This window comes from Brevibacillus sp. FIR094, from assembly GCF_050477165.1.
Lineage (GTDB): Bacteria > Bacillota > Bacilli > Brevibacillales > Brevibacillaceae > Brevibacillus.
Genome location: NZ_JBEAES010000024.1, coordinates 1 through 55,203 on the forward strand (window position 1 = coordinate 1; position 55,203 = coordinate 55,203).

The 55,203-nt window shown below is 47.9% G+C and carries 61 protein-coding genes, 3 tRNA genes and 1 pseudogene (1 of these 65 only partly in view); 51 read left to right on the forward strand and 14 right to left on the reverse strand.

What is annotated here, in order from left to right; genetic code table 11:
- Positions 1-86: 86 nt before the first annotated feature.
- The 3 genes from ACQ5DJ_RS20185 to ACQ5DJ_RS20195 all read left to right on the forward strand — a co-directional run bounded on the left by ACQ5DJ_RS20185 (position 87) and on the right by ACQ5DJ_RS20195 (position 364).
- Positions 87-163 (forward strand) — tRNA-Pro (locus tag ACQ5DJ_RS20185).
- Between the two features lie 25 nt (positions 164-188).
- Positions 189-276: transfer RNA gene (locus tag ACQ5DJ_RS20190), tRNA-Leu, on the forward strand.
- 14 nt (positions 277-290) lie between these two features.
- Positions 291-364 (forward strand) — tRNA-Gly (locus ACQ5DJ_RS20195).
- 291 nt (positions 365-655) lie between these two features.
- On the opposite strand, the gene ACQ5DJ_RS20200 is transcribed toward ACQ5DJ_RS20195, so the two are convergent.
- Positions 656-1,822 (reverse strand): sensor histidine kinase, encoded by a 1,167-nt coding sequence (locus ACQ5DJ_RS20200; RefSeq protein WP_429844008.1) that lies wholly within the window; start codon positions 1,820-1,822, stop codon positions 656-658.
- Positions 1,823-2,035: 213 nt separating this feature from the next.
- Between ACQ5DJ_RS20200 and ACQ5DJ_RS20205 the strand changes: the two genes are divergently transcribed.
- The 13 genes from ACQ5DJ_RS20205 to ytfJ all read left to right on the forward strand — a co-directional run bounded on the left by ACQ5DJ_RS20205 (position 2,036) and on the right by ytfJ (position 11,145).
- Positions 2,036-2,686 carry a TerC family protein gene (locus ACQ5DJ_RS20205; protein ID WP_429844009.1) on the forward strand — a complete coding sequence of 217 codons (651 nt, stop codon included), beginning with the start codon at positions 2,036-2,038 and terminating at the stop codon, positions 2,684-2,686.
- 121 nt (positions 2,687-2,807) lie between these two features.
- The gene (locus ACQ5DJ_RS20210; RefSeq protein WP_429844010.1) at positions 2,808-3,392 is read left to right on the forward strand and encodes a YkoP family protein; all 585 of its coding nucleotides are present in this window, start codon (positions 2,808-2,810) and stop codon (positions 3,390-3,392) included.
- Positions 3,392-4,522, forward strand: a complete 1,131-nt coding sequence (locus tag ACQ5DJ_RS20215; RefSeq protein WP_429844011.1) for an MGDG synthase family glycosyltransferase — start codon at positions 3,392-3,394, stop codon at positions 4,520-4,522. Before ACQ5DJ_RS20210 ends, ACQ5DJ_RS20215 begins: the two co-directional genes overlap by 1 nt.
- A 79-nt stretch (positions 4,523-4,601) precedes the next feature.
- Complete coding sequence (locus ACQ5DJ_RS20220) at positions 4,602-4,805, forward strand: alpha/beta-type small acid-soluble spore protein (RefSeq protein WP_007717155.1); 204 nt, start codon at positions 4,602-4,604, stop codon at positions 4,803-4,805.
- A 149-nt stretch (positions 4,806-4,954) separates the two neighbouring features.
- Positions 4,955-5,161, forward strand: coding sequence for a DUF1657 domain-containing protein (locus tag ACQ5DJ_RS20225; protein WP_007717150.1), 207 nt, complete (start codon positions 4,955-4,957; stop codon positions 5,159-5,161).
- Positions 5,162-5,243: 82 nt separating this feature from the next.
- Complete coding sequence (locus tag ACQ5DJ_RS20230) at positions 5,244-6,104, forward strand: DUF421 domain-containing protein (RefSeq protein ID WP_429844012.1); 861 nt, start codon at positions 5,244-5,246, stop codon at positions 6,102-6,104.
- Between the two features lie 15 nt (positions 6,105-6,119).
- Positions 6,120-6,593, forward strand: a complete 474-nt coding sequence (gene spoVAC, locus ACQ5DJ_RS20235) for a stage V sporulation protein AC (protein WP_144613641.1) — start codon at positions 6,120-6,122, stop codon at positions 6,591-6,593.
- Between the two features lie 3 nt (positions 6,594-6,596).
- Positions 6,597-7,613 (forward strand): stage V sporulation protein AD, encoded by a 1,017-nt coding sequence (gene spoVAD, locus ACQ5DJ_RS20240; protein WP_429844013.1) that lies wholly within the window; start codon positions 6,597-6,599, stop codon positions 7,611-7,613.
- Positions 7,614-7,617: 4 nt separating this feature from the next.
- Complete coding sequence (spoVAE, locus tag ACQ5DJ_RS20245) at positions 7,618-7,968, forward strand: stage V sporulation protein AE (protein ID WP_007717126.1); 351 nt, start codon at positions 7,618-7,620, stop codon at positions 7,966-7,968.
- Between the two features lie 94 nt (positions 7,969-8,062).
- Positions 8,063-8,710: a spore cortex-lytic enzyme gene (gene sleB, locus ACQ5DJ_RS20250; protein ID WP_144613646.1), complete on the forward strand. Its 648-nt coding sequence runs from the start codon at positions 8,063-8,065 to the stop codon at positions 8,708-8,710.
- Positions 8,711-8,856: 146 nt separating this feature from the next.
- Positions 8,857-9,828, forward strand: coding sequence for an S-layer homology domain-containing protein (locus ACQ5DJ_RS20255; protein WP_429844014.1), 972 nt, complete (start codon positions 8,857-8,859; stop codon positions 9,826-9,828).
- Between the two features lie 66 nt (positions 9,829-9,894).
- Positions 9,895-10,554 (forward strand): DUF2953 domain-containing protein, encoded by a 660-nt coding sequence (locus ACQ5DJ_RS20260; RefSeq protein ID WP_429844015.1) that lies wholly within the window; start codon positions 9,895-9,897, stop codon positions 10,552-10,554.
- Between the two features lie 108 nt (positions 10,555-10,662).
- A complete protein-coding gene (gene ytfJ / locus ACQ5DJ_RS20265) occupies positions 10,663-11,145 on the forward strand; it encodes a GerW family sporulation protein (RefSeq protein ID WP_429844016.1) in 483 nt (160 codons plus the stop codon).
- A gap of 69 nt (positions 11,146-11,214) precedes the next feature.
- Here ytfJ and ACQ5DJ_RS20270 read toward each other — a convergent pair whose 3' ends face one another.
- Together ACQ5DJ_RS20270 and ACQ5DJ_RS20275 are read right to left on the reverse strand one after the other, a co-directional pair.
- Positions 11,215-11,901 (reverse strand): hypothetical protein, encoded by a 687-nt coding sequence (locus tag ACQ5DJ_RS20270; protein ID WP_429844017.1) that lies wholly within the window; start codon positions 11,899-11,901, stop codon positions 11,215-11,217.
- A gap of 73 nt (positions 11,902-11,974) precedes the next feature.
- On the reverse strand, positions 11,975-15,421 hold the full coding sequence (locus ACQ5DJ_RS20275) for a pyruvate carboxylase (protein ID WP_429844018.1): 3,447 nt from the start codon (positions 15,419-15,421) through the stop codon (positions 11,975-11,977).
- Positions 15,422-15,533: 112 nt separating this feature from the next.
- Here ACQ5DJ_RS20275 and ACQ5DJ_RS20280 point away from each other — a divergent pair, with 112 nt between their 5' ends.
- The 12 genes from ACQ5DJ_RS20280 (at position 15,534) to ACQ5DJ_RS20335 (ending at position 24,060) form a co-directional block, all read left to right on the forward strand.
- Positions 15,534-15,977, forward strand: a complete 444-nt coding sequence (locus ACQ5DJ_RS20280) for a gamma-glutamylcyclotransferase family protein (RefSeq protein ID WP_429844019.1) — start codon at positions 15,534-15,536, stop codon at positions 15,975-15,977.
- A 49-nt stretch (positions 15,978-16,026) separates the two neighbouring features.
- Entirely contained in the window at positions 16,027-16,560 is a 534-nt protein-coding gene (locus ACQ5DJ_RS20285) for a hypothetical protein (protein WP_429844020.1), read from the forward strand.
- A gap of 88 nt (positions 16,561-16,648) precedes the next feature.
- Entirely contained in the window at positions 16,649-17,170 is a 522-nt protein-coding gene (gene tpx, locus ACQ5DJ_RS20290) for a thiol peroxidase (RefSeq protein WP_429844021.1), read from the forward strand.
- Between the two features lie 178 nt (positions 17,171-17,348).
- The gene (locus tag ACQ5DJ_RS20295; RefSeq protein ID WP_429844022.1) at positions 17,349-17,978 is read left to right on the forward strand and encodes a TetR/AcrR family transcriptional regulator; all 630 of its coding nucleotides are present in this window, start codon (positions 17,349-17,351) and stop codon (positions 17,976-17,978) included.
- A 7-nt stretch (positions 17,979-17,985) separates the two neighbouring features.
- Complete coding sequence (locus ACQ5DJ_RS20300) at positions 17,986-18,690, forward strand: MBL fold metallo-hydrolase (RefSeq protein WP_429844023.1); 705 nt, start codon at positions 17,986-17,988, stop codon at positions 18,688-18,690.
- Positions 18,691-18,763: 73 nt separating this feature from the next.
- Positions 18,764-19,279, forward strand: a complete 516-nt coding sequence (locus ACQ5DJ_RS20305) for a hypothetical protein (RefSeq protein ID WP_429844024.1) — start codon at positions 18,764-18,766, stop codon at positions 19,277-19,279.
- Between the two features lie 49 nt (positions 19,280-19,328).
- Positions 19,329-20,249, forward strand: coding sequence for an RluA family pseudouridine synthase (locus tag ACQ5DJ_RS20310; RefSeq protein ID WP_429844025.1), 921 nt, complete (start codon positions 19,329-19,331; stop codon positions 20,247-20,249).
- A gap of 280 nt (positions 20,250-20,529) precedes the next feature.
- Positions 20,530-21,441: a fumarylacetoacetate hydrolase family protein gene (locus ACQ5DJ_RS20315; RefSeq protein WP_429844026.1), complete on the forward strand. Its 912-nt coding sequence runs from the start codon at positions 20,530-20,532 to the stop codon at positions 21,439-21,441.
- 25 nt (positions 21,442-21,466) lie between these two features.
- Positions 21,467-22,627 carry a homogentisate 1,2-dioxygenase gene (locus tag ACQ5DJ_RS20320; protein ID WP_429844027.1) on the forward strand — a complete coding sequence of 387 codons (1,161 nt, stop codon included), beginning with the start codon at positions 21,467-21,469 and terminating at the stop codon, positions 22,625-22,627.
- Positions 22,628-22,646: 19 nt separating this feature from the next.
- A complete protein-coding gene (locus ACQ5DJ_RS20325) occupies positions 22,647-23,267 on the forward strand; it encodes a flavin reductase family protein (protein ID WP_429844028.1) in 621 nt (206 codons plus the stop codon).
- A 116-nt stretch (positions 23,268-23,383) separates the two neighbouring features.
- The gene (locus tag ACQ5DJ_RS20330) at positions 23,384-23,731 is read left to right on the forward strand and encodes a PspC domain-containing protein (protein ID WP_429844029.1); all 348 of its coding nucleotides are present in this window, start codon (positions 23,384-23,386) and stop codon (positions 23,729-23,731) included.
- 149 nt (positions 23,732-23,880) lie between these two features.
- Positions 23,881-24,060, forward strand: coding sequence for a hypothetical protein (locus ACQ5DJ_RS20335; RefSeq protein WP_429844030.1), 180 nt, complete (start codon positions 23,881-23,883; stop codon positions 24,058-24,060).
- A 65-nt stretch (positions 24,061-24,125) separates the two neighbouring features.
- Here ACQ5DJ_RS20335 and ACQ5DJ_RS20340 read toward each other — a convergent pair whose 3' ends face one another.
- From ACQ5DJ_RS20340 to map, 3 genes are all read right to left on the reverse strand, one after another.
- Complete coding sequence (locus ACQ5DJ_RS20340; RefSeq protein ID WP_429844031.1) at positions 24,126-24,722, reverse strand: TetR/AcrR family transcriptional regulator; 597 nt, start codon at positions 24,720-24,722, stop codon at positions 24,126-24,128.
- 14 nt (positions 24,723-24,736) lie between these two features.
- Positions 24,737-25,762 carry an LLM class flavin-dependent oxidoreductase gene (locus ACQ5DJ_RS20345; protein ID WP_429844032.1) on the reverse strand — a complete coding sequence of 342 codons (1,026 nt, stop codon included), beginning with the start codon at positions 25,760-25,762 and terminating at the stop codon, positions 24,737-24,739.
- A 179-nt stretch (positions 25,763-25,941) separates the two neighbouring features.
- A complete protein-coding gene (gene map / locus ACQ5DJ_RS20350; protein ID WP_429844033.1) occupies positions 25,942-26,688 on the reverse strand; it encodes a type I methionyl aminopeptidase in 747 nt (248 codons plus the stop codon).
- A gap of 132 nt (positions 26,689-26,820) precedes the next feature.
- Here map and nadE point away from each other — a divergent pair, with 132 nt between their 5' ends.
- From nadE to ACQ5DJ_RS20365, 3 genes are all read left to right on the forward strand, one after another.
- Entirely contained in the window at positions 26,821-27,573 is a 753-nt protein-coding gene (gene nadE / locus ACQ5DJ_RS20355) for an NAD(+) synthase (protein ID WP_069851448.1), read from the forward strand.
- Between the two features lie 2 nt (positions 27,574-27,575).
- On the forward strand, positions 27,576-28,400 hold the full coding sequence (locus ACQ5DJ_RS20360; RefSeq protein WP_429844034.1) for an MBL fold metallo-hydrolase: 825 nt from the start codon (positions 27,576-27,578) through the stop codon (positions 28,398-28,400).
- 64 nt (positions 28,401-28,464) lie between these two features.
- Positions 28,465-28,686, forward strand: a complete 222-nt coding sequence (locus ACQ5DJ_RS20365; RefSeq protein ID WP_392426971.1) for a hypothetical protein — start codon at positions 28,465-28,467, stop codon at positions 28,684-28,686.
- Between the two features lie 64 nt (positions 28,687-28,750).
- Here the strand turns inward: ACQ5DJ_RS20365 and ACQ5DJ_RS20370 are convergent, their stop codons facing one another.
- Entirely contained in the window at positions 28,751-29,236 is a 486-nt protein-coding gene (locus tag ACQ5DJ_RS20370) for a DUF2062 domain-containing protein (RefSeq protein ID WP_429844035.1), read from the reverse strand.
- Positions 29,237-29,448: 212 nt separating this feature from the next.
- Between ACQ5DJ_RS20370 and ACQ5DJ_RS20375 the strand changes: the two genes are divergently transcribed.
- From ACQ5DJ_RS20375 to ACQ5DJ_RS20405, 7 genes are all read left to right on the forward strand, one after another.
- Positions 29,449-30,078, forward strand: a complete 630-nt coding sequence (locus ACQ5DJ_RS20375) for a DedA family protein (RefSeq protein WP_429844036.1) — start codon at positions 29,449-29,451, stop codon at positions 30,076-30,078.
- Positions 30,071-30,589 (forward strand): YkvA family protein, encoded by a 519-nt coding sequence (locus ACQ5DJ_RS20380; RefSeq protein ID WP_429844037.1) that lies wholly within the window; start codon positions 30,071-30,073, stop codon positions 30,587-30,589. The genes ACQ5DJ_RS20375 and ACQ5DJ_RS20380 overlap by 8 nt, the downstream gene beginning before the upstream one ends.
- A 19-nt stretch (positions 30,590-30,608) precedes the next feature.
- Complete coding sequence (locus ACQ5DJ_RS20385) at positions 30,609-31,556, forward strand: 3'-5' exoribonuclease YhaM family protein (protein ID WP_429844038.1); 948 nt, start codon at positions 30,609-30,611, stop codon at positions 31,554-31,556.
- Between the two features lie 123 nt (positions 31,557-31,679).
- Positions 31,680-33,242, forward strand: coding sequence for a YcdB/YcdC domain-containing protein (locus ACQ5DJ_RS20390; protein WP_429844039.1), 1,563 nt, complete (start codon positions 31,680-31,682; stop codon positions 33,240-33,242).
- 166 nt (positions 33,243-33,408) lie between these two features.
- Positions 33,409-34,404 carry a hypothetical protein gene (locus ACQ5DJ_RS20395; protein WP_429844040.1) on the forward strand — a complete coding sequence of 332 codons (996 nt, stop codon included), beginning with the start codon at positions 33,409-33,411 and terminating at the stop codon, positions 34,402-34,404.
- Entirely contained in the window at positions 34,401-34,676 is a 276-nt protein-coding gene (locus tag ACQ5DJ_RS20400) for a hypothetical protein (RefSeq protein ID WP_429844041.1), read from the forward strand. The genes ACQ5DJ_RS20395 and ACQ5DJ_RS20400 overlap by 4 nt, the downstream gene beginning before the upstream one ends.
- An 81-nt stretch (positions 34,677-34,757) precedes the next feature.
- The gene (locus ACQ5DJ_RS20405; RefSeq protein ID WP_429844042.1) at positions 34,758-36,827 is read left to right on the forward strand and encodes a YecA family protein; all 2,070 of its coding nucleotides are present in this window, start codon (positions 34,758-34,760) and stop codon (positions 36,825-36,827) included.
- Positions 36,828-36,900: 73 nt separating this feature from the next.
- Here ACQ5DJ_RS20405 and ACQ5DJ_RS20410 read toward each other — a convergent pair whose 3' ends face one another.
- Positions 36,901-38,118, reverse strand: a complete 1,218-nt coding sequence (locus ACQ5DJ_RS20410; RefSeq protein WP_429844043.1) for an MFS transporter — start codon at positions 38,116-38,118, stop codon at positions 36,901-36,903.
- Between the two features lie 228 nt (positions 38,119-38,346).
- On the opposite strand from ACQ5DJ_RS20410, the gene ACQ5DJ_RS20415 reads away from it, so the two are divergent.
- The 9 genes and pseudogenes from ACQ5DJ_RS20415 to ACQ5DJ_RS20455 all read left to right on the forward strand — a co-directional run bounded on the left by ACQ5DJ_RS20415 (position 38,347) and on the right by ACQ5DJ_RS20455 (position 47,217).
- On the forward strand, positions 38,347-39,300 hold the full coding sequence (locus ACQ5DJ_RS20415) for a carbohydrate kinase family protein (protein ID WP_429844044.1): 954 nt from the start codon (positions 38,347-38,349) through the stop codon (positions 39,298-39,300).
- Between the two features lie 57 nt (positions 39,301-39,357).
- Positions 39,358-39,495 (forward strand): hypothetical protein, encoded by a 138-nt coding sequence (locus ACQ5DJ_RS20420; protein WP_007717021.1) that lies wholly within the window; start codon positions 39,358-39,360, stop codon positions 39,493-39,495.
- Between the two features lie 229 nt (positions 39,496-39,724).
- A complete protein-coding gene (locus tag ACQ5DJ_RS20425; RefSeq protein ID WP_429844045.1) occupies positions 39,725-41,185 on the forward strand; it encodes an LCP family protein in 1,461 nt (486 codons plus the stop codon).
- 175 nt (positions 41,186-41,360) lie between these two features.
- A pseudogene (locus ACQ5DJ_RS20430) lies at positions 41,361-41,674 on the forward strand (hypothetical protein).
- A gap of 75 nt (positions 41,675-41,749) precedes the next feature.
- On the forward strand, positions 41,750-42,226 hold the full coding sequence (locus tag ACQ5DJ_RS20435; protein WP_429844046.1) for a hypothetical protein: 477 nt from the start codon (positions 41,750-41,752) through the stop codon (positions 42,224-42,226).
- Positions 42,227-42,366: 140 nt separating this feature from the next.
- Positions 42,367-44,370, forward strand: a complete 2,004-nt coding sequence (locus tag ACQ5DJ_RS20440; protein WP_429844047.1) for an FAD-dependent oxidoreductase — start codon at positions 42,367-42,369, stop codon at positions 44,368-44,370.
- A 165-nt stretch (positions 44,371-44,535) separates the two neighbouring features.
- On the forward strand, positions 44,536-44,832 hold the full coding sequence (locus ACQ5DJ_RS20445; protein WP_429844083.1) for a hypothetical protein: 297 nt from the start codon (positions 44,536-44,538) through the stop codon (positions 44,830-44,832).
- Between the two features lie 74 nt (positions 44,833-44,906).
- Positions 44,907-45,755 (forward strand): YtnP family quorum-quenching lactonase, encoded by an 849-nt coding sequence (locus ACQ5DJ_RS20450; RefSeq protein ID WP_429844048.1) that lies wholly within the window; start codon positions 44,907-44,909, stop codon positions 45,753-45,755.
- A 226-nt stretch (positions 45,756-45,981) separates the two neighbouring features.
- Positions 45,982-47,217: an MDR family MFS transporter gene (locus tag ACQ5DJ_RS20455; protein ID WP_429844049.1), complete on the forward strand. Its 1,236-nt coding sequence runs from the start codon at positions 45,982-45,984 to the stop codon at positions 47,215-47,217.
- On the opposite strand, the gene ACQ5DJ_RS20460 is transcribed toward ACQ5DJ_RS20455, so the two are convergent.
- A complete protein-coding gene (locus tag ACQ5DJ_RS20460) occupies positions 47,209-47,997 on the reverse strand; it encodes a GDSL-type esterase/lipase family protein (protein ID WP_429844050.1) in 789 nt (262 codons plus the stop codon). The two genes, ACQ5DJ_RS20455 and ACQ5DJ_RS20460, sit on opposite strands and share 9 nt — an antisense overlap.
- A gap of 129 nt (positions 47,998-48,126) precedes the next feature.
- Between ACQ5DJ_RS20460 and ACQ5DJ_RS20465 the strand changes: the two genes are divergently transcribed.
- From ACQ5DJ_RS20465 to ACQ5DJ_RS20475, 3 genes are all read left to right on the forward strand, one after another.
- Complete coding sequence (locus tag ACQ5DJ_RS20465) at positions 48,127-49,086, forward strand: ABC transporter ATP-binding protein (protein ID WP_429844051.1); 960 nt, start codon at positions 48,127-48,129, stop codon at positions 49,084-49,086.
- On the forward strand, positions 49,052-50,047 hold the full coding sequence (locus tag ACQ5DJ_RS20470; RefSeq protein WP_144613742.1) for an ABC transporter permease: 996 nt from the start codon (positions 49,052-49,054) through the stop codon (positions 50,045-50,047). Before ACQ5DJ_RS20465 ends, ACQ5DJ_RS20470 begins: the two co-directional genes overlap by 35 nt.
- 88 nt (positions 50,048-50,135) lie before the next feature.
- The gene (locus ACQ5DJ_RS20475; RefSeq protein ID WP_106835443.1) at positions 50,136-50,576 is read left to right on the forward strand and encodes a small multi-drug export protein; all 441 of its coding nucleotides are present in this window, start codon (positions 50,136-50,138) and stop codon (positions 50,574-50,576) included.
- Between the two features lie 48 nt (positions 50,577-50,624).
- On the opposite strand, the gene ACQ5DJ_RS20480 is transcribed toward ACQ5DJ_RS20475, so the two are convergent.
- Complete coding sequence (locus ACQ5DJ_RS20480; protein WP_429844052.1) at positions 50,625-51,071, reverse strand: GNAT family N-acetyltransferase; 447 nt, start codon at positions 51,069-51,071, stop codon at positions 50,625-50,627.
- Positions 51,072-51,230: 159 nt separating this feature from the next.
- On the opposite strand from ACQ5DJ_RS20480, the gene ACQ5DJ_RS20485 reads away from it, so the two are divergent.
- A complete protein-coding gene (locus tag ACQ5DJ_RS20485) occupies positions 51,231-51,491 on the forward strand; it encodes a DUF2573 family protein (protein WP_429844053.1) in 261 nt (86 codons plus the stop codon).
- 45 nt (positions 51,492-51,536) lie between these two features.
- Here the strand turns inward: ACQ5DJ_RS20485 and ACQ5DJ_RS20490 are convergent, their stop codons facing one another.
- The 4 genes from ACQ5DJ_RS20490 to ACQ5DJ_RS20505 all read right to left on the reverse strand — a co-directional run.
- On the reverse strand, positions 51,537-52,370 hold the full coding sequence (locus ACQ5DJ_RS20490) for a DUF1835 domain-containing protein (protein ID WP_429844054.1): 834 nt from the start codon (positions 52,368-52,370) through the stop codon (positions 51,537-51,539).
- A gap of 125 nt (positions 52,371-52,495) precedes the next feature.
- Positions 52,496-53,890 (reverse strand): hypothetical protein, encoded by a 1,395-nt coding sequence (locus tag ACQ5DJ_RS20495; RefSeq protein WP_429844055.1) that lies wholly within the window; start codon positions 53,888-53,890, stop codon positions 52,496-52,498.
- The gene (locus ACQ5DJ_RS20500; RefSeq protein WP_429844056.1) at positions 53,871-54,440 is read right to left on the reverse strand and encodes an RNA polymerase sigma factor; all 570 of its coding nucleotides are present in this window, start codon (positions 54,438-54,440) and stop codon (positions 53,871-53,873) included. The genes ACQ5DJ_RS20495 and ACQ5DJ_RS20500 overlap by 20 nt, the downstream gene beginning before the upstream one ends.
- A 52-nt stretch (positions 54,441-54,492) precedes the next feature.
- Positions 54,493-55,203 carry the end of a DNA repair helicase XPB gene (locus tag ACQ5DJ_RS20505; protein ID WP_429844057.1) on the reverse strand. The gene runs 954 nt beyond the window's last position, so the window shows 711 of its 1,665 coding nt (coding positions 955-1,665); its start codon lies off the right edge, out of view; its stop codon occupies positions 54,493-54,495.

Here is a 55,203-nt window from a genome sequence, read left to right on the forward strand (position 1 = left end):
TAGAGCGTTTGACTACGAATCAAAAGGTCGGGAGTTCGAATCTCTCAGGGCACGCATCTTCATCTTAAAAAGTGAAGAACTATAATCGGGAAGTAGCTCAGCTTGGTAGAGTACTTGGCTTGGGACCAAGGGGTCGCAGGTTCGAATCCTGTCTTCCCGACCATGATTTGCCCACGTTTTTCAGGTATGCCGGGGTGGCGGAATGGGCAGACGCAACAGACTTAAAATCTGTCGGGAGTTTCTCCCGTACCGGTTCAAGTCCGGTCCTCGGCACCAGCATTTATTTTGATGCGGGTGTAGTTCAATGGTAGAACTCCAGCCTTCCAAGCTGGTCGCGTGGGTTCGATTCCCATCACCCGCTCCATACAAAAAGCAGAGAGCCAATAGGTTCTCCGCTTTTTTTGCGTTAGGAAAACAGGACTATTTTTACTTGAGACAAAAGTATGAAGGCTTATCCAAGCGTTGAATAGATAAGCCTTTGTTCAATACAGGTATAAATGTTTGTCGAAAGCTGTCTGACGTTTTCTATGGTAGAAACATATGTTTTCGTGTACAGTAAAACTAAGATCGCTTACCGATGAAATTGGTAACGGATCTCTTGCCTTGCCTCCTGCACTGTCAGGGGGCTTTTTTGCGTGCTACAAAAGAGCGCGACCTAGAGAGCTTCCATTCGCGGACCTACTTCCTGGGCATTCGCAATCGGCAGAGAAACGATAAAGCGTGTGCGTTTTTCATTGGAATCACAATGGATCGTGCCTTGATGCTTTTCAATAATATTTTTGCAGATGGACAAGCCGATACCTGTCCCATTTTGTTTAGTCGTAAAGAATGGTTGGAAAAGATTTTCCACGATCTCGGGTGGAATCCTTTCGCCGTTGTTTTCCACACTCAAATAGAGCCATCCATCTGAAGAAGTGGAAATGACATGAATATACTTGTCTGTACGATTTTGTACGGCGTCAATCGCATTGTTTAATAGATTGACGACAACTTGCTTCAAGCCTTCTTCATAGCATGCTAGTGAGCAGGGGTGGATTTGTTTTTCAAAACGTATGTTTTCTCCCACGAGGCGAGGCGTAATCAGCATCTCTACTTCTTCAAGCAGTTCTTCTACTTGAACATTTTTAAAAATTTCATCGAGAATTGGTTTTTTGGAAAAGCTGAGGAATCCGGTCAGTTGCCGATGTAAATTCTCAAATTCATGCATGACGACTTGAATGTACGTCTGAAGCTGGGCCTGTTCCTGCGTAGACTCGCCGATCAGCTTCAGGAACCCTTCAATGGCACACAACGGATTGCGCAGCTCATGAGCCATATTAGCGGCAATTTTTCCGAGCATGGTCAATTTGTCGTTATGCAAATAGGAGATCGTTTCTTCCTTCTGGACCAGCTCTTTATTAATCATTTGTTCAAAATGATAAACAGCCCAGAAGACACTTTCATCCATGGCCTTGCCCAGTTGGCTTTCCAGATAGTGCATTTCTTGTGAGGAGAGGGACCATCTCTGTAATTCTGGTTGGAGAACCCGCCAGAATACATTCCGGTACAATTGATATGTGCGCAAAATGGAGGAGAAGGGGAATTCCTGAGAACGAAGCCATTCTCCCATATCTAATGCCCAAGTCTGCATGTCATGATCTACATCCTCAACCAGATAGCGAGCCAAGAGCACTGTTCGTTTTTCTGCAAAATCGCGAGGAATGGTTACAGGAATTTCCATGCTGCGAACAATTTCTTGCAGCCATATTGTGGTGATGCTTGGTGTTAAGTCTAAAATCTTCCTTGAAACGTCATAAAGGTTTAGCGTCACAGTCTCCACCATCTCTTATCCACCCCACTAAAATCGTAAGGGAAAATGCCTAATTTAGACAAGGTATAATTAGCCTGATTTCGCAATAAAATGTATTTTTTTCGGAAGTTTTTATCTACAAAATCCGCTGAAAACCGCCTTTTTTCGGAAAAATATTCAATCATGAGTCCGATTCTAGTCGCATAAAGTAGAATGGACGAACTTTATTGGACCAGGGAGGCAGGGATGGGCGAGTATTTTTGGCTGGGTCTAGTACACATCTTTATGATCGATCTGGTATTAAGCAGTGACAATGCTGTAGTCATAGGTATGGCTTGCCGCGGACTCCCTAAAAATGAGAGAAAACGGGCAATTTTATATGGGACATTGGGAGCAATCCTCTTGCGAATTGTGTTAACGGGAATGACTACTTGGATGTTGGATATTCCTCTCGTGAAGGCAATCGGGGGATTATTATTGCTTTGGATAGCATGTAAGCTGATGCTGGGTGAGAATGAAGAGTTCGCAGACGTATCGCATAATCAGACAATTGGTCAGGCGGTCAGGACCATCATAGTAGCAGATTTTGTCATGAGTTTGGACAATGTTTTGGCAGTTGGTGGAGCAGCACATGGCGATTTATGGTTGGTTTTGCTGGGGTTAGCGATGAGCATCCCATTATTAATGTGGGGAAGTGTGTGGATTGCACGCATGATGAATCGTTTTCCCAGTATGGTCATCATTGGCGGTGGAATTCTTACCTTTACAGCAGTTGATATGTGTCTTCAGGATCCGTATGTCTGGAAGTGGGTGAATCCTTTGCTTCTCAATCATATGTGGTTGCCCGTATTTGCTGCCGTAGTGGTTATGTTTTGGGGGCGGATGAAAAGGACGTGAAAAGGTGATGAGGATTGTACATTGTTGGGCATACTACAACAAAGGTCATGGCCGTTTTGCGAAAATGTATGTGGTCACATCCATCTGAATGAAAACATAGCGGGAAAGGAACTATTTCGAAATGAATACAAGCCTCTTGATGCTATGGGGATACTGGGATGAAATCTACCAGCGTTGTACCAGACTTACCTATATTGAGAAAGGGAACAATATATTTCGGGTTGTTGTTTTACGCTATCGGGGAGAGCCACTCGTTACTACCGATAACTGCATCATTCATGACGGGGATTTAATCTTAAAGCTACATATACACAATTATTACTTTGCTACACTGTGCAAAGAAGTGAAGGATGAACTGCGCTTGGCACTTCTTTTGCGAAGACTTACCCTCCAATCACTGCCGAAGCTAGCCACGTTCCTGGATTCGATGGAAAATAAAGATCAAATAAAAGGGATAGTGGGAACGACTATGCTACATAAAGGGGTAACACCTTTGGGCTTCTCGATTTCTGATGTGCCCATGACTTGGTTTTTTCGGTACAAGCGATGGTACTTGCGCCTCATGCTCAGAATCGTGCATCCCAATGGAAAGCGGCGAGTGCAATCTTTGAATCATGAAATGCCCCTAAAACGTGTTTATATGTCCAAGGAATTTTTACTCAATCGATATGTGGACGGCAAGCAGCCTCTAGGAGAGTCCTACTAATGGCAAAGCGGTTTCTGTTAGTGACAGAGGAATGGGCAGGCAGTGGTCATCGGATGGCTGCTGAAGCTCTGCAAGAAGTTTTACTGGAAAGTGAGGGTGCACGATCGGCGCGAGTGGTGGGAGGATTGAAAACCGCCAGTCCAGGCTTACGTGTGCTCTCTCATTTTTTTTATCGCAATATGCTGCGCTACGGTCAACCCGTGTGGCAACGGATCTATGAACAGGAAGAAATGCTAGGTAGTGCATTAACCAAAGCACTGGGTTGGTGGCTATCCGCAAGATTAACCAATCAACTATTGCAAGAAGAGAAGCCAGATGTCGTCATCGCTACGCATGCATACTGCTTGTCCGCACTGGCAGAAGCGAAGAAAAGGGTGTTCAAGCCTTTCCAGCTCGTTTGTGTGCCCACGGACTTCCATATTAATCGGTTTTGGGTTCATCCAGAAATTGATGCGTACATGGTGGCACATGAGCAAATTGCGCAAATTCTAATCGAACGCTATGGAATTGCTCCTGAAAAAATCCATGTTTATGGCATTCCAGTTCGGCCTGCTTTTACTACAGCGTTGCATACCGACAAAGCGGCTTGGAAAAAACAACTAGGACTCGTGCCAGATCAATTCACCGTGCTGATTGGTGGGGGAGAAGGCGGTTATGGTGGAGTGGAGCAGGTCGTACGAGAGTTGCTGTTGGAAGAGCAACCATTGCAGATCGTAGTCGTGACAGGGAAGAATACAAGCTTGTACAGACGACTGGCGGGCTTGTTAGGTACGGAGAGCACTGAGCATCGCTTTCTATTGAAAGGGTTTGAGCCGCAAATGTGGCAGTGGATTGGAGCAGCTGACGCCTATATAACGAAGCCGGGTGGCATTTCGTGCGCGGAGTCACTTGCTCTTAAGACACCGCTCATTTTATTCCACCCTTTGCCCGGACAAGAAAAGCATAATTGTTCCTTCTTACTAGAGCAACAAGCGGCGATCTTGGCTGAAACGCCGGTAGAAATCAAAGAAATCATCAGGTCATGGCGTCAGCCTGAAAAAAGGGATGCTTTTGTAGGATGTATGGACAAGCTAGGGCGACCAGAAGCAGCTCATCGAATAGCCCATGCCCTGCTCCAATTAACAGACTAAAATTGGAAGAAAAAAAGAACGAATGAACAAGCAAAACTTCACACATATTAAACTTACAAACGACGAGGAGGTGATACAAATGGCGAACAACAACAGATCCAGTAACAATCTGGTGGTTCCTCAAGCAAACCAAGCTCTGGACCAACTGAAATACGAAATCGCATCCGAATTCGGTGTTCAGCTTGGACCAGACACCACTTCCCGTCAAAACGGTTCAGTTGGAGGAGAGATTACAAAACGTCTTGTCTCCTTTGCTGAGCAACAACTGGCTGGACGTGGCTAATCTAATAAGCTGGATGAAGGGAGGCACCTATGGTGTCTCTCTTTTTATTTTTCCAATAAGAGGTAATTATTTACAGATGAAAATGGGGCAGACCACCGCATAAATATTGGGTGGAGGCGGATTCTATATGTGTTAGGAGGTGAGTGGATATGACAGTAGGAGCACAAGTAAAACAAACGCTTGCCAGCTTAAAAGGCGCACAAGCAGATTTTGAAACGTTTGCTCTTAGCACGCAAAACAAGAAAGCGAAGCAATTGTATTCGCAAGCAGCAGAGCAAACACAATCCATCGTAGACAACCTCCAGCAGCGTGTAACGGAGCTGGAAAAGGAAGAACCACAGTTTAAGGGATTCTAGTAAGTGTTGGGAAAGGGAGAGGGACTTCCTCTCTCTTGGTTTTACTATCTATAAAAATCACCTCAGGTGATGGAGGTGGCTTATGCCTGACTGGTTATCAATCCTTTTGCGCTCAATAGGCGCTGTTGCTTACTTATTTCTATTGACAAAGATCATTGGGAAAAGGCAAATCAAGCAACTTACATACATCGAATATATCGTCGGCATCAGCATCGGTTCGATTGCGGCTTTTATGGCAACCGAAATGGATGGGCCGGTCTACCATAGTTTGATCGGCATGGGGGTTTTTGCGCTTTTCCCTTATTTAATGGAGTGGCTTTCACTCAAGAGTAAGTTTCTCCGTGACCTCTTTGAAGGGAAATCAACGGTTCTCATCAAGGAAGGCAAGATTTTGGAAGACAATCTGAAAAAGGAACGCTTGACGGCGGAAGATTTGATGGAACAATTACGAATCAAAAACGTGTTCCGAGTAGCCGATGTAGAGTTTGCGTTAATGGAGACAAGTGGGGAAGTCAGTGTCTTATTAAAATCAGAGAGTCAACCGGTAACCCCCAAACACCTTGAATTGACAGTGGCACCTTCGGAAGAGAATCAAGTGGTCATCATGGATGGGGTGATCATGGACGAGCCTCTGGCAACAGCAGGTCTGAATCGCAGATGGGTTCGCACGGAGCTGCAAAAAGCGGGGGTGGCTTTGGAAAATGTTTTCCTCGGCCAAGTAGACAAAGGTGGAGAGCTCTATCTCGACCTGTATGACGATAAACTGATGGTTCCAGGTGCCCAAGCGATGAAGCTGGCTTTTGCTACATTGAAAAAATGTCAGGCGGATCTCGAGTTGTATGCACTCAATACAAAAAATCAACAAATGAAGCGTACCTACCAAACCGATTCGGAACAGCTACAACAGATTATCGATGAAGTAAAACCGTTCATGATACGGTAAAAAGGAGTAAGTGACATGGCAGATCAAAAAAAGAAAAAGCTGACCCCTGTCCAGCAGGAATATCAGCAATTGGCAAAGACGCACGAGCCTCCGCGACCGCTTTTACGCAATTTTACCCGGGCATTTTTAGTGGGTGGCGGCATTTGCATGATCGGACAAGGGATACAAGAAATGTTCATTCACTACTTCCATTTTACGGAGAAAACCGCTGGGAATCCTACAGTAGCTGTCTTGATCATTCTTTCGGCTCTTTTGACCGGTCTAGGACTATATGACCGGATTGCCCAATGGGCTGGGGCAGGAACGAGTGTGCCGGTTACGGGCTTTGCCAACTCGATTGCATCTGCGGCGATCGAGCATCGCAGCGAAGGATTTGTGCTGGGAGTCGGCGGTAACATGTTCAAGCTCGCGGGGTCAGTGATTGTGTTTGGAGTGGCAGCGGCATTCGTCGTTGGCTTGATCAAAACATTGTTTACGATGGGGGGCTGACGGATGCGCCAAGGTCATCAGTCTTGGGTCTTTCCTTTAAAACCTGTCATTCTCGGACACGCTGCGATTGGTGGACCTTTTGAGGCTAAGGGACCGTTAGCCGACGACTTTGATATCCTGCACGGTGACTTGTCGATTGGCCAAGATAGTTGGGAAAAGGCGGAGAAAGTCCTGCTGGAAGAAGCGTGCTCGAAAGCGATAGAGAAAGCGGGGCTCACGAAAGAGCAAATAAACTTTATGCTTGCCGGGGATTTAATGAACCAGATTATATCTGCCAGCTTTTCGGCCCGAACGCTTTCGATTCCGTTTCTGGGGATTTTCGGAGCGTGCTCAACAGCGATGGAAGGCTTGGCCTTGGCTGCTCTTATGGTGAATAGTCAAGCTGCTGATTACGTCTTGGCTGCTACCTCCAGTCACAATGGGGCTGCGGAAAAGCAATATCGTTATCCAACGGAGTATGGCTCACAGAAGCCCCCAACGGCACAATGGACCGTGACGGGAGCAGGGGCTGCTGTTGTAGCCAGTCAGGGTAAGGGATTAAGGATTACGGGAGCCACCATCGGGCATATAGTCGATATGGGATTGACAGACCCATTCAATATGGGAGCAGCGATGGCTCCTGCCGCGTTATCCACGATTGAGTCGCATTTCCGTGACTTTCAGCTCCCTCACGACCATTATGATTTGATCGTAACAGGCGATTTAGGACGAACGGGCCATGCCATTTTATCTGATCTGTTGCCCAAGCATCACATGCATATTCCCTTAGAACGTTATGTCGATTGCGGGAAGCTCATTTATGGAGAAAATCCAAATGTGTGGTCGGGTGGTAGTGGATGTGGCTGTATCGCTACAGTAACGTACGGACACCTACTTCGGCGGATGAAGCAAGGAGAATGGAAGCGAATCTTGCTGGTTGCCACAGGAGCACTCTTATCCCCGTTGACCTTCCAGCAGGGAGAAAGCATTCCTTGCATCGCCCATGCCGTGGCTGTTGAGTCGGAGCAACTTGGAGAGTGATACCATGATGTTTTTGTGGGCGTTTCTCGTAGGAGGAACGATTTGCTTAATCGGTCAATTTCTCATGGATGTCGTCAAGCTCACACCTGCCCATACGATGTCCTCTCTTGTTGTCACTGGAGCAGTATTAGACGGACTCGGTCTATACGAGCCACTGGTTAATTTTGCCGGAGCAGGAGCGACAGTACCCATCACGAGCTTTGGAAATGCACTGGTGCACGGTGCAATGGCGGAGGCCGAGAAGCATGGGGTCATTGGCATTATTACCGGCATTTTTGAAGTGACGAGTGCGGGGATTTCGGCTGCCATCGTCTTCGGATTTATCACGGCAGTCTTGTTCCGTCCAAAAGGATAATGGTAGGTACATGTTACCACTTGTGCCAAAATACTTGAATTGAACCTACTTTCGCCAACTTGTAGAATGAGTTGGGTAAAGGAGGGAACAATTTATGTGGTGGAGCAAGAAAGCAGTAACAACCTTGCTTGCTGCCTTTATGGCTGTAGCGTTTATTTTCCCGGCTGACTCCCTGGCAGCCACACAGATTCAGCGCGGAAGTGTGAACGGGGATGTATGGGATCTGCAGTATCGTTTGCAGATGCTGGGTTACTACAATGGCAAATTGGATGGCATTTACGGTGCAAATACAACAAAGGCCGTCAGACAGTTTCAAAAAGCATACGGATTACCGATTGACGGTATCACTGGTCCAAATACATGGCGCGTTCTAAAGAAAGTGTCGGTAAATAAAGCGGAAATGCAGATGCTGGCACAACTGGTCTATTCCGAAGCACGCGGAGAACCTTATGAAGGCCAAGTAGCTGTCGCTGCGGTTGCGTTGAACCGTGTCCAATCCAAAAACTTTCCCAATACACTTGCCGGTGTTATCTTTGAGCCATTAGCATTTACCGCAGTAGATGATGGGCAATTCTGGATGACTCCGAACAAGACTGCCTATCAGGCAGCGTGGGATGCTGTACGAGGATGGGACCCGACAAACAATTCTATTTACTACTTTAACCCTGTTACGGCGACCTCCAAGTGGATTTGGTCTCGTACACAAGTGAAAAAGATCGGCAAACACATTTTTGCCATTTAACCATTGCTCATGCAGCCCTCGAAACAGTATTCTTCATGATGCTGTTCGAGGGCTTTCCTTTTCACTGGAAACTATTGTTCGTTGTTTTTGCAAAATAGTTCGATAAAATGGTACGAAAGGAATCGCATATTTCCCCATGGAGGTTGATGATGAAGAAACGGATGATCCTTGCCTCGCTGGCAGCCTTTTTACTCATAGGTACACCAGTTGTCGAGGCAGAAACAACGAAAATGAACGAAACACCTTATGTAGACATTAGCGGCCATTGGGCAGAACAAGAAATCAATCAACTTTACATAGCCGACGTAATTGGTCAAAATGAATATTTTCGACCTGATGACAACGTGACATTGGGTGAACTGCTTACGATGTTTGTGAATGCGAAAGGAATTGAACCTCTTGGCAACAAACAATCATCCTTTGCGGACGTACCGGCAAACAGCTGGCTGTCGTCCTATGCAGAGACGGCCTATCGACTGGGAATTGTCCATGGGCAAAAGCAGGGGAATCACCTGTACTTACATCCGGATGCCCCAGTAAAAAGAGCAGAGCTCGCCTCTATTCTGGTAAGAACGATGGGGGACAGCGGAGTAGTCAATAATTTGAAGTGGTCTACGACGATCCAGACATTGAACCAATACCCGGATGGGAACAGCGTGAAAGAGAATGAGCAACGCCCGCTCGTTTACGCCATGCAAAACGGGTTAATGAGTTCCTATGGGGACGGTACATTAAAGCCGAACAAGTATATGACGAGAGCCGAAGCAGCCACATACGCGGCCCTTCACTTGCTTTCGGATAAGCCGAGAACGACGAAAGCCCTCGCAAACGGAACACCTTTTCGCCAGGAATTAACCGTACAAACGACTGCTTACAGCTACACGAACAACAAGATCCTGTCGTATCTGGAGTATCCACTACGCGAAGGTGTTGTAGCGGTTGATCCAAATGTCATCCCGCTTGGTACGCACTTGTACATCGATGGCTACGGCTATGCAGTGGCAGCTGATATCGGTGGTGCGGTAAAGCAACGCCATGTGGATCTGTATCTTCCGACGTTGAACGAGGCTGAAAATCACGGCTTGCAAAAAGGCGTCAAAGTATACGTACTTGATTAATAAAAATGCTGAACATATTTCCTGCTCTTTCCACTCATACTAACGTGGAAGGGGTGGGATTTTTTCATGGTATGGGTGTTGCTAGCATTGCTTGGCTTCGTTGTCCTACTAGCGATCACGCCAATACAATTGACGTGTTTTTACAGTCGCGAGGGCGATAATGATCAATTGGATATTACGATTGCAGCTTGGGGTATCATTCGTAGGAAATACGAAATTCCCATTCTCCTCTTGAAAATGACAGAAGGGGGACCTGAGCTTGTAGCGGAGGTAGAAACGATCCAGCAAGGATTTAAGATTCGGGACAGGGTCAAAGATTTTACTCGTAAGCAAGTGAAAAGATGGTATCACAATTACCGCGACTTGTTAGAAAGAGTGCGTGATTTGCTGCCTATGCTAAAGGACTTGTCCAATCAGATTCGCTGTACCAAATTTGAATGGCATACGTGGATGGGTACAGGACAAGCAGCGGAAACGGGTGCACTTACGGGATTAATTTGGGGAGTAAAAAGTATAATTGTCGGGATTTTTTCTCATTCTGTCTCTTTACGGACAATGCCCGCCATGAGTGTACATCCTGTATGGAACCAGTCTCTTTTACATACAAAAGTTCATATTGTGTTGAAATTTTATTTTGGTCATTTTTTTTATTATGGTTTAAAAGTAGTTCTTCGAATACGCAGCAGTAAACTGCAAAAATGGCAAACAACACCCACGCGCGCTTGATCATCAACGTGGAAACTCCCATAGTAATTACCTTACGAGTGGTACATGCTCTGGATTTGTTGGGGGAATGATAAAACATGAAACAGACAGGAAGGAGGAGCGACAAATATGGCAGACCACCCGATTCAAGGCCTGATGAGAACCGCGATGGAAAATCTCAAGCAAATGGTGGACGTGAATACAATCATTGGTGATCCGGTTGAGACACCTGACGGTAGTGTCATTCTTCCGATCTCCAAGGTAGGATTTGGTTTCGCGGCCGGGGGTAGTGAGTTCCAATACGATCACCATCATAATGGGCACCAACACAATCAACAGCATGAACATACGGGTCACCCGTTTGGCGGGGGTAGTGGGGGCGGTGTCTCCATCACACCTGTAGCTTTTTTGGTTGTTGGCAAACAAGGAATTCGTTCGATTCCGCTTGAAAATACGACCCATCTCTACGACCGGATTTTGGATTCTGTTCCGCAAATCGTGGATAAAGTTCAGGGGATGTTTACCAAATCGGATGAACCCACAGTTTATTCCAATACGATAATTGCTAGAGCAGAAGAACAAGATTTGGAAGACCTGATGGATCGAAAGTAAGGCAAGCACAAAACAGGTATGCTCCATAAAAGGGGCATACCTGTTTTTTTTGGTAGTAGGCATATGGCATTACCAGCGTTCGTTTACATACAAGCCTGTTTTCGCAACATGCTGATAATGAAGGCTCGAGCTGGAGGAGGCAATATAAGGATGGAGAGCCGTCGCTTCCTCGTAGTAACGTGAAAAGGAGCCGAGGGGCTTGCTTTGCAATCCTAATGTTCCTGCTCTGAATGCTTGGGCTACATGCTCCATTGTAATTGTATAGTCCACATAGTGAGTCTGTACGGCCTCCAACCATTTCTCATCGTCCATTTCCAGTTGTCCCTCTGGTAACAGCTTGATTCCAAACGTTTGGAGTTTTTCCTCTGCGTCTTTTGCCACTTGAGCGAATGCATCCAGCTTTTGCGTCGTCAAAGTATCTGTCTTTTCCGCAAGAAATAGCTGCAGGCGATTGTAATTAGTTACTAACGATTGTGTTCGCTCATGTAATGGCTCAACGTCAGGTCCATCCTCGCTGTCTTTCCCCGCGGCAATAAATTCCCGAGCACTCTTCTCCAAATCGGAGGAAAACCGATACAGACGCGATAAGGAATCGGAAAGCTCCGTTGTCCATTGCTGCTGACGAGTGTAGAACGGCTGCAAATTATAACGGAAGATCGGATTGACCGGCGTGCTTAATTTTGCCTGAAGCATATGGGAATGATAGCGGCCTACCCGCTGCGTAAATGGAACATGGCTGACTCGATTCGTTTTCATGTCGGTCACCTCCTCAAAAGCAAATGGAATGAATCCCCAGGAACAATTTACTATCTCCTATTATAGACGATGCCTACTCCATTTCAATGAGCAGATCGCCAGTTTGAATGGCTTCGCCTGCTTTCACGTAGACGGCTTTAATTTTTCCGTCGAGTGGGGCCTGAATCGTCGTCTCCATTTTCATCGCTTCACTCACTAAAAGATGTTCACCTTTACGCACCTTGTCGCCCTCTGCTACAAGCACCTTGAGCACTTTTCCTGGCATAGAGGCACCGAGGTGGGCAGGGTTTTGTGCTTCTGCTTTTCGGCGGATCAATTCTGAGACTTTTGCGGATTGGTCACGGATGAAGATTTCACGTGGCTGTCCGTTCAGTTCAAAATAAATGATGCGTCGGCCATCTGGATGTAGCTCGCCAACTGCGACCAGCTTGATAATCAGCGTTTTACCGCGCTCGATCGTAATGGCGGTTTCCTCACCCGGACGCAATCCATAGAAAAACGTTCCTGTATTCAATACCGACAGGTCACCATATTCCTTCATGCGTTGTTCAAATTGCAAATAGACTTGCGGATACATGATATAGGACAGGGCGTCTAGATGATTGGGCTCACGTCCGATTTTGGCTTCCAGCTCAGCAGTAACTTGCGTAAAGTCAATGGGCGCGAGCAATTCGCCAGGACGTGCAGTAAAAGCATCGCGACCTTTTAACACGAGCTCCTGCAGCTCCTTCGGGAACCCTCCCGGCGGTTGGCCAAGATACCCTTGGAAAAATTGAATAACCGAATCCGGAAAGTCGAGGCGTGTGCCTTTCTCCCAAATGTTTTCCTCATTCAAATTGTTTTGGACCATGAACAGTGCCATGTCACCGACGACCTTGGAAGAAGGGGTCACTTTTACGATGTCGCCACACATTTGATTGACGACAGCATACATGTGCTTCACTTCGTCCCAACGCCCTTCCAGACCAACCGCTTTGGCTTGCTGCTCCAGATTAGTGTATTGGCCGCCAGGCATTTCGTGAACATACACCTCAGTGTTACTCGCTTTCATGCCGCTTTCAAAGCCCTGGTAGTACGGACGTACATCCTCCCAGTAATCAGACAGCTTGTTGAACGAATCAAGAGATAAGCCAGTCTCACGCTCCGTATGGGCTAGGCTCGCGATCAACCCGTTCAAGCTTGGCTGGGAAGTGAGTCCAGACATGGAGCTGACGCAAGCATCGACGATATCCACGCCTGCTTCGATCGCTTTCAGAAGCATAGCACCAGCGTTTCCTGATGTATCGTGAGTATGCAGATGGATCGGAATACTAATTTCTTGTTTCAAAGCAGAGACGAGCGAATAAGCAGCATACGGCTTCAAAAGACCTGCCATATCTTTGATCGCGAGAATATGGGCACCTGCTTTTTCCAATTCTTTAGCCAGATTGACATAGTAGGACAAGCTGTATTTGGTCTTAGTCGGGTCCAGAATATCTCCGGTGTAGCAAATCGCTGCTTCGGCTACCTTGCCAGATTCACGTACGGCTTCAATAGCTGTTTGCATTCCAGGAAGCCAGTTCAGGCTGTCAAAGATCCGAAAGACGTCAATGCCATTTTCCGCAGAGGCTTTGACGAAGGCGTGGATCACATTATCCGGGTAATTGGTGTAGCCTACGCCATTTGCACCGCGCAAGAGCATTTGGAACAGGACATTAGGTATGCGTTGGCGGAGAATTTGCAGCCGTTCCCAGGGGGATTCCTGCAAAAACCGCATCGTCGTGTCAAAAGTGGCGCCGCCCCACATCTCCAGCGAGAAGAGTCCGGAACCGAGCTTGCCGGTCGCCTCTGCAATGGAGGCGAGATCGTAGGTGCGCACACGCGTAGCAAACAAAGACTGGTGAGCATCGCGGAATGTCGTGTCTGTGACAAGCACCTGCTTCTGAGCCTGAATCCAGCGTACCAGACCGTCTGCACCTTCCTTATCCAGAATTTGCTTCGTACCGTCCGGATATGGCTGAGTAAATGGTGTCCGCGGGATGCGAGGAGAGTCGAAGTGCGGTTTTTTCTCCGATTTCTGGAGACCAGGATATCCGTTGACAATCGTGTCTCCGATATAAGATAGTAATTTGGTACCCCGGTCCTGACGGCCAGGGAAGATGAATAGCTCTGGTTTGGTGTCAATAAACGACGTATCGTAGTTGCCGCTCAAAAAATCAGGATGTGTCACGACATTTTCCAAAAACGGCAGGTTCGTTTTCACGCCACGAATACGGAACTCACGCAATGTGCGGAGCATTTTGCGAGCGGCTTGATCAAAGCTCGCGCCATACGTGGAGATTTTGACTAGAAGCGAGTCATAAAACGGTGTAATGATCGCGCCTGGATAACCATTGCCGCCGTCCAGCCTTACGCCGAAACCTCCACCGGAACGCCAAGCAGACAAGCGGCCGGCATCTGGCAGGAAGTTGTTTTCAGCGTCTTCTGTTGTGACACGGCACTGGATGGCAAAACCACTCATCTGGATATCACTTTGCGCACTGATGCCAATTTCCTCATCGGAGAGCGCATGACCTTCAGCTATGCGAATCTGCGACTGAACAATGTCAATTCCAGTGATGAGCTCCGTGATGGTATGCTCTACTTGAATACGAGGATTGACTTCTATAAAATAAAAACGCTTGTCCGGCGTTAACAAAAACTCGACAGTACCAGCGTTCGAATAACCGGCTTTTTGCATGAGAGTGAGAGCAGCCTGGCAAATATCTTCACGCAGTTTGTCATCCAACGATAGGCTCGGTGCTACTTCGACCACTTTTTGATGGCGCCGCTGAACAGAGCAATCGCGCTCATACAGATGGACGATGTTTCCGTGATTGTCACCGAGAATTTGGACCTCGATGTGTTTGGGCTGTTCTAAGTATCGCTCCAAATACACCTTGGCATTGCCAAAGGAAGAGCGGGCCTCGGAACGTGCGCGATCTAACGAATCTTGCAATTCATCCTGACTGCGGACGATACGCATGCCACGGCCTCCGCCGCCAGATACGCCTTTAATAATGATGGGGTAGCCGTATTCTTTGGCAAAGAGAAGCGCTTCTTGGAGTGTTTCGATTGGCTCCGGAGTGCCTGGAATCACTGGGATTTCCGCTTCAATCGCAAGACGACGGGCTTCTACCTTGTCCCCGAATTTGTCGATCAGCTCAGGGGATGGTCCAATGAAAATGATGCCTTCCTCTTGGCAACGCTTTGCAAACTCAGCGTTTTCAGCAAGAAATCCATAGCCAGGGTGAATGGCATCGATATCGTTGCGCTTGGCAATTTCGATGATACTTTCGATATCGAGGTAAGCCTCAATAGGCCCTTTTCCCGCTCCGACCAAGTAAGACTCGTCAGCCTTGAAGCGATGGATAGAAACGTTGTCCTGCTCGGAGTACACGGCTACCGTACGTATGCCGAGTTCCGTTGCTGCGCGAAAGATCCGAATGGCGATCTCACCGCGGTTTGCTACCAGTAGGCGATTGATTTTTCTCTTTTTCATTATTCTCTCCCCCTTACGTCTCGGAAAAAAAGACGTATTAAAATTATATATAGAACAAATATACAAAATTTTCTCGACACAAGACACCCTTTTTTCGATCACAGGAGGATGGATGAACGTGAACAATCAGTACGACAAGCTGCCTGTATTTGTGTACGGCACACTTTTGACGGGCTTTGGTAATTATAGGAATTATGTAAAACCGTATAAGCATGGGGCAACACCTGCGACGATTCAAGGTGAGATCTATCATTTGCCGGCAGGCTATCCGGGATTGCTGAAAGGAGAGCGGGAGATCGTGGGGGAGATCGTCACGTTTGCCGCTGACGTGTACGAGCAAGCACTAGCTGGACTGGACGAGCTGGAGACGTACTATGGCGAGGGTGATCCGCGCAATGAATATGAACGGATCATCGTGCCCTCGACCATGGAAGGAACAGGTCAGGTCGTGAACGTGTACGTATATCGTTATTTGGATCAAGACCTGGTCAAGCAAACAGGAGTGCACATTCCGCATGGGAATTGGCGACGCTACATGCAAGAGCAGTCTGAATAGCCATTGCTAGTTTTGCCAAAACTGGTAGGGAAAAGGAGGGAGCCCTGCCATGGAATTACTCCATAGTGAACCTGCACAAATCTGGCGTTACCTGATTCCGCAAAATCACTGGATGTTTCCCGACGAAGTGCCAGAAGATGAACTGATCTTTCATTATCGCGGCCATATTTATTTTGTAAACAATGACGGCTCAGTTTTGTCCATGCCACAGCCTGCTTGCTTCGAAACGCTGGATATGGGGACCTTGCTGGAGTATTTGGCAACATCGGACGACACCATTGATTTTGACGATGAGGGAGAATTCGATTACGGCCATGTCTTAAAGCGTATGGGGTATATCGTACCAGTCAGGGACAAGCGTGAAAAAGCCACGTATCAAATTGAGATTATCAACACGGCATTGCCGAAAGCACATGGAACGCGGTACGAAATGAAGCAGGTTACTTTCGCTTTTGCCCTCTATCACGCGCTGATGCGCTGTCATGAGCTGAATGCGAAAACGGATTGGGAGTATGAGCATGAAGTGAAGCGAATCGCCGAGGTACAAGCCAAGCGAAGCGGGAAAGTGCAAGTGAATCTGTAATTTCTACTATTGGCATAGTGAAAAAAAGTGAATGATAGGGTATGATAATTGAGGTACATATGAAAGATTTGGTGAGGAGGAAGAAATCATGACAACTGCTGTTGAGCGTCAAGGCGCATTTGTATTCAAAGGTGGTCCTGTAACACTGCTCGGTCCTGAAATCAAAGTAGGAGATACTGCTCCTAACTTTACTGTAGTAGGTGGCGATCTGTCCCCTGTAACTTTGGAAGATTCCAAAGGCACTATTCGCATCATCTCCGTAATCCCTTCTATTGACACTGGCGTGTGCGATGCACAAACTCGCCGTTTCAACGAAGAGGCTGCGAAATTGGAAGGCGTTACTGTGCTGACTGTTTCCGTTGACCTGCCATTCGCGCAAAACCGCTGGTGCGGTGCTGCTGGCATCGACAAAGTGAAAACAGTATCTGACCACAAAGACCTGTCCTTCGGTACAGCTTATGGCGTAGCGATCAAAGAGTTCCGTCTCTTGGCTCGCGCTGTATTCGTAATCGATGCAAACGACAAGGTTGTACACGCTGAGTATGTGGCTGCTGCTGGTGAGCATCCAAACTACGAAGCTGCAATTGTTGCTGCACAAGCTGCGAAGTAAGCAATTTTTATAAGTAAGCTCCCTTTTTGTCCATGTGACGGAAAGGGAGTTTTTTTATTTGCAGCAAGTGGAAAAAATAGTCTTGACGCATTTAGTAACCAGTGGTTATATTATAACCAACGGTTACTAACCTATGGTTACTAAAGTTTTTCGAGAAGTAAGGAGCTGAATATTACGGATGGCAAGCAAACAAGAAATACGCTCAGAAGAAACGAAACGGGCGATTTTGACGGCGGCAGCAGACCTTTTTGCTACCCGAGGCTTTGATACGGTATCCATCAGGGAAATCGCCAAAGCAGCCGGCTGTTCCCATACAACCCTCTATATTTATTTCAAGGACAAAGAAGCATTGCTTCATCATCTGTCCAAGGAACCGTTGCAAAGCTTGGCTCTACAAATGGAAGAAACACTGTCCAAACAAGGGCGAACACCAGAAGAGATTCTGCGTGAAATCAGCAGTCAGTTCATCCACTTTTGCTTGCGCAATCGAACGATGTATACCTTATTTTTCATGATCAATGCCTCTCGGATCGATGTAGAGGAACCGGAAAAAGAATTGCAAACGCTGCGCAATCAATTGTTTGGTTTGTTGAGGCAGGCTGTAAGGCGTTGCTTGCCAAATGAGATAGAGGAAGAAAAAGCGCTTGCCTATGCACGGATTTACTTCTACACGCTGCATGGCATCGTCGGTACGTATACACATTCCGAAGAACCATTGGACAGCTTGATGGAAAGGCTTGCACCTACATTCGCTCTTTCCATAGATGTTTTTCTCGCAGGAAGTCAAAAAATAATGGACAGGGAGTGACGAAAGAATGATCAGAGTGGAGCAAATCTCGGCGAACATTTGGTGTATCAAAGCGTGGTTGTTAATTCCTTTGCGGGTCTGGATTGTCAGGGAGGAAGATGGCGTTACGCTTGTCGATGCGGGGATGCCATTTATGACGAAACGAATTATGGCTTTTATCAAGCAACTGAATGCAGGACCACTCAAACGAATTTTACTAACGCATGGTCATTCGGATCACGTGGGGGCCGTTAAAAAAATGGCGGGGGCAGAATCTGTACCAGTTTTTGCCCATCGAATCGAGATTCCGTATATGGAAGGAAAAGAGCTGTATCCTCGTCGTAAAAAGCTGGAAGTAAACGTCCAGCCTGGCTTGGCTCAGCCTTTGCCAGAGGATGCCGAAGGGAATGTAGCTCCAATTGGCGGACTGCAACCTTATCTGACACCTGGTCATTCTCCAGGGCATGTGGTGTATTATCACGAAAAGGACGGAGTGCTTTTGGCGGGAGACTTGTTTACTTCCAAACGCGGCAGATTGCATCGTCCCATGCCGATGTTTACGGCGGATATGGCTCAAGCACTCAAAAGCAGTTTGATCGTGCGCCAATTGCGACCACGTCATTTGGAAGTATGCCATGGCACACCGATCCATCATCCGGCAGAACAGCTCGATGACTATTTGAAAGAGGTCTCTACTTCTTTTTCGATCCCAACTAGTGTTTGGCAATCGTAGGGAAATTATCGACTGAGCCAAGTCGTATGAAACGAATCCCCTTTTTCTCGCGTCATAGATTTGAGGTGATTGGATGAAAAAGGTAGGATGGCTTGGTCAACTATTTCTGATAGCGACACTGTTACTGACAGGGTGTGGGAACGGATCATCCGCGCAAGGGACTTCGCAGCTTGCGGAACCACCACAGCCAGTCATTGAATGGAGCGGAAAAACAGCTGCGACGGTGCCTGCATCTTCCTGCTGGAGTTATAATAACGAGTCGATCTGCAAAGATATGGCGGCACCACCGGAACTTGTCGCAGAGCATAAGCCTGCCCCACTGCAAGTAAGGCCAGGGGCCACGCTGACCGTCACTTTCGCCCAGCAGCCAACTACAAATACGCTCAAGGTAACCCAATGGAACGGCATGAAAGAAGTGGAGCAAGTAATAGAGAACGGCAATCAGTGGAAGGCGCCTGACCAGCCAGGCTGGTATTTGTTTCACGTTCGCGGTCAGTGGTCGCAAGGTGATGCAGGGCATGCATTTGTCATCGAAGTAAAGGACAGCATCGGATCAGCATACCAGACGGTTATGGCCAAACAGCCATGATCGTTTTTTGCTATACTGAGGGGGAGGGAAGACTTAAAGGAGAGACAACATGCTAGAAGAATTAATAAGCTTCACGGTTGATGAGGCAGATGCAGGGCAAACCGTGCGAGAAGTACTGCAAAAGCGTTATGGTGTATCGCGCCGCTTGCTCATACGTGCCAAGTTTAAAGGCTCCATTACTCGGAATGGCGTCCTCGTTTTTGTGAACGAAAAATTGCAAACCGGCGACAAAATAGCAGTCATGGTGGAGGAAGAGGCGGAAGAGACCGTTGCCCCAGAGGACATGCCGCTCTCCATCCGTTACGAGGACGAGGATTTGATGGTCATCGCAAAGCCAGCGGGATTGGTCGTTCATCCGACAGGAAATCATCCCAGTGGAACCTTGGCAAATGGGATGATCGCTTATTGGAAAAAACGTGGCGAGCACAGAAAGTTCCGAGCGGTGAACCGATTGGATAAAGATACATCAGGCTTGATGATCGTAGCGAAAAATCAATGGGCACATGAACAATTCAGTCGTATGCAGCAGATCAGGACGTTGCAGCGGACCTATCGAGCTATCGTTCAAGGGATCGTGGAGTCAGACGAAGGTACGATCGATGCGCCGATTGGTCTTGCGGAAAATTCGTTTATCACCAGACAGGTAAGGACGGATGGGCAGATAGCTGTTACCCATTATCGTGTGCTTGCCCGAGGGGAAGGAATGAGTTTTGTCGAGGTGAAGCTGGAGACGGGGCGCACGCATCAGATTCGCGTACATATGAGCAGTGAAGGGCACCCACTAGCCGGAGATGATCTGTACGGGGGAGAACGGGAGCATATCGGTAGACAAGCTTTGCACGCATGGGGGCTAGCCTTTGTCCATCCGCGTAGCGGTCTTGCGATGAGATGGGAGGAGCCGCTGCCAAGTGATATGGAGCAGCTAGTCCAACAATTTTTTCCCGATTATCCGTGCAAGGAAATGACCTAGGCGAAAAATTTCGTCATTTCCCTCTGGAAAGCTGTAAGCGTTTTCGATATGATAGAAGAAATTCGTTACAAACATTGGAAACACAACAGAGAATAGCTGGCTGTCTGCGGGGGAAAATCCGCAAAGATTTTTTTCAGTAGCAGACTAGACCCAGCTTGCGCCTGATGCCTGCTTCGGATCGTTTTGACAAAAAGGGTTTCCCTTTTTATTTGTCATGCACCGGAATGGCTTTGGGGGTGAGCTGGGTTTTCTTATTTGCCCAAGAGAAGGAGAGGGTTTCATGAAGCTGGTTTCCTATCGAGAAAGGGATGCTTGGCGAGCAGGGCTTCTGCATGGAGGAAAAGTCAAAGATATTGCACATGCTTGCCCGGGGGCGCCGAGTACAGTGCTTGGATTGCTTGAAGAGTGGGGGAACTGGTTACCCGTTCTCCAAGCAGCATACGAGGCACAGGATGGCTGGGATTTGGAGCAAGTCGAGCTAGGTTCGCCACTTCCACGTCCCGCCAGCTTTCGTGACTTTTACGCCTTCGAAGCCCATGTGATGACAGCAAGAGCCAAACGCGGACTTCCGATGGTGCCCGAATGGTATCACTTCCCCGTCTTTTATTTTTCGAATGCAGCAGCTTTTACAGGGACGCAAGCAAATATTCGCAGACCAAAAGCAACCGAGTGGCTGGATTATGAGCTGGAAATTGCCTGCGTGATTGGAAAAGCAGGCGTAAACATTCCAGTTGAACGCGCGGAAGAGCACATCGCAGGATATTGTATTTTAAACGACTGGAGCGCCCGGGATATACAACGGGAGGAGGTCAAGGTCGGCTTAGGGCCAGCCAAAGGCAAAGACTTCGCAACGTCCATGGGACCGTGGTTGGTTACACCAGAGGAGCTGGCAGAAGTACGTATCGCAGGCGAAAAGGGCAGCCGCTACGATCTGGAGATGGTGGCACGCATCAATGGTAGGGAGTATTCAAAAGGAAACTTCAAAGACATTCACTATACATTTGCTGAAATGATTGCCCGCGCCTCGGAGGATTGCTCTTTGTATCCTGGAGATGTTATCGGATCGGGGACAGTAGGGACTGGCTGCATTTTGGAGCTGGGGACAGAGCAGTATGCTTGGCTTGCGCCAGGTGATGTAGTGGAGCTAGAGGTGGAACGCCTCGGTGTGCTTCGCAATACGATTTGTGAATAAGGATGAAAAAAGGAGGAAGGAACGTATGGCTTTTTATCAACGAATGGGGGAACTTCCACAAAAGCGGCATACGACGTTTTACAAGCCGGATGGGGGACTGTATCGCGAGCAAGTGATGGGAACCAAAGGGTTTTCTGGAATTCAATCCATTCTGTATCACCACAATCCGCCTACTCAAGTGAGGGAGACGCGCAAATACGCAGACGTCCGCTTGGAATATGTAGAGCAGGTTGATTTGAAGCATCAGCATTTTAAAACGTTTGATGTTCAGCCGGGCGGGGACCCGATTTTCGGACGTCGCTACATGCTGGGGAATAACGATGTCGTCATGGCAGTATGCGCACCGACAGAGCCGATGGATTACTTTTATCGCAATGCGGATGGGGATGAAGTTGTCTTTGTCCATCAAGGAGAGGGAGAGCTGCAAACGATTTTCGGTACACTCACTTACAAGCCGGGCGACTACCTCGTTATTCCAATCGGCACGACGTACCGGATTGTCCCTTCTGTGCAGAGTCGTTTCCTCGTCATTGAGTCCCAAAATGAGATCGTACCACCAAAGCGTTATCGCAACGAGTATGGTCAATTGTTGGAACATTCACCGTTTTGTGAACGTGATATTCGTTTGCCGGAAAAATTGGTGACGCATGTGGAAAGTGGAGACTTCGAGGTGCGGGTCAAACGCCAATCCGTGGTTTACAGCTACTTCTTTGACTTCCATCCGTTTGATGTCGTTGGCTGGGACGGTTATTTGTATCCGTATGCACTGAGTGTTCATGATTTTGAACCGATTACTGGACGCATACATCAACCGCCACCTGTACATCAAACCTTTGCCGGTCAAAACTTTGTCATCTGCTCGTTCGTTCCGCGGATGTACGACTATCATCCGCAAGCGATCCCTGCGCCTTACTACCACAGTAATGTAGAAAGTGACGAGGTGTTATACTACGTAGATGGCAATTTTATGAGCAGAAAAGGTATTTACGAGGGTTCGATCACTCTGCATCCAATGGGGATTCCTCACGGGCCGCATCCAGGCAAGGTAGAGGCAAGCATTGGGAAAAAAGAAACGCAAGAGCTGGCTGTCATGCTGGACACATTCCACCCGCTTCACGTTACAAAGCAAGCGTTGGAAATTGAGGATGAGGCATACATGTCAAGCTGGTTGCCACCGCAAGAATAGGAAGAGGTGTAAAAACGCAATGGAAATCGCCATTAATGAGATAGAACGGCAGGAAAAATACAAGCTCTTGATCGGATGTATCGTCCCGAGGCCGATCGCTTGGGTCACTTCGTTAGGGGAGGGAGGCATCGTCAATGCCGCTCCTTTCAGCTATTTTAATGTCGCTAGTATTGAACCGATGATGGTTTCGGTTGCCGTCATGCGTAAGCCGGGTAGTGTCCCAAAGGATACGGCACGAAATATCATGCAAACGGGAGAATTCGTGGTCAATATGGTGGACATACACAATGTGGATGCAGTCAATCAGACTTCTGCTGATTATCCGCCAGAGATCAGTGAAGTAGAGGCAGTGGGGCTGGAGGTCGCCCCATCTGTTCTCGTCAAGGTGCCGAGACTGCGTGCATCCCGCATCCATTTTGAGTGCAAGCTGCATCAAATTGTGGAATTAGGTAGTCCGACGACTTCGGATTTGATTATCGGGGAAGTGGTGCATGTACATGTAGCGGATGAGCTATATCATGCAGGAAGGATTGATGCCGCAGCGTTTGCACCTGTTAGTAGATTAGCGGGTCATACGTATGCGACTCTGGGCGAACTGTTTGATCGTCCCCGCCCCGTTTATGAGCCGCCTGCCAAATGATTGATCTCCGTCCAGCGACGGAGGACAAATCCCTCTACGGACCATTTTACCGGAATCGCCTATCGGGTATCCTGTAGATACAAGGCAAGCGGATACTGTAGAGAGGGTGGAATGCAATGATGGAAAGACGACTATACCGTTCTCATGATAAACGGTTATTTGGAGTTTGTGGTGGGATTGCGCAATTCTTACGCATTGACTCTACGCTGGTACGTGTAGGAGTTGTCGTTCTCACTGTTTTTACAGGAGTACCGATTTTGCTTTACTTGCTGATGGCGATGATCATGCCAAAGGAACCGCAGTGGTCATACGCTTCTGACGGTTTCTCGATGCATGAAGCACCTTATAGTGGACATGCACGTATGAACGATTTGGATCAGGAGATTGACCGTCTGGAGAAGCGTGCTTTGGTACAGGAAGTGTATCGCCTACGCGAAGAATTGGGCAGATACAAAGGAATTTAAAGCAAATAAAGAGACTTCCAGGGCATTACGCTCATGGGAAGTCTCTTTTCACTTTTACCTATTTTGACCCTACAAAAAAATGGTCAGCAACTTCTGGCGATCGCTGCATAACATGTAAGGTGGAAAACCTACATAGGGAGGGAAAAGCAGTGTATCTCGGCGTGTTCGATTTGAATCAGCGTTTGGAGCAAACCCGCAAAATCCTGCGGGAAAAGCAACATCTGAAAAAGCTGATTGAAGAAGACATCTATGACTTGGAACAAGACGTCAAAGAATTAGAAGCGATGACGGGCAAACAAGAAAAGTATGCAACCAGTACCCAGCGCTAAAACAGCTGTATGAGCGACAAAAAGAGGAAGTGGCAACTGCCCGAAGAAGGCAGGGAGCCACTTTTTTAATTGTGAAGCGCTTGGTCCAAAACTTTTTCTACGATGGCAGGAACCATGCGGACCGCTGCACTATCGGTTCCGTACGTCTGGCTATCCGCGTAAGTACCTTCCATCAACAAGATAAGTGTATAGGCCAGTTCGCATGGATTCGCAGCGCCAAGGGCAGTCGTGCGGTCCAAAAAAGCGTCGCGGATTCGTTTCTGATGGGAGCAAACCAACTCGCGAACAGGATGAACCGGATCAGGAAACTCGACAGCTACATTGATAAAACAACAACCGCGAAATTGCTCGTTGGTCGCCCGCTCAGCCAGATCTGCAAAAAACTGAATGAGTTGCTCTCGTGGCCGATTGGGATGTTTGGCGATGCTCTCTTCCCACTCTTGCCAAAAAACATCTTGCTTTCGGGTCATATAGGCGAGAATCAGGTCCGACTTCGATGAAAACTGCCGATAGACACTCATTTTATTCATTCCAGCACGCTCGACGATGGCGTCTACACTGACGGCATGGATCCCTTCTTGATAAAACAATTCTTCAGCAGCGTTTAATATAATCTCTTGTGCTTTTTTTCGAGGCACGCGAGGACGTTTTGCTTCCGTCATATACCATCCTCCATTTAGGACTTCCAGACGTCGGCGACAATTTCAAAAGAGCGCAAACGATCGGCATGGTGGTACATTTGCGTCGTAATCATGAGCTCATCTGCTCCTGTAGCATCGAGCAACTCTTGCAATTTGCTTTTCACGGTAACAGGGCTGCCGATGATGGAAGAACGCAGCTGTGCTTGGACAGACAGTTTTTCGAATTCGCTCCATAGCTCATCCATATTGTCCACAGGTGGTTGGATTGGCTTGAGATCGCCGCGGACGAGATTTAAGAATGCCTGGTAATGGGAGGTGGCCAGTCGATTCGCAAGCTCATCGGTATCGGCTGCCATCACATTGACGCCAACCATGGCATATGGCTGATCCAGCACTTCCGATGGACGGAAACAATGGCGATACGTCTGCAATGCAGGCAAGGTGAAGTTCGGCGAAAAATGCCCAGCAAAAGCAAACGGCAATCCAAGCATGCCCGCTAGTCTTGCTGAGAAATCACTGGAACCGAGCAGCCAGATCGGGATGTTCAGACCTTCGCCAGGGATAGCGCGGATAGCTGATGCCGACTCGCTAGTTCGTGGACGAAGATATTCACGCAGCTCCTCCAATAATTCTGGGAAATCCTCTCCACCAACCCGCAAATCGCGACGTAGCGCACGTGCTGTTCGTTGGTCCGCACCGGGTGCGCGTCCAAGGCCTAAGTCGATCCGGCCTGGATAGAGCGACTCCAGCGTCCCGAATTGCTCGGCGATCACGAGTGGAGCATGATTGGGCAGCATAATGCCGCCTGAGCCCACACGAATTTTGCTGGTGCCACCGGCAATGTAACCGATGAGAACGGAGGTGGCAGAGCTGGCTACGCTGGGCATTGCGTGGTGTTCGGCGAGCCAATAGCGAGTAAAGCCCCATTGTTCCACCTGTTGCGCCAGATTGAGACTGTTTTTGTACGATTCAGCAGCGTTGCTGCCTTCGGTAATGGGTGCTAAATCGAGAACGGACAATGGGATATCTCGTAGTTGCTTAGATGAGATTGTATCGGACATGGGATGGAACCCTCCTTGTGCTTAGCGGTTGCTGCTCGGATAAGTTTGTTACTGCGTAGTAACAAAACGTACTTGCATCATACGGAGCGGCAGAAAGGATGTCAACGATTGGATGTGCGACCGAGCACATTGGGAGAAAAAGAAAGAGCCCTGACAATGCAAGGGCTCTTCGTACATCCTTATTGTTTTGTTAAGATAACAGGTCCATCCGCGGTAATAGCGAGAGTGTGTTCATATTGAGCGGACAGCTTCCCATCGCGTGTACGTGCTGTCCAACCATCTTCATCGACCGTCGCATGGTACGTCCCGATGTTCAGCATGGGCTCAATGGTAATGACCATGCCTTCTTTGAGGCGTTGTCCTCTGCCAGGAGGGCCAAAGTGAGGAACGAACGGCTCCTCATGCATCTCCTGACCGATACCATGTCCGGTAAAATCGCGCACGACGGAATAGCCTTGTGCTTGCGCATACGTTTGGATGGCGTGAGAAATGTCGCCGATCCGGTTGCCTACAACAGCTTGCTCAATACCGAGATACAGCGATTTTTCAGTGACTTCCAGCAGTTTTTTCGCTTCCGGGGACACTGTTCCCACTTCATAAGACCAAGCGGAGTCAGCCAGCCAACCGTTTTTGCGAACAACCATGTCGATTGTAACGATATCGCCATCACGAAGAGGCTCTTTTTTCGGGAAGCCATGGCAGATGACATCATTTACTGAACCGCATGTGGCATAGGGATATCCATGAAACCCTTTTTGCTCAGGGGTCGCGCCATTTTTAGCCAAAAATTCTTCTACGAATTGATCAATCTCCCAGGTAGAAATGCCTGGACGAATCATCTTGGCAATCTCACGATGACAAGCAGCCAAAACTTTGCCTGCTGCATGCATGAGTTCAATTTCTTCAGGTGTCTTGAGGATAATCATCGACTCTCTCCTTCTCCTCGTTAGTCAAGAACTCTATATAGTATATAGTGTAGTCCCGTTCTGCGCCAATTGCCACACCGAAAACGGCATGGTAGGATGAGGGAGAAATAATCAACCCTGGGGGTAGGTAGCGTGGACAAGTTTCAAGAACATCTGGCGAACTACCAGATTCATGTAAAAGAAGACGTGGAAAAACGTATTGCCTTTATTCGTGAGCAAATAGACGGAAATGGCCTCGGCGGTGCAGTCGTCGGTATTTCTGGTGGGATTGACAGTGCTGTTACGGCAGCGCTTTGTGTTCGTGCTTTAGGCTCTGAACGCGTTATTGGCGTTTGGTTGCCTGCTTACTCGCAAACCCTTCATGAAACAGATTCCAAGCGACTTGCTGAAGCGATTGGCTTGAATTTGCACACGGTAGATGTAGGTCCTGCCTACGACGCTTTGGTTCCTGCTATCGAAGGTGTACTTGGGCTTGATGACAAAACAAAGGGAAATACAAAGGCTCGTTTGCGCATGACAGTGTTGTACGCCATCGCTAACCAAAAAGGATACTTGGTAGCGGATACGTGCAACCTTAGCGAAATTCATGTTGGTTATATGACAAAAGGCGGAGACGGTCTTGCCGACTTTAATCCAGTAGCAAGCCTGACGAAGCATGAGATGCGAATACTCGCAGCTGAGCTCGGGGTGCCTGGGGAGATCATTACGAAGCCGCCTTCTGCCGATTTGTGGGAAGGGCAGACGGATGAACAAGAGATGGGCTTCACCTATGAGGATCTCGATCGTTTGCTGATCACAGGGGAAACTCGACCAGAAGCCAAAGAACGCATTGATTACCTGCATCGAATTTCTGAGCATAAGCGCAACATCATGCCAGGCATATAGATATGGCACAATCCTACAAGCTGTTTACAAGTTGTCTGTGGCAAACGACCAGTGCAGTTGTATCAACCGAGCAACGTCTCTACTTGTTTGACCCGGCCTATTTTCCCCATGAGATAGAGACGATTGCTGATTATGTGCAGAGTGAGAGGAATGGAAGGGAGCTTATTCTCGTCCTGACTCACGGAGATTGGGATCATGTCGTCGGAGTTGGCAAATTTCCTGATGCCACAGTCATTGCACAAAAGGAAATCCTCACCGCTGGGCGGATCGAGAAGAAGCTGAACAAAGCGAAACGGTTTGACGGGTCGTATTACGTGGTCAGATCGTATGAAGTAGGAATGCCGACATTCGCGAAATTAGTAGAGGATGCACAGGATTGGCAGGAAGTCTCTTTCTTACCTGTACCAGGACATACACCCGATCAGATGGCGACTTTGTTCCGGGAGCAGAAGCTGCTTGTTGTCGGTGACATGCTATCCAATTTGGAGTTCCCGTTTATTGATGATAGCAGTGCCTATTTGGATAGTCTGGAAAAAATCGAGCGGTTGGTCCTTCAAGGAGAAGTGGATGAAGTCATTCCTGGACACGGAGTACCTGCAAAAGGACGCGAGGAAATCCTGCATCGGATAGAACGAGATCGCCAGTATTTGTTGGATGCACGTGCAGTTGTTTTCGAGGGTATCGCCAATAACGTAGGGGAAGACGTACTCAGAGAACAGTTTTCCCAACTGACGTATGATGGTGTATCGATCGATGAACATCTCCTTGCTTCCCATGACGAAAACCGGGATCAACTATACAAGGAAGCTATTTCGCAGAAAGGTTGATTATTCCACGGTTTTATAAGATAATAGGGGTTACGCAAATCTTTCTAGGAAAGAGGTGGAACAGATGTCTACGACTGAATTGATGCTGAGAACAAGTCTGGAAGGACGTGTGAAGCGTACGTTGCAAACGTACTTCCGTCGCCCTAACGACGTGTTGATAAAGGAAAGCCTCGGAGCGAACGGTTTGTCCCCAGAGCAAGTGGAAGTAACCGTGGAGCTCTTGAATGAAGAAAAAACTGTTGCCGAGATCATGGAGTACCTGCACGATAAAGGCTACTTTGCATAACATTGCGAGCAAAAAAGACCGGACTGACATTCAATTGTCGGACCGGTCTTTTTTGTTCGAACGATTAAGGGGTAGGGCTTTCCTCAGGTAATGAGCGCCGCAATTTCTTGCGACGATACAATTGAAGGCCAGTTAAAACGAGAAAGTAGCTCGCGAAAGCGACAATCAGCCCCATGATGGCACTCCCCGTAAAATAGACAAGTCCTTTTTCTTTCACCCAGACAAGCCATTCCATCCCAGGCTCGTGATGGATCAGATGCCCTTGTAACGGTTTGCCGATCAACACGTATCCAATATTGTAATTGAAAAGGATGAAAAGCGGTAAGATGAGCTTTCCGATCACAAACGCTACCAAGCTAGCGGGAAAACTGGCGCGAAACAGCTTGCAAAGTGGGAAAAGAAACAAAAATGCGAGGCCAAAAGTAGGTAGGGTAATGAACTCAATGAAGATTCCGAGCGAAAATCCGCGGGCGACAAAAGCTGGAGCCCCTTTCATTCTCAGCACCTTGTAATATTCGAATTTTAGCTTTCGATATGTTTTTTTCCACATCCGTGCTATCCCTCGTTTGTCCCAAGTCATTTGTCTGTCATATCCCCTAAGGGTAAGGTGAATGGTGAAGCTGTATTCGTTTTTCGGTTGATGTAGTAGAGTATCTCCAAGTTGGCAAAAATTAATAGTTGCCATACGAGCTCTGATTTGAGAATGCGCCTTTCTTTTGGCATAATGGAAGAGGGCAGCTTGCTGGAAAAGTGGTGACATTCGTGGCAGATGTAGTGGGAACCTTTGGTGACTATATTACGCAATATGGGTATGGCGCCTTATATGGATTGTTCTTTCTAGGAATTTTGGGGATGCCCTTGCCTGAAGAAACGCTGCTCGTTTTTTCTGGATTTCTTGTCTCAACGGGAAAATTGCAATTTTGGCCTACTTTTTTCGTCTGCTTTCTCGGTTCCGTCACAGCGATGACGGTGGCATACTGGATCGGCAGAAAGTTAGGCTACCCTTTTCTCGAACGATATGGGAAACGACTGGGGATGGGCTATACGGTTTACAAAAAAACGGAAGAGTGGTTTAATCGCGTCGGTAAATGGGCGCTTCCGCTAGGCTATTTCATCCCTGGTGTTCGTCAGTTTACGGCCTATTTTGCGGGGATCACGCGATTGCCATTTCCGACTTTTATGCTCTATACCTATTTGGGTGGGCTGTTTTGGAGCTTGCTTTTTGTGACGCTTGGCTGGCAATTAGGAGAACGCTGGGATGAGCTGTTTGATTTGATTGCTCGTAACCTCGCGATTTTCTTTATCGCTTTGCTCGCATTGATCGCAACCTGGTCATATTTCAGACACAAGGCGAATGTAAAAAAGCAATTACGGAGGGATCAGAATGAGTGAAGAAAACCGCAACGAAAATCTACTGCCTGTGGTTCAGAAGCCAACCGAACTGGTTCCTGTAGTATTACCGGAAAAACATCAGCGATTTTACGATAAATTGCGTGAAAAAATCGAAACGTTCATTAGAGACAAGGGAGTCAATGATTCAGTAGCCAACTTTATATTGCTTGCACCCGATTTGTTTGTTCTCTTGGCCCGTCTTATGCTGGACAAGCGCGTAGGTGTTCAATCAAAAGCGTTAGCGGGTGTAGCGGTTGCCTACTTCATTACCCCGGTTGATTTTATTCCGGAAGTATTAGTCGGCGGATTTGGACTTGTGGACGACGTCATTTTGGCTGTTTATGCTTTGCGCAAGATTTTGGTGGATATCGATGACTCGATTGTACGTGAGCATTGGAATGGCGAAGAAGATCTCTTGGCTGTCATTACGAAGGTGATTCGATCAGCGGATGATCTGGTTGGCAAGAAAATCGTGAAAAAGCTGGAAGAAACCCTGTTCCGAAAAAAATAAGCTAGGATGGGACAAATAGATGAAATATTTATTGGATTATCTAGAGGGAGAGCGTGTTGTCGCTTTTTGCCTGATTAAAAGCAAGGAAGCTGGTGTAGCGAGTAACCAGAGTGAATACTTGAATCTGGAGCTGGGAGATCGCTCTGGTACGATCATGGCAAAGCTGTGGGATGTCAATGCAGAAATGAAGGAATGGATCAACGTCAAGACTGTCGTGAAGATCGACGCTGCCGTCCAAATGTATCGTGGGAAGAAGCAACTGGTGATTCAACGGATCAGACCTGCTTCCGCTTCAGACGAAGTTCAGATGGAGTCCCTCATTCCGATCTCACCAATTCCAGTAGATGAACTATGGACAAAGCTTATCCATGCAGTCGACAGTCTGCAGAGTGCCACGCTCAAGGCCATAATTCAAGAAGCGCTGGCAACAGAGGAGATTCAGGATCGCCTTCGCCATTATCCGGCTGGCGTTCGCATGCACCACAACTATTATCATGGTTTGCTCGAGCATATTGTCTCTCTGTTGACGGCGGCACAGAGCCTCTTGCCACTTTATCCACAAGTAGACAGGGATGTACTAGTTGCGACTTGTATCTTGCACGATATTGGAAAACTGTACGAGCTATCTGATCCCATCGCCCCGGATTACACCACGCCAGGTCAGTTAATTGGTCACCTGGTCATGGGAGTCGAGATGGTGAGCGGCATTTGCCGCAAGCTAGATATTTCTTTAGGGGACGCGGAGGTTCTGCACTTGAAGCATTGCATTTTGAGTCATCATGGAGAGGTAGAAAACGGTTGGGGCAGTGCTGTATCTGGAAAAACGCCTACAGCTGTCATGTTCCATTACCTGGACCAGATCGACAGCAAAATGAACGCTTTGAGCCAAACATTAGCGGACATGACGGAAGAAGAGGAATGGGCGTACGCTGGCGTGCTTAGACGAAAAGTCTGGCGCGGGTATTAATTCATGGAACAAAAAGCCAACTGCTAAGCAAAACGAAGCAGTTGGCTTTTTTTAGATAAATCAGAAACGTTTTTGCAGGAAGCTCGTCTTAACAGTAATGTCTTGTAATTAGGAGGTATTCATTTGAAAAAGCGAAACAGAGCTGCCATGTTAGTATTGGCAGTCAGCATGGTCACGACACCAGTCGCACTTCTGCATCCGTTGTCTTCCTATGCGTATGATGGCAAATCAAGCCTGGAACCCATTCAGTTGCCAGCAGACATCGTTCACTTGTTAACAGAATTGAAAGAGGACTATGTGCCTCTCATGAAAGACCTTCATGTGGACTCATACGGAGGGACAAGCAACTCGGGGTATGTCATTAATCTCTCGGATCGAAAGAGTGTCATTACCACGAATACGACGCTCAATATCTCCACAAATGGAGAGGGAGATATGACACAATTTGTTCTGCATGATGTGAATCGAGACAAAACAACTAAAATGAATAAAAAGGAAGCCTATCAAAAATCTGTCAATTTTATTCGAAATTACATAGCGGTTGACCATGTTATTTCCCCGCAAGCGATGCTCTCTTTCGATCGTGCGTCAGAGCTGGATCATCTGGCAGTTGTTAGTGTCTACCCACAGTTGAACAATACATGGGTGGACAAAGAGACAGCGCGGGTCATGGTTGATGCAAAGGGACAGGTTGTCGGTTTTCAGCAGGATAAGGTAAAGCTTCCTACCCCAGCAGAGGTAGCGGACCCAAGCAAGGCTGTACCACTCGAAAAGGCAATGAAGGAGTGGCAAGACAAGGTATCCATGGAATTGCTCTACGATGAGTCAGCGGGCAAGCTCGTTTACGTACCTGAACAATTGCCAACGATAGATGCTCTGTCTGGTGAAGAAGTTCCTTCTGTGTATAAAACAAAGAGTGGGACAATGAAAATCAAAGGAACAGCAGACATAGGTGTCTGGCGAGATACGAAAAAAATGGAGCAAATGCTCGAGAAGGATTTTGGCCTGAAGCTGAATCAACGCACGTACAAAAATGTAAAAGAAGACAAAAAGTATAAAAACAGTGACATCGATCGCCATGAATGGAATGCGAACTCGTATCAAAGTGCGTGGATTACCCTCGACCGTAAATCAAAATCACCCATTGAATTCAAGCTGGATGGTCCCGTAGAAAAGGAGCTTGAGAAGCCGCTCACGCATGATGAGGCAAAAGACATCGCAGTACAATTTGTGGAGAAATACTTATTGTCCAAAGAACAATCTTTCTCCGTAAAGGAGACGAGTCTTGTAGAAAATCTGCCGGGTTGGGCGGATCAAAATCTGGTGCGGCCGATCAGTAGCTTTGCTTTTCATCCTGAGATTGACGATATCCCTACGAAGAGACCACTGTTCTACATGGAAGTGGACGCAAAGAAGGGCAATGTAGTCCTTGTTCAAGTAAATGACCTGCCGTCCATGCCTGCTAGCATCAGTAAAGACGGTATTGTCAAGGATGAGAAAGCAAAGGATGCGTATGTCAAACAAGCAAATCTGCGCTTAGCATACTGGTATCCGAAGGTAGGTACACATTCAGCGAAACTGCCGCAGCTGGCCTATTTGCCGACGGCCGATGCCAAGTCTTTGCAGATCGATGCTGCAACGGGGGCAGTGGAAGAAAGCTGGCTGGAATGGAAAGCGTCCCACTAAGCATTACCCGACATGGTTTAGAAGCCATGTCGGGTTTTCCTTTTCATCATTATCGGAATTCATAAACACTTCAAGTCAGGTAGGATTTTTTTTCTTTTTGTAGAATATCTTCTTGATTCCCATTTGAATTGGCAAACAATGCCGATCACGAGAAGGAGAAAGTGCAATGAAACGGCCAACTTATACCCTACCAAGTATTGTAAAAAAGGTATTCCGGCCCGGTGAGCGCTCCCTTCCACGTACGGAGATCTGCTCCCGGATGGAAGCGAATGAGCTGAATGCTTTTTTGGATCTGGACTGCAAGACAATACTGGACAAAGTGTTGAACATGGAGCAGTCTCCAGTGCGAGTTGGAAGCTCAGAGGCGATCGTAGAGATCACTCACCAGCCGCATCAAGTGTACGACTTGGCTCATCGCTATTTACGCGATTGCCAAACACCAAAAAAGCTTGAGCAAATTGTCGCAGAGCTGCGTCGTCAAACGCAGTTTGGCTGGAATCAGATTCTTCGTATGCTGCAATTGGAACGCGATCCTCGCTTTGTGCAATATCAAGGCGACAGCAGATGGTTTTTGGCAGAGTGGACTTTGGGCAATGACCAAGTGTATGCGTTTTGCCGCGACAATGGCATTACGCAGGTAGCTGCTCGCACATTAGTCCATTTTCTGGAGCAGGAAGTAGGGATTGCTGCAGATGCTGCTTTTCTCCCTGCGCAAGATGACCGCTTCCGCATTGACGGTGATACCATGTACATCATTGCTCGTAGCGAAGATTCCAAGGAAGAGCAGGCGGCCCTCGAGGTTGCTGTTGCTGCCCCTTCTGTATCGATAGGAAACAGCGAGTCCGTCTCAGAAGAAGTTGCATCGGAAGAACCAGCGAATCCCTTACACCAGGTGGAAGAACAACAAGAACAATTATTTACCAAGGAGGAAGCTACTATGTCTACGATTACCAACCAGCAAGTTCTCGAGGAAGTACAAAAATTGATGCAAGAAGCTATCGACCGCTTGGAGACAAGAAACCAAGAAATGTCCCAAGAAGTTGTCGCTCATTTTCAACAAAGCAATATGCAAGCTATAGAAGTGCTGATGAAAGAGAAACATAAGCATGAGCAGATCGTACTTGGCATTCAACAGGTTCTGGCGACCAGTGAACAACAATGAGTAAACTTGAGGCTACGATCCGGTTAGAGCAGAGATTTGCCATCCTGCGCGAGGTTATCGCGGGCTATCGGATTCGCCTTCAAGAAATGGAGAAGGAAGTAGTGGCGCTTTTTGCCACGAACCAACTCTCTGCTATTTCAGCATGCATGGGCGAGAAGCAGCGCATCGTCAGGTTGATGAATCGACTGGAACAATTTATTGTCCAATGGGAAAGCAACAACACGGATGTGGGTATCGCACATGAACCTAAGCGAGAACACTTGAACACATGACGAATAATGCGGTAAAATAGGGGGATTGTGCATGATTCCCCGCGCATGCCGCGTGGGATGGAAAGGAGATCCAAACCCTCTATGTCGGTAGGAAGAAACGAACTGTGCCCTTGCGGGAGCGGAAAAAAATACAAAAAATGCTGTGGGGTTGTCACTCCTATTACGGAGCTGCGTAGCCGCCACGAGCAAAAGTTACAAAAAGAATACGCTGGCTGGGTCGAAAGACTGAACCATTTTGTCGGCGCAAATGTAACCAGCGAGACGATTCAAGAAGCGCGGAGTCGTTTTGCCGAAGAAGTAGGCTTGAACCAAGAGAGTGTCGCACGTGCTGAATGGGCAGCCCATTTCTTCAACTGGTGTGTATTGGATGTCAAAACAGGTGGAAGTACGCTGCTTGAGAACTATATCAAACAGCATGGACGTCGGATGGAGCCTGATCTTCGCCGTGCGTTTGCTGGATTGCACCTGAATGTTTATGAAATCGTGGAAGTGGATCGTGATGTCATCACGGTTCAACAACCGATTTCGGAAGAAAAACACTATCTGCTTCGTGCCAATACGTTGAATGTTGTCCCTGGACAATTGATCGTAGGGCGCCTGCTGAATCTAGGTCTGCGTGATATGCTATTCTCTGGCAGCATCATCTTGCAGCCACATGTCAAGGAAAGCCTGCTCGAGTGGTTACACCAGCATCCAGAAGTAGAAGCTGCGAAGGCAGATACAAGCAAGAGAAGCTATACGACAGAGCTGTATCACTTCATCGTTCAATTTGGTGAAGCGGCAAGCGAGTCGGAAGCGCCGAAGCAAGAATCACTTCTGCGTCGTACCTATGCGATGCCAGATCGTAAACAGCTACTGAAAGTAATCGAGTCGAACCCTGCATTTGAACTGAAAAAACGGGATGGTGCTCGTGAGACTTGGGTATATGCGACACGCAAGGAAGAGCATTTGTTCCCGAATTTAAAGGATGCCTTGCTGGAGCTATACGAAGTACAGGCAGAAGTGATTTTGCAGGAGGACAGCCTGATTCTGGAAGGGTATGCATCGCAGTTAGATGAAGTCGCAGAGCTTTTACTGCTGCTTGCATTTGAGAACGAAGAGGAGATTCGCGTTCTTACTTCAACGGGGTCTCGTTTGTCTAAAGGAACTCTGTTTATCACGAGTCAGCCTACTTTGCCACCAAAAGTGTTGCAGTGGGCAGTCCAAACCTATTTTGCTGAAAAATGGCTGGTTACTTCCCATGAACAGCTCGATGATTTGGCTCCACTCTTGGTTGCGGCTACAGAAAACAAGGAGCTGCATGAAAAACTCCACAACTTGATGGAGCAAATGGAACAGGATCATAAAATCGGCCAAGGCTTGGCTCGCTTTATCCGAATGGACATGCTTCGTCCTCGCCTCTCGTTGTCAAATGACAGCCTGCATGTGCATAACCTGCTGCGCCGTCCGTTGATCGAGGGGTTGCCGGAGAGTGTGTACACCGTACATCCTGACAGACTTGCGGATATCAATCGCTTCGTGCAAGAGATGACTGAAGGCAAGTCGGAAGCAACCGTCAAAAAGTACGATGAGGTCATGAACAACTTCCGTTCATTCGTCAGAGGAGCGTTTGGCCCAACTTTCACATGGCAGCAGTTGCGTAGAGAGGACCTGGTATACTTCCTCGTCCACGACATTTTCACGCGCACAGACGCAACGACCAAAACGTTGGCAACCAATCTGATGTCTGTTTTGACGGCGTTCTTCAAATGGCTGGATAAGCAAGGACCTTACGCGCTTTATCCTGTCATGCAGCCATTATTCGCCGAGCTGAAGGAAACATTGCCGGAATCCTATCGCTTGCGCGGTGTGCTGGAAAAGGAAGCGACTCAAAATCTTTACAGCAACCCGATGGCGATCAAAGATATCACGGAAGAATCCATACTCGTGCAAGGAATCACTTCATCTGGTTGTACGGCAAAGCGTGCGAATGGCGAGACAATCAAGTTGTCTATTAGCGCTGAATTGGGTGCTTCGCTGGCAGCAGATTGGATGATCCATGGCTTGTTCGGTCAAGGTGAGGATGGTACTTGGAGACTGTATGGTACGCCTGAAGTGTATCCACCAGTCATTGCCCAAGTGCTGGGCGCACCAACAGGTGTATTAGTCTAGAACCCCTAGCATAAATAAAAACCCGAGGATTCGTGTCCTCGGGTTTTTTGTTTTGACTTTTCTTTGGTATAGATTAGTGAGCCCATTCGCGGAGTGTCTTGTCTTTCGGCAGCCAAAAGCCCATAAACCCGATCAACGGGAGGAACGAACATAACAGAATGACAAAGCTCAGACTGTAGAGATCGGCGAGATAGCCGAAAACGAGGGCGCCCATGCCTCCCATTCCAAAGGCAAGCCCGATAATCAGCCCGGATACGGTACCGATTTTGCCAGGCAATAGCTCCTGAGCGTACACGACTGTGACGGAGAAGCTGGAAAGCATGATAAAGCCGCTGATCACCAGTAATGGAAAAGCCCAATAGCCTGAGACGTAAGGCGTCAGCAATGTCAGTGGAAGTGAACCGAGTGTGGAAATGATGAGCAAGTTCCTTTTTCCGAATCGGTCAGACAGCGGTCCGCCAAAAAATGTCCCAATCGCTCCTGCGAAAAGAAAACCAAAAATGACGAGCTGTGCACTGGCGTAATCCATATCTTTTACATACATCAAGTAAAACTGGTAAAAGCTTTGGTAGCCAGCATTCATCCAGGACCGCACACTGACGATGACGATCAGGAGGCCGACGGCAATCAGCCGCTTGTTCCGATTCGTATACGTGACAGGTGCGGCAGTAGCCTTTTTCAAACGCTGTTGCCCACGATACCAGAGAGCAACATAGAGCAAGATGCCGCTAGCTAATAGCGCGGGTAACAGAAACCAGGCAGCCCCTGTCTGTCCCAGGTTCGCAAAGACCAGGATGGTCATCAAGGGGGCGAGTGCTTGCCCAGCATTTCCACCTACTTGAAAAATGGATTGTCCCAGCCCTCTGCGAGGACCAGATGCCAAGTGGGCGAAGCGTGAGGCTTCTGGGTGGAAGATGGCTGAGCCAATTCCAACACAGGCGACTGCTAGGAGAACGAAATAGTAGCTGCCGGAGAAAGCGAGTGCGAGCATCCCCACTCCCGATACGATTAAAGCCAGTGGAGGCAATAAAGGAATCGATTTACGATCGGAGAAGTAACCGACGAATGGTTGCAAAACAGATGAAGTAAGATTCATGACGAGTAAAATCATTCCGACTTGTGTAAATGTTAATGCCAGATTCTTCTCTACAATAGGAAGCAATGCAGGGATGACCGCTTGCAAACTGTCGTTTAACAGATGCGCAATGCTAATGGCAAAGAGCATGCGATAGACAGTCGGTGCCGCAGTCCCTGCCGGTGTAGAGTGAATGGGTGTTGATGAGGCACTCATGTCAGTTCATCCCCAATCTTTCTTAGGTAACTTACTTTTTATTTTTTTCAATGTAGCATGGATTCTACAGGACGTCATCCATGAATGATGGGAATATGATGGTCGGGAATAAAGGATTTGATCTGTCAGGAAGTTTTTAAAAAGGTAGGTAAATGGGGAGACACTGTCGAAAAAAGAGAGGATCACAAGGGACTAGACCATGAGCAGAAGGCTAGGGGGAATGCTGGAATGCTGGAAGGTATAACAGAATACTGGCTATGCGTGGGAGGAGCCAATGTTGACGTGCAGGGAGTCACTTCTGCCAGACTGTTGCCTGGGACAAGTAATCCGGGTGAAGTACATCAAGCAGCAGGCGGCGTAGCTCGAAACGTGGCGGAAAATCTGGGATGGCTAGGAGAAGAAGTGCAGCTGTTTGCTCTGGTAGGAGAAGATGCAGATGGCGAGTGGCTAAGACAGGTCACAGCAAATAGTGGAGTGGCTACCCATGGCATGTTGCGAATCGCAGGGAAATCGACTGGGCGCTACTTGGCCATTCGTGATCGCGACGGTGAATTGTACACGGCTGTTGCAGATATGGAACTAAATGAAGAGTGGCCAGCAGAGATTGTCCAGCAAGGTCTCAAACGCTTGCCTCGGGCGGCAGGCTTGTTTCTGGATGCCAATCTTCCCGTCGAGGTTATGCGGGCATTTCTGGCGGAAGCCAGAAGACTCGACAAAAAGATCATCGTGGACCCTGTTTCTGTGAAAAAAGCAGAAAAATGGAAAGGGTTGCTTGAAGGTGTACATATACTTGTCGCGAGCATTGATGAACTGGAAGTGTTAGGTGGCCAATCCCTTCATTCCTATAATGATGTGGAAATATGCGCGAAAAAATTGGTGGCAGAAGGTATTCATCAGGTCATGGTCATTTGTGGGGAAGCAGGGCTGTGGCTGTGCACCGCACAGGAGGAAAAATGGCTTGCTGCCCCTACTATGCCGATTCGAGAGTCCGCGGGAGATGCGTTTGCTGCGGGTATCATTTATGCGCAAAACAAAGCGTTGTCCCTTACAGAACAAGCAGCTTTCGGCGTTGCTCTTGCCGAGATGAGAACAAAGGGAAATGGCCGATACGATATCGATGCCCTTTTGGCACGAAAAGATTACTATGCCGCAAAAGAAAGACAGGTCCTCGACAGAGAATGAAAATACATAGCTTGACGTACACTACCCGTTAGTTGGTACAGAGGAGGAGTGTATGTCATGGAAAAGAAATCGAATGATGTGAACGGAAAACAAGAGAGCCATGTTCGGCAGGGCGGAGATTCACACCGCTCTAAAAACAAGCGTCCTGAAGGTCCTGTACAAGGGTTTAGTCAGGCGCCACGCGGCTTGCAATAAGCCAAAAATTATATATGCAACTAAAGTCCCCTTATCGACAAAAAGATGGGGGACTTTTCGTTTAAAGGAACATTTTTCTACAAATGCAGACAACGATATGGTACAATACCTGAATCAGAGTATTGCCAACTGAAGAAAAAAGTGGTGCATAATGTCGAGTGGCACAATTCAAAATCGTGCCTCCCTTTACTTTGTCAAAAAGCGTGCGCGAACAAGGAGACTGATTCATATGCCAGATACTGTTGTGAAAACACGCGCTTCAGCTTCTCGAAAGAAACAGCCGAGCCGTAATCGAAAAATACGTAAACTCGTTGTATCCTTCACATTGATCACCCTGCTGCTGGTTGGCGGTGTGGCTGGAGCAATTTATTGGAAAATTGAGGACACTCTGACGGAAGTAACGAACCCTGCAAACAGCGGATTTACTTCGCCAGTATCCCAAAATGTCGATCCTGTTTACCACTCGGATAAGCCAATGTCGTTTGTATTGCTTGGTTCTGATTCCCGTCCTGAAACAGGTTCCATGAATACAGACGTAATGATTGTGGCAGTTGCCAACCCAAAGACGAAGAAAGTTACCATGGTATCGATTCCGCGGGACACACGCGTCAAGATCCCAGGCTATCGTGACTACCATAAGATCAATTCTGTCTATGCCAATGGCGAAGCAGAACGCAGGCAAGCAGAGCGAAACAACCAGACGGTTACTGAAGATGGTATTTCCTTAACGAAGAAAACGTTGAATGAAGTACTGGGTATTCCGATTGAGCATTTTGTAGCCATTGATTTCGATGGTTTCAAAGCGGTCATTGACGAATTAGGTGGTGTGGAAGTCAATGTGGATCGCAGACTGGTATACGATGATCCAACTGACGATACACACATCAATCTACAGCCAGGAGTTCAAAAACTGAATGGTGAGCAAGCACTTGGTTATGTACGACATCGTCATGACAACCGTGGAACGAAGTACTACTCCAGTGACTTTGACCGTAACCGTCGCCAACAAGAGGTCATCAAGGCTGTTGTGGACAAAACGGCTTCTCTTGAAGGCTTAACAAAGATATTTAACGTCATGGACGTAGGTGCCAAGAATATACATACCGATCTTTCCAAGGATCAGATCAAAGGCTTGGCCTACGATTTCAAAGGATTTAATTCCTCTACGGTCACCGCATTGGATAATGGGGCATATTGGCAGGGCGGATACACATATCTCGAAAAAGAAAAGCTCGAGTCTGTTCGCGATTCCTTGCAATCAGAGATGGGAGTAAGTGGGAGCGTCGTAGCGTCGCTCAACAATTCTCCGATACTCGGGTCCGGTGAAGCGGTAGCGACAAGCAACAAGAAGAGCGTCAAGAAGAAAACGACCGAATCTGCTGCGTCAACACCATCGAAACAAAAAACGGAGGCTCCGAAAGAACAAGAGCCGAATTCAACAGACAATCAAGACGGTACGGCAAATGAAGGTGCAATGCCGCCACCTGATGTCGTAAACCCAGAAGGACAAGGTCAGTCGACAGATCTAGGTCAGGGAGCACAGACTCCTGCGACTGATGCAACACAGTCACCTGGGACTGTACCAGCAGGTAATAACGGCAACAACGCTACTCCACCGCCGGATATCATCCCGCCGTCCAGTCAGGATGCAGGTCCTGCACCTACACAAGGATCGAGCACGAACTCTTAACGAGTCCCAAAAACACCCGTTCATCACGAGCGGGTGTTTTTATTTGTCGATTCATTAAAAAATTTTAAAAATTCGTTTATGGAAAAGGTTTAGAAAACACCAATTTCGTGGTACAATAATAATATGCTGATAAGACAGATTAATCAGATAATTATTACTGACTGGAGGGATTTCTATGACGATTTTCTTGGTGAACCTGTTCCTGGTGATTGCTTTTGTGTACCTGATCAGCCGCCAACAAAACGAAGAGTTTGTGTACGATGAAGATTTTTTCCTCCAGAACCCTTCAGCTTTGGAAGAATATCAGCAGATGCCGATTGATTTCCAGCATGCCTTTTTCCGCAAGCATAAAGAGTGGATTAAGGAAAAATATATGCGCGGAGAAAGCTACATTTTAGGTTACTGTCCAAACAAAGAAGTACGTCTGCCTGGCTGTCAGAATTCATGAATCAAAAAAATATGAACAATACACCGACCCCTTCCTCGTGAAGGGGTTTTTCGCATCTGTAGAACTCGTGCTATACTGCTACGAGAGGATATCGTGAAACAGGAGGAAAGAAGCACGTGCTACAATTTATGGTGGAAAAACTAAATGAACAGTTACATATGCATGGAATGATTTCGGATATCGTCTTGCGCTCCGATCATTCGATGCTGGAAGAGTCGGAAGGGCAAGAGGTTCTGATCACGTTTTCCGAGGCAGAAGATGAAAAGCAACCAACGGCTACCATCCATCTGTTTTCGCTTGCGGAAGAGGACAGCTGTGAAATTGAGGTGGAAATTGACTATCCTTATTGCCTGCAAGATGAGGAGATTCAACAATTATGGACGCAAGCAAAAAGCTTGGTAGCAGAGTGCTCGCTGACTGAAAAGCGCCGCTTTGTGGAGTCTGGCAAGCAGGCGGCAGCGAATGTCGTGCTGGATTATCACTTTGTTGTACAGATGCCGCGAACTGAAGCGGAGGAAATCGCATTTTCAGAAACCATCGCAAGATTTTCCGCAGATTTGGGGATGCTCGTCAAACTCGGCACACAAAAATAGGCTGTACATAAAGAAAGCTCAGGGGTAACGTCCTGAGCTTTTTGCATGAAATGTGAGGAAGGAGGAATATGAGGAGGAGAGAGAGAATCGTATAGATAATGAAAATGAATGAGTATTCACTCGTTGGGAGGGCGTTTAACGTGGAACTTTCAAAAGTATGGGAACCGATTCAAATTGGTTCGATGACGTTGCCAAATCGGATAATGATGGGGTCCATGCACGTTGGATTTGAAAAGCTAGAGAATGGTGTAGCGCGGCTTGCTACCTTTTACGCAGAGCGTGCTAATGGAGAGGCAGGTCTAATCGTGACAGGAGGGGCTGCCGTACATCCAGAAGGCGGCATGGGAGACGAGTATTGCAATGTATACCAAGACGAGGATATCGAGAAATTGCGTCTGATCACGAAAGAGGTTCATCAAGCCAATGGGCGAATTGCGTTGCAGCTGTTCCATGCCGGGCGTTACGCGTACAAGGAAGCAACAGGATTAGACCCGGTAGCACCATCGCCATTGCAGGCGCCGATAAACCGTTGGAAGCCGAGAGAGTTAAGCGCAGAGGAGATCGAAGCGACCATCCAATGCTTTGCTGATGGCGCCGTCCGTGCTAAAAAAGCTGGATTTGATGCCGTAGAAATTATGGGTTCGGAAGGATACTTGATCAATCAATTTTTGTCCCCTGTGACCAATAAGCGGGAAGATGAGTGGGGTGGGGACTTTTTACGCAGAGCCTGTTTTGGCATCGAGGTGGCTAAACGTGTCCGCCAAGCAGTGGGACCGGATTATCCAGTCATCTACCGGATGTCGGGATTGGACTTGATGCCAGATAGTACGACGATGGAAGAGACATTGCAATTTGCTAAAATGCTGGAGGAGGCAGGAGCTGATGCTCTCAATGTCGGAATTGGCTGGCATGAATCTCAAGTACCGACGATTGGCATGATGGTTCCGCGTGGAGCATATGTATGGGTGGCACAGCAAGTCAAGCAGGTCGTGAACATCCCGGTTATTGCCAGCAATCGAATCAGCGACATGCGCCAGGCTGAAAAGATTTTGTATGAGGAATGCAGTGATATGGTTTCGATGGCCCGTCCATTTTTAGCGGACCCGTATATTGTTCAAAAAAGTAAAGAGGGACGCTTTGATGAAGTAAACACATGTATTGCTTGCAATCAAGCCTGTCTCGACCATATCTTTGATGGGAAGGTAGCCTCCTGTCTAGTCAATCCTCTCGTGGGCAGGGAAGCAGAGTGGCAGTTGGTTCCAACGGAAAACCGAAAGAAGGTAGCTGTAATCGGAGCGGGGCCAGCCGGCTTGGAGGCAGCTCGTGTATTGGCAGAGCGAGGGCATCAGGTAGTCATCATGGAGGCCAAAAAACAGATCGGTGGACAATTAAACTACGCCAGACAGGTGCCGGGTAAAGAAGAATTTAATGAAACGCTTCGCTATTATCGGACAGAGCTTGCGCGTCTTGGTGTCGAAATCAGGCTGGGAACACTGGCAGAGGCAGAAGCCCTGATCGAAGAAGGCTTTGCAGAAGTTGTGGTGGCAACAGGAGTCATTCCTCGGCGTCCAGAGATTCCAGGTGTGGAGCTCGGACATGTGAAGGGATATGATGCGGTATTTGAAAAGCGCACCAAGGTCGGTAGACAAGTAGTCATCGTCGGTGCGGGAGGAATCGCATGTGATTTGTCCCATTTGCTGATGCACGACGAAACGATCTCACCGAAGGCAGCGGAATACTTGCAGGAGTTTCGGATTCTGGATGGAAGAGCTGTACAACAACTGCAACAGCGAAAAAGAAAAATCAGCATGCTGCGGCGTGGGAAGCATGTCGGATCGGGCTTGGGCAAAACGACGCGCTGGGCAGTTCTCGCCAACTTGAAGCGACGTGGTGTAGAGATGCTGACACAAATTGAATACAGCCGGATTGCAGAAGAAGGGGTATACTTCATTCAGAACGGGGAGGAACGCATGATACCTGCTGATACGGTCATTGTAGCGGCTGGAGCGACCTCCAACAATTCGCTATACCACGCATTGCTTGATCGGCTGCCTGTGCACCTCATAGGCGGGGCTAAAGAAGCGGGAGAGCTCGATGCCAAGCGAGCCATTTTGGAGGGTGCGACTGTAGGAAGAGCGATTTAAGGCGCTCGAAAGATTTTCTATTTCGAAAACAAGGGTGATCGGATATGATTAAGAAAAGTATGTCGTCTTTTTAGAAGTTTTGTCGAATCGCTTTTCAACGTCCGCTAATTCTTGCAAAATGAAGTTATACTGTTCAAATTCATTTGATTGGGGGCTCTCGCCTTGATGAACCATAATGGCATTCTCTTAGGGAAACGTTACTTCCTGTACTCGTTAGCACGGCTAGTAGAGGTGGAGGGATGGACGTTTACGATAGCCCCGGGGTTTAAGATGATCGCAGGCGGGAGTGCCAATCCATTACAGACATTAATCAGCGTTTACCGAGAGAATGAAAAGGTAGCGCAACTCGTGCTTCATCATAGACGAAGTGATTCAGATGTCACTGTGCAGGCTGTATCGAGTGATCTCCTGTTAGAAATCGCCCCGGCGACTAGAACTGTAAGTGTAGCAGAAAAGCTGTAAGGCACCCTGAACGGGGTGCTTTTCACTTTCGATCTTCAATCATCATTCCGAGCAATCGAGGAGGCGGCAGGATCATGGTAGGGAACGAATGGCAGGTAGGTCAGTTTCAATTCTCTTGGCTGAGAGGTGGACTAACGAAGTTGGACGGAGGCGCAATGTTTGGAGTCGTCCCCAAGCCGCTCTGGAGCAAAAGATACCCATCAAATGATCTCAATCAAATCCCTTTGCGTGCTGACCCGATCCTGGTACAGGCTCATGGCAAGCGTATTTTGATTGAATCGGGAATGGGAAATGATCGGCTAACGGAAAAACAGAAGCGCAATTTTGGCATGGAAGAAGAGTCTCAAGTGCTGGACTCCCTCGCTGCACAAGGATTGACTCCTGCCGATATTGATATCGTCATCATGACACATATGCACTACGATCATGCCAACGGACTTGTCTCTATTCGTGATGGAGAACTTGTCTCTACATTTCCACAAGCTGTCATCTACGTGCAAGAGCAGGAATGGGCGGAGATGCGAGAGCCGAATATTCGCTCGAAGAATACATATTGGGAAGAAAACTGGCGTCCAATTGAGAAGCAGGTGAAGACGTACGGAGCTTCGCAGGAAGTTGTGCCGGGAATTACGCTTCATCATACAGGAGGTCACAGCCAGGGACATGCTATCGTGCGGATGGAGACAGAGGGGCAGCTGCTTTTGCATCTAGCGGACATCATGCCTACACACGCCCATCAAAATCCATTATGGGTGATGGCCTACGACGATTACCCGATGACATCCATCTTTGCAAAAGAGGAATGGGTCAACAACGGAATCAAGCAAGGAGCTTGGTTCACGTTCTACCACGATAGCGTTTACCGTGCGGTGAAATGGAACGAACAGGGAGAAATGATTGATCGGATAGAAGTTATTTTGTAAAAAGGACAAGCAAAGACCGTCAGTGTTTACTGGCGGTCTTTTGCGTTGTCTAAGGTCACCGTGTCCAACCCTATCGAAATTTTGATTACTCTAATAGAAATGTTTCATAATCAAAAAATTTTGAATGCTCATTGACGAACGACCATTGCCTCTCTACAATGGGAACATCACAGAGCATCTGTTCTGGCAAAGATGGAAAGGCATAACAGTGGTGAGGAGAGAGACAATGAGCTGGATCAAGATGCGTTTACAGGAGTTTCACCCGATCGTCTGGTCATTAGTCGTCGGGACCGTGTTCGTCCGGGCAGCCAGCTCGATGAGCATGCCGTTTTTGTTTTTATACTTGTCTAATCAAACAGATATGAGCTTGGCTATGATCGGATTGACTATTGGAGCAGGACCGCTCGCGGGTACAATCGGAGGCTTTATTGCGGGAGCATGGTCGGACAGAATCGGGCGCAGACGAGTCATGCTAGGCGCGTTGTACGTGTGGACGTTCGTGTTCGTCGGGTTTGCGCTTAGTAAAGACCCGTGGATTCTGCTTTTCCTCAATATAGCAGGGGGACTCTGTCGATCCTTCTACGAACCGGTCTCCCAGGCGCTGATGGCAGATGTAACGCCACAAGAGAAACGGCTTCGTGTGTTCGGTATTCGCTACATGGCGATTAATGTGGGGGTAGCGGTAGGGCCTATCGCAGGGGTAGTGATGGCGAAAAGCTCTGTAGCCTTACCTTTCCTGATGACTGCCGTGATATATCTCATTTATGTGATTAGCTTGCAGGGATTATTGAACAAGTTCGGCATTAAGCAAATTGAAGGTCAAAAGAAAGAAGTCGTGACATTCGGCCGTGCATTCAGTGTTGTGGTGCACGACAAAGCCTTTCGTTTGTACATGCTAGCCGGTGTTTTAGGAGCGATTGGCTACTCGCAGATGTCTTCTACGCTGGCAAAATTCGCAGAAATGACGGTCGTGAATGGAACAGAGCTGTTTGCCATCCTGATGACCGTCAATGCGATTGTCGTCATTGTGATGCAGCTTCCGTTGACGAACTGGGCAGAAAAAAAGACGCCTCTCACCGCGATTGTGGTGGGAAACGTCATGTATGCGGTTGGTGACGTGGGTTATGCCTTTGCCAACTCATGGCTGATATTCATTGTGGCGATGGTATTTTTCACAATAGGTGAAATCCTTACGTTTACAGCAGGGGACGTCCTGATCGACCGAATGGCGCCAGAGAGTATGCGCGGCAGCTATTATGGTGCGAAAAGCTTCAGCAACCTCGGCCAGTTCATCGGTCCTTGGATGGGTGGATTGCTCTTGGCACACTACGGAGGTACGACCTTGTTCCTGATTGTAGCAGCTACCTCGATGATGAGCAGTGCCTTCCAATGGGCGGGTGCTCGTGCCTTTGAGGCAACCCGTGGCAAATCCTTGAATGAAGCGAGGGCTGAATCACTCTAACGCTTGCAAGATGCGATCCGCCATCCGTTTATAGCCTTCAGCATTCGGGTGGAAGTGGTCTGTATACAAGTAGTTTTGTTCTTTACGCAAAAACAAGTCGTAGGTGGGCACCACGAATACTTGCGGGTATCTTGAGGCGATTTGGGACGCCCGATTGTTCCAGTCGAGCACGGGCCCGATGGTGTCGACGGATGCTTCGGTATTGCCAAAAGGATTGTACAGGGAAGTATAGACAATCGTCGCCGTCTTGTTGACGCTGCGAATCTGTTTGAGAATCTCTTCATAGTTGACCGCAAGCTGATTAAGAGCTGTGGTCACTTTTTCTTTTTCAATGGTATACAGCCCACCTGTCTGCCTGAACAAATCATTGCCACCGATGGTAAAAAGAATCAGATCGGCTTCAGCGAGCAGCTTTTTTACTTGCTCCTGAGACATTTGTTTGAGCAGCTCAGATGATTCCTGTCCATTAATCGCGAGGTTTGTGAACGTAATAGACTGGCCCGATTTTTTCTCCAATGCTTGGCGAACGAGTCCGACATAGCCTTGGCCGTTTGCGTCTCCGGCACCACGCGTGAGGGAATCCCCTAGTGCGACTACTTTGTGGACACCCTTTTCTGGTAAAGGAGAGGGTGGCTGCTCTTTTTGGACAGGTGGGGCTGCTGTGGATGGTGCCAACTGCTGCGGATTCATCGCGAGAACAAACCCTGTCGCAAATAAGAGAAAGGAGAGTAAAGACAAGAGACCTGCCGTGCGCCAAAGAAATTGGCCGGATGTGCGCATCGGGTATCCTCCTATTCGTTTTAAAGTGTATGGTCATGGTATAATGTGGATGGACATCTTATGACAGTGTACCATAAACAGAACGCCATCGTCAGTTGACGAGGCGTGACTCAGATAGGAGGGCGCACATTGGCCGAAACGGTCCTCTCAGTAAAAGGATTGAAAAAAGCGATTGGCAAAAAGTCGATCATTCATGATATTACGTTTGACGTTTTCGCCGGTGAGGTATTTGGATTTCTCGGGCCGAATGGCGCAGGTAAAACCACGACGATCCGCATGCTCGTTGGCTTGGCAAAAGCCGATGGGGGAGATATTCGCATTGGAGGCATCTCCCTTCAGGAACAGTTTCCGCAAGCGATTGCGCAGGTTGGTTGTATCGTCGAAAACCCGGAGCTGTACAAGTTTTTGACGGGCAGAGAGAATCTAGAGCAGTTTGCGAGAATGAGTGGCGGTATTACGCCTGAGCGCATTGAGGAAATCGTCCGCTTCGTTGATTTGGAGCGGGCAATTGATGATAAGGTAAAAACGTACTCACTCGGAATGCGGCAGCGTCTGGGGATCGCGCAGGCGCTTTTGCATCGTCCAAAAATATTGATCCTGGACGAACCGACGAACGGTTTGGACCCGGCGGGGATTCGTGAGTTGCGCCAGTTTATTCGCAAGCTTGCTGAGGAGGAAGGGCTCGCTGTCTTCATTTCGAGCCATCTTCTCAGTGAAATCGAGATGATGTGCGACCGGGTGGCGATTATCAGCCAAGGGAAGGTCATTTCGGTTGGATTAGTCAAAGAACTGATGGAGCAGTTTGCGGATCAGGTCGATTGGACAATCCCGTCTTCCCACATACAGAAGGCCGAGGAAGTCCTGCGGAAACTACCAGCAGTGACAGAAGTGTGGGTGGTTAGTGAAGAACGCCTGAAATCACGCATGGACATAGAAAAAGTGAGCGAGGCTAATCAAGCGTTGGTCAATGGTGGCATACCTGTGATGGGGATTGCGACAAAGACGGTTACACTAGAAGACCTGTTCCTTACATTGACGGGAGGAGGGGGAAGTCATGGAGCAGAACATGGTGGGGCTCGTACAGAATGAAACCATAAAATTGCTGCGTCGGCGCCGTTTTCTCGTCGTCGTGCTAATCTTGGCGATTCTAATCCCGATTTTTACATACGCGCAGTACCGCTCGGTTGTCACTGCACAAGAACGAATGGGAACGACCGACTGGCGCCCACTATTAACCCAACAAATCGTCGATATGCAAAACAGGCTGGCATCAAGCCGCCTTCCTGAAGAGTGGCGGGATTTTATCAAGGTCAGGATCGCGCAGCAGCAATATTATTTGGATCACGACATTAACCCGATGGCACCGGGTGGGCCTACATTCGCTCGTGGCTTTATGGACCAAGCCATTTCGATGTTTTTGCCGATGATTATCGTTGTACTCGCGGTTGACCTCGTATCTTCAGAGTTTAGCGAGGGGACGGTCAAGCTGCTATTAACGCGACCCGTACGGCGTTGGAAGGTACTGACCAGCAAATACATCACCCTGCTGCTATTTACCTCTCTCACGGTTCTCACGACACTGATTCTCGCTTATTTACTCTCTGGGGTCGTGTTTGGCTATTCAGGATGGGACCTGCCTATTTTGACTGGTTTTGAAGTAGCGGGGGGAGAGCTCGAGACATCTGGCGCTTTCATGCTGCCACAATGGCAATTTTTGCTGATGCAGTACGGGCTAGGATGGTTCGTCTGCGTCGTGGTTGCCACGGTAACACTCATGGTCTCTGTTTTGGTTCGGAGTGCGGCTGCGGGGATGGGAATTATGATGGCAGCGTTAATTAGCGGAACAATCCTGACGCAGATGGCATCCTCCTGGGAATCGTCCAAATACTTGTTCGTGGTAAATTTGCAGCTTACGGATTATCTCAATGGAACACTGCCTCCGATTAAGGGGATGACGTTGCCGTTCTCGTTGACCGTGTTGAGTGTATGGGCGATCGCAGCGCTGATCATTGCATATGCGACCTTTATCCGTAGGGATGTCACATCCTAATTTGACAAATTCCGTTACTTTATGACATGTCTGCTCGTCTTTACCATGACGAATGAAAAAGACAGCGAGAGGAGAAAGGCGAAACAGAATGGACGTATTATGGAAAGCAGGCTCGGTGACACTATCTGGCATGTTTGAGCTGTGGGCAGCGATCCCTGTAGGTTTTATGTTGCAACTACCACCGGTTCTGATCGGAATATTTAGTGCGGTGGGTGCGATTATCAGCGCAGGTGTCGTCATTTTTCTGGGAGGTTCTTTGCGTACCTGGCTGTTAAAGCGTGTAGAGAAACGGAGCAAGCGTCAGGGGCGCATGTGGCAGATATGGGATAAATACGGAGTGGTCGGCCTTGGTCTCGCTTCGCCGCTTTTAACGGGAGCCCCACTGGGAGCTGCTATTGGTATCTCGCTGGGAGCTCCTACGAAAAAGCTCATGCTTTGGATGTCGGTGGGCATCATTATCTGGAGTGTGTTATTGACGGCAGGAGTGGCTTTTGGTCTTTTGCAATTCATGGTACCAGAAACGAAATAGCTATATGCATGAAAACCGCCAATTTCTGGCGGTTTTTGTTCATGCTCATCATAACGTGAGTCTGTAGACAATCTCTCCATCGTATACGTCGCCAGTTTCTTCAAAACCAGTCTGATTGTATAAATGTCTTGCACCTGCATTGTCCGGGCATACGGTTAGGTTGACAAAGCGGCTTTGCGGGAAACGGTTCCGTATCGTATCCACGATCGCTGCGAGAGCCGCTCTGCCATATCCTTTGCCTTGGTACTGGTGATCGATCATAAAACCGTTGAACCAGAAACACCAATCTGTTGAGGCGTCATAGGTAATCATGACAAACCCAACCATTTCATCAGCATTATACAAACAGAATGGTTCATATGCGCAGTTGTCACCATCAGGGCGGATATGAACCTTCGCCAATGAAACGGCAACAGACGGGACAAAGCGCTGCTGCTCATCTTGTACCTGCAAGCGTAAGGCATCTTGCCAGTTATCTCTGGTTGTTGGAACCAATCGAATCCGAGTGTCTTTGATAAGTCTTCACCTCGATCATCTTAATAGTTTAAGCGTAACCGATCCCACCTGAAAAATCTTCCTTTTCTGCGTGGGTGTTTTTTCGTAAAATAAACCAAGGATACAAATAGAAAAGTTCCCGAAAGTGAGGTAGCTGACATGGACGAGAAAAAAGAAGCGTTGGTCCCTGAACTGGAGGATCTAGTTCATAAATTTACAGAGCTGTTGACAGGTGCAGCGACTCCTGAGCGCGTAGAAATGGTAAAAGTATGGTGCCTGTACACGACAATGGCAAAAGCAATGCCTCCGCTGATTCAGCATTGGGGAAGCGAGCCTGAGCATATGGAAGCACGGGATCAAATTCGAGAAATCATCGAGCAAATCAAGCAATGGAATCAGGAGAAAAATCAAAAGCACTAAAATAGGAAAAAGCGCTGTCTCTTTACGAAAGAGAACAGCGTTTTTTTACTTCAATCGAATCTCTAACCGGCGTAGAGGCATCAACTCTCCTTGGTATTGTAGCAGGCCCTGCTTGATCAGCTCATGAACCCGGTATGTCAAATACGAGTCACCAATACATTGATCGCTTTCCCCCATGACGGTACCGATCACACGTGCAGCCTTTTGGAACTCTTTAGATGCATGTTCCAAGATCGAGGCATCGTAAAAATCCTCCGATACCTCCAGTACCTCACCCTGTTTGTAAACACGCAGCGTACGATCAGATTGCGACCACTTTTCCCATTCGAGGATGAGGCTTTGCACGAGAGGCGCAGGCATATTCTTTTTCACCTGATAAGCATCCATCACCAATTTAGGAGGGAGGGCACCCGCGCTTTTCAATACATAAGATACCTCGTTGCCGTCTATGTTTCTGACTTTGTAATCGCAATTCACACTAAATGCGGTTATGTCGATTGTTTCAAATGAGAGGTTTTTATTCTGAAGCATAGAGACAACATAACGAATCCCTATGTTGTCAGATGCATTCTGACCATGCCACAGAATTACATTACTGCCGTCCGGAATCTGAGCTGGAAAGGTTAGATTTCGCAGCAGGTATGCTTTTACTGTTGTCAGGTCTTCGGGAGAGATTGCCTCTACTCGTTCGAGAAAAGAATGAATCCATTCAATCCTTTCCTTCATCCCGGTTGCGGTCTCCAGTTGATGGAGCGGTCCAACTGAAAAATCATCCTCGATGCAGATGATGCTTTCTGTCTGCAACAGATTTTGTTTGCGGAAAACGGATCGGAGTGTACCGTAGGCAGATAGGCCGAAGCAGATGTGAAATTTGTTCATTAGTTAAACTCCTCATAATTATCTTCCTTCATTATAGCGTAAATTGGATTTGATCAAAAAACAGAACAGAAAAAAGACACGATCCTGATAATCAAGTCGTGTCTTTGCTAATCGTAGGGATCTTTTTACGGATTCCACGTGATATGTTTGGTAGCATCCATTAATTCATTTAAGGTAACTCCGTTTGCGGTCACTACCACATACAACGATTGGTTGTCGGATTGAGCGTTAAAATGAACCGCATGCTGGGCTGTTGATCCTTTTGAATCCGTTTGATCAAAAGAAACGGCGATGGCTTGCTCTCCGTTGACAGCGAACAACTGAGTAGCGGAGAAAGTACCTGGGATAGAGAGGCTGCGCTTGCCTTCTGTATTACGCACAACATCTAGGCGAATCCACTCGTTGTTCCGCTTGTAATCGGCAGTTAAGCGAGTCACCTTCTGACTGGTTTCGGATTCATATTGGACCGATACCGTACTCATCGAGAACCCATTCGGTGCTTGCGAGAGGGTAGGCACGGGCATATCTGATGCTTGTACAGCGGTGTTCAAATCCGAGAAGGAGGAAAGAGTAATGGGCTGCTTCGCTACCGCCGGCAACGTTGGACCCACTAATGCGTTCTCAGTCTTACCACCATCAGCGGTGTCTGGTTCCACTTGGGAAGCGATCCCAAAAGTCGTAGGCTTCTCAGCAGCAGCGCCATTGGCTTCCTTAGCGGCTATATGGTTACCAGTATTTGCTGACTCGGCTGGAACTTCCGACTTCGCTTTTGCTGCTTGATCAGCTGAGTTCCCTTGTAATCCGCGAGATGCCACGCTGTTCTGCCCGTCTTTATTGATCGTACGTGGCTCGGGTGTTACTACTTTTTCCTCTGGTTTCACCATTGCAATCGCATTGTTCGATTGGGGAGGTGATGCAGGAGGTGTATCTTTTGCAGGTGCAGTCGGAGCGACCTGCGATTGTGTAGCAGCGGACTCTGGATTGCTTTCTGCTTTTTTCATCGTCGGACTATCGGCTGCTGCTGGTATGGAAGCGATAGCAGGTGCTGGATCTGACGGTGCCGATTTTGATGCCGGGTCTTGGAATGCAAAAGTATTCTGGTTGTCTTGTATCCCGTTTTCTTGTATGGCAGCCATTTGCATATTACCCGGTGCCAGTTGTTGGTAGCCGACGAAACCAACTGCGAGCAAGACAGCCGCTGCGCTAACCCAGGCGTATGAAGGGAAGCCTTTGGTCCAACGCTTGTTTGGTTTTGCAATCACTGTGCTCGTTTGTTGCTCTGAAGATGCAGTAGCAGCGTGAGGGGGTACACCTTTTTCGGCGGTCTGGTAGATTGCTTGCATGATTCTATCTTCCAGGTTCGCTTGAGGTAGTGGAACCTCCTTCAAGAACTGCACCTCCTCTTCTGTTGTCATTTGCGTTTCTATCCAAGCGATGCATTCGTCACAGGTTTCAATATGTGAGTGTGAATCGCTATCTGTGTCATCTAGCCATGCTTTTCTAAATGCCTGGCAGTTCATGTACGAGCCCCCCTTCCTTGCGGGATAACAATTTTGCGAGTTCCTGACGAGCACGCAAGTAACGGACGCGAGCTGTAGATTCGGCGATGCCGAGGAGTGTAGCTATTTTTTCAAACGGATATTCGTGCGTACAGCGAAGGACAATCACTTCTCGATAAGAATCCGACAGTAAGGCAAAGGCCTCCTGAATTTCTCGACGTTGCTCTTTTGTCATGAGCGATTCCTGAGGGGATTCGTCCCGTGTATTTGATGGCACATAGGCCAATTGTTCATCCGAGTCATGATACTTTCGGCGACGCAAGAAGTCGATGCTCTTATTTCGAGCAAGCGTATGTAACCAAGAAGAAAACTGGCTGTCCCCGCGGAATGTGGACAATTTTTCATACGCTTTTACAAATACTTCCTGAGTGAGATCCTCTGCATCAGAGCGATTGTTTACCATTTTGTAAATGAAAACGTAGATCATATGCTGATATCGCTGGATGAGGTCGCGATACGCTTCGATGTCGCCTTGAAGAATCCGCTGAATGATTTCGGCGTCGGCATGCATTGAATCTTTGGCCTCCCTTCCCTCTATGAGACGCTGGTAGTTCGTAAACGTTTCAGACCAGCGTTTCGATTTCTATAATATCGTATGGATAGCCTTGTTCGACCAGAAAAAGCTGGCGATGGAGCGAAAACTCCTGCTCTCTCGTGTCTCGTGTTACCAATGTATAAAAATGGGCGGTGTTGTTGTCTGTTTTGGGCCTCAAGATACGTCCCAGGCGCTGTGCCTCTTCTTGTCTGGAACCATACGTCCCGGAAATTTGGATCGCGACGTTGGCATCTGGCAAATCAACCGCAAAGTTGGCTACCTTGGATACGATCAGGCGTGTAATTTCCCCTTTTTTAAACTGCGTGTACAATAGCTCACGTTCTTTGTCCGGTACTTTTCCTGTAATGAGTGGCAGTTGGAGGGCCGTTGCCATCTGTTCAAGCTGATCGATATATTGCCCGATGATCAAAACACGATCGTGGGCGTGCCTCTCCAAGAGCTCGCGGACGACCTCCAGTTTTTTTGGATTTTCTGCCGCAATGCGAAACTTTTGACGAGCGGTTGCATGTGCATAAGCCTCACGCCACTTCGGCTCAAAGGGGAGTCGAATTTCTCGGCAATGCGCCTCCGCGATCCAGCCTTGCTCTTCCATGACTTTCCACGGAACCTCGTACTTTTTTGGACCAATCAGCGTGAACACATCTTCCTCCCGCCCGTCTTCCCGAACAAGAGTAGCAGTCAGCCCAAGTCTGCGAGTGGCTTGAATCCCAGAAGTAAC

What these genes read in the sequence shown, in the direction of transcription:
- ACQ5DJ_RS20395 (WP_429844040.1), top strand. Translation starts at nt 33,409, where the DNA reads ATGAAACGGCCAACTTATACCCTACCAAGTATTGTAAAAAAGGTATTC.
- ACQ5DJ_RS20295 (WP_429844022.1), top strand. Translation starts at nt 17,349, where the DNA reads ATGGCAAGCAAACAAGAAATACGCTCAGAAGAAACGAAACGGGCGATT.
- ACQ5DJ_RS20305 (WP_429844024.1), top strand. Translation starts at nt 18,764, where the DNA reads ATGAAAAAGGTAGGATGGCTTGGTCAACTATTTCTGATAGCGACACTG.
- ACQ5DJ_RS20230 (WP_429844012.1), top strand. Translation starts at nt 5,244, where the DNA reads ATGCCTGACTGGTTATCAATCCTTTTGCGCTCAATAGGCGCTGTTGCT.
- spoVAE (WP_007717126.1), top strand. Translation starts at nt 7,618, where the DNA reads ATGATGTTTTTGTGGGCGTTTCTCGTAGGAGGAACGATTTGCTTAATC.
- sleB (WP_144613646.1), top strand. Translation starts at nt 8,063, where the DNA reads ATGTGGTGGAGCAAGAAAGCAGTAACAACCTTGCTTGCTGCCTTTATG.
- ACQ5DJ_RS20215 (WP_429844011.1), top strand. Translation starts at nt 3,392, where the DNA reads ATGGCAAAGCGGTTTCTGTTAGTGACAGAGGAATGGGCAGGCAGTGGT.
- spoVAC (WP_144613641.1), top strand. Translation starts at nt 6,120, where the DNA reads ATGGCAGATCAAAAAAAGAAAAAGCTGACCCCTGTCCAGCAGGAATAT.
- ACQ5DJ_RS20470 (WP_144613742.1), top strand. Translation starts at nt 49,052, where the DNA reads ATGGAGCAGAACATGGTGGGGCTCGTACAGAATGAAACCATAAAATTG.
- ACQ5DJ_RS20490 (WP_429844054.1), bottom strand. Translation starts at nt 52,370, where the DNA reads ATGAACAAATTTCACATCTGCTTCGGCCTATCTGCCTACGGTACACTC.
- ACQ5DJ_RS20425 (WP_429844045.1), top strand. Translation starts at nt 39,725, where the DNA reads ATGCCAGATACTGTTGTGAAAACACGCGCTTCAGCTTCTCGAAAGAAA.
- ACQ5DJ_RS20385 (WP_429844038.1), top strand. Translation starts at nt 30,609, where the DNA reads ATGAAATATTTATTGGATTATCTAGAGGGAGAGCGTGTTGTCGCTTTT.
- ACQ5DJ_RS20485 (WP_429844053.1), top strand. Translation starts at nt 51,231, where the DNA reads ATGGACGAGAAAAAAGAAGCGTTGGTCCCTGAACTGGAGGATCTAGTT.
- ACQ5DJ_RS20455 (WP_429844049.1), top strand. Translation starts at nt 45,982, where the DNA reads ATGAGCTGGATCAAGATGCGTTTACAGGAGTTTCACCCGATCGTCTGG.
- tpx (WP_429844021.1), top strand. Translation starts at nt 16,649, where the DNA reads ATGACAACTGCTGTTGAGCGTCAAGGCGCATTTGTATTCAAAGGTGGT.
- ACQ5DJ_RS20365 (WP_392426971.1), top strand. Translation starts at nt 28,465, where the DNA reads ATGTCTACGACTGAATTGATGCTGAGAACAAGTCTGGAAGGACGTGTG.
- ytfJ (WP_429844016.1), top strand. Translation starts at nt 10,663, where the DNA reads ATGGCAGACCACCCGATTCAAGGCCTGATGAGAACCGCGATGGAAAAT.
- ACQ5DJ_RS20500 (WP_429844056.1), bottom strand. Translation starts at nt 54,440, where the DNA reads ATGCATGCCGACGCCGAAATCATTCAGCGGATTCTTCAAGGCGACATC.
- ACQ5DJ_RS20330 (WP_429844029.1), top strand. Translation starts at nt 23,384, where the DNA reads ATGATGGAAAGACGACTATACCGTTCTCATGATAAACGGTTATTTGGA.
- ACQ5DJ_RS20255 (WP_429844014.1), top strand. Translation starts at nt 8,857, where the DNA reads ATGATGAAGAAACGGATGATCCTTGCCTCGCTGGCAGCCTTTTTACTC.
- ACQ5DJ_RS20345 (WP_429844032.1), bottom strand. Translation starts at nt 25,762, where the DNA reads ATGTCCGATACAATCTCATCTAAGCAACTACGAGATATCCCATTGTCC.
- ACQ5DJ_RS20400 (WP_429844041.1), top strand. Translation starts at nt 34,401, where the DNA reads ATGAGTAAACTTGAGGCTACGATCCGGTTAGAGCAGAGATTTGCCATC.
- map (WP_429844033.1), bottom strand. Translation starts at nt 26,688, where the DNA reads ATGATTATCCTCAAGACACCTGAAGAAATTGAACTCATGCATGCAGCA.
- ACQ5DJ_RS20270 (WP_429844017.1), bottom strand. Translation starts at nt 11,901, where the DNA reads ATGAAAACGAATCGAGTCAGCCATGTTCCATTTACGCAGCGGGTAGGC.
- ACQ5DJ_RS20370 (WP_429844035.1), bottom strand. Translation starts at nt 29,236, where the DNA reads ATGTGGAAAAAAACATATCGAAAGCTAAAATTCGAATATTACAAGGTG.
- ACQ5DJ_RS20310 (WP_429844025.1), top strand. Translation starts at nt 19,329, where the DNA reads ATGCTAGAAGAATTAATAAGCTTCACGGTTGATGAGGCAGATGCAGGG.
- ACQ5DJ_RS20315 (WP_429844026.1), top strand. Translation starts at nt 20,530, where the DNA reads ATGAAGCTGGTTTCCTATCGAGAAAGGGATGCTTGGCGAGCAGGGCTT.
- ACQ5DJ_RS20410 (WP_429844043.1), bottom strand. Translation starts at nt 38,118, where the DNA reads ATGAGTGCCTCATCAACACCCATTCACTCTACACCGGCAGGGACTGCG.
- spoVAD (WP_429844013.1), top strand. Translation starts at nt 6,597, where the DNA reads ATGCGCCAAGGTCATCAGTCTTGGGTCTTTCCTTTAAAACCTGTCATT.
- ACQ5DJ_RS20210 (WP_429844010.1), top strand. Translation starts at nt 2,808, where the DNA reads ATGAATACAAGCCTCTTGATGCTATGGGGATACTGGGATGAAATCTAC.
- ACQ5DJ_RS20225 (WP_007717150.1), top strand. Translation starts at nt 4,955, where the DNA reads ATGACAGTAGGAGCACAAGTAAAACAAACGCTTGCCAGCTTAAAAGGC.
- ACQ5DJ_RS20205 (WP_429844009.1), top strand. Translation starts at nt 2,036, where the DNA reads ATGGGCGAGTATTTTTGGCTGGGTCTAGTACACATCTTTATGATCGAT.
- ACQ5DJ_RS20460 (WP_429844050.1), bottom strand. Translation starts at nt 47,997, where the DNA reads ATGCGCACATCCGGCCAATTTCTTTGGCGCACGGCAGGTCTCTTGTCT.
- ACQ5DJ_RS20415 (WP_429844044.1), top strand. Translation starts at nt 38,347, where the DNA reads ATGCTGGAAGGTATAACAGAATACTGGCTATGCGTGGGAGGAGCCAAT.
- ACQ5DJ_RS20340 (WP_429844031.1), bottom strand. Translation starts at nt 24,722, where the DNA reads ATGACGGAAGCAAAACGTCCTCGCGTGCCTCGAAAAAAAGCACAAGAG.
- ACQ5DJ_RS20445 (WP_429844083.1), top strand. Translation starts at nt 44,536, where the DNA reads ATGAACCATAATGGCATTCTCTTAGGGAAACGTTACTTCCTGTACTCG.
- ACQ5DJ_RS20285 (WP_429844020.1), top strand. Translation starts at nt 16,027, where the DNA reads ATGGAATTACTCCATAGTGAACCTGCACAAATCTGGCGTTACCTGATT.
- ACQ5DJ_RS20380 (WP_429844037.1), top strand. Translation starts at nt 30,071, where the DNA reads ATGAGTGAAGAAAACCGCAACGAAAATCTACTGCCTGTGGTTCAGAAG.
- ACQ5DJ_RS20275 (WP_429844018.1), bottom strand. Translation starts at nt 15,421, where the DNA reads ATGAAAAAGAGAAAAATCAATCGCCTACTGGTAGCAAACCGCGGTGAG.
- ACQ5DJ_RS20220 (WP_007717155.1), top strand. Translation starts at nt 4,602, where the DNA reads ATGGCGAACAACAACAGATCCAGTAACAATCTGGTGGTTCCTCAAGCA.
- ACQ5DJ_RS20300 (WP_429844023.1), top strand. Translation starts at nt 17,986, where the DNA reads ATGATCAGAGTGGAGCAAATCTCGGCGAACATTTGGTGTATCAAAGCG.
- ACQ5DJ_RS20405 (WP_429844042.1), top strand. Translation starts at nt 34,758, where the DNA reads ATGTCGGTAGGAAGAAACGAACTGTGCCCTTGCGGGAGCGGAAAAAAA.
- ACQ5DJ_RS20420 (WP_007717021.1), top strand. Translation starts at nt 39,358, where the DNA reads ATGGAAAAGAAATCGAATGATGTGAACGGAAAACAAGAGAGCCATGTT.
- ACQ5DJ_RS20325 (WP_429844028.1), top strand. Translation starts at nt 22,647, where the DNA reads ATGGAAATCGCCATTAATGAGATAGAACGGCAGGAAAAATACAAGCTC.
- ACQ5DJ_RS20360 (WP_429844034.1), top strand. Translation starts at nt 27,576, where the DNA reads ATGGCACAATCCTACAAGCTGTTTACAAGTTGTCTGTGGCAAACGACC.
- ACQ5DJ_RS20450 (WP_429844048.1), top strand. Translation starts at nt 44,907, where the DNA reads ATGGTAGGGAACGAATGGCAGGTAGGTCAGTTTCAATTCTCTTGGCTG.
- ACQ5DJ_RS20495 (WP_429844055.1), bottom strand. Translation starts at nt 53,890, where the DNA reads ATGAACTGCCAGGCATTTAGAAAAGCATGGCTAGATGACACAGATAGC.
- ACQ5DJ_RS20475 (WP_106835443.1), top strand. Translation starts at nt 50,136, where the DNA reads ATGGACGTATTATGGAAAGCAGGCTCGGTGACACTATCTGGCATGTTT.
- ACQ5DJ_RS20200 (WP_429844008.1), bottom strand. Translation starts at nt 1,822, where the DNA reads ATGGTGGAGACTGTGACGCTAAACCTTTATGACGTTTCAAGGAAGATT.
- ACQ5DJ_RS20320 (WP_429844027.1), top strand. Translation starts at nt 21,467, where the DNA reads ATGGCTTTTTATCAACGAATGGGGGAACTTCCACAAAAGCGGCATACG.
- ACQ5DJ_RS20260 (WP_429844015.1), top strand. Translation starts at nt 9,895, where the DNA reads ATGGTATGGGTGTTGCTAGCATTGCTTGGCTTCGTTGTCCTACTAGCG.
- ACQ5DJ_RS20280 (WP_429844019.1), top strand. Translation starts at nt 15,534, where the DNA reads ATGAACGTGAACAATCAGTACGACAAGCTGCCTGTATTTGTGTACGGC.